This window comes from Acetobacterium sp. MES1 (assembly GCF_002237635.1).
GTDB classification, from domain to species: domain Bacteria; phylum Bacillota; class Clostridia; order Eubacteriales; family Eubacteriaceae; genus Acetobacterium; species Acetobacterium wieringae.
Genome location: NZ_MJUY01000047.1, coordinates 115344 through 173014, shown reverse-complemented (window position 1 = coordinate 173014; position 57671 = coordinate 115344). Strand labels below are relative to the sequence as shown.

Genomic DNA, 57671 nt, shown 5'->3' with positions numbered 1-57671 from the left:
AGGGATTTTTGCATTATGAAATATCCAGCTTCTGCCAACCTGGATATGAGAGTCGTCATAATGTAAAATATTGGGAATTGGTGCCTTATCTGGGTTTTGGACTGGGGGCCCATGGTTATTTTAATGGCCAACGTTATGGAAACAGTAATGAACTTAATGAGTATTGCCAATTGCTCAAGGCGGACAAATCACCGGCAATTTTTGAACCGGCGATGACGCCGGAGGAGCAAATGCGTGAGTGGATGTTTTTGGGATTACGCAAACTGAGAGGGATTCGGGAGGATGATTTTTGCGCCCGTTTCGGAGAAAGCTATTTTGTCCCGTTTGGCGATGTTATCCAGTCGTTGATCACCGCCAGATTACTGGTATGGGACGGGACGGTTTTGAAGTTGACATCCAGGGGGCAGGACTTTGGAAATCAGGTATTTATGGCTTTTGTCTAGATGCAATCAGGTCGAAAAAATAACTTAAGAAAACTTTAAAAAGTGAGTAAGCCATTATAGAAACTAGTTGACAAAGTAGGGGTAGGGTGTTATATTTAACTCAGATGTTAGCACTCAATTATTGCGAGTGCTAATAACGAGGTGAATCATGGAACTTAACGCACGTAAAAAGAAAATATTAGAAGTGATCATCCGTGATTACATCAATACCGCCGAGCCGGTTGGCTCCCGGACGCTTTCAAAAAGATGTAATTTGGGTATCAGTCCGGCCACCATTCGAAATGAGATGGCTGATCTTGAAGAACTGGGTTTTCTGGTTCAACCCCATACCTCTTCGGGACGGATTCCAACCCAGCAAGCCTATCGTTATTACGTTGATGAAATTATGGAGATCCAAAAACTTGAGAAGATGATCCGGACGGATATTCATCGCGGTTTTCTGGATCATACCACTGAACTGGGACCGACGATGTCGCATACTGCTCAGGTTTTGTCGCAGCTAACCAACTATACAGCAGTTGTTCTGGCGCCTCGAGTTACAAATTTTAACTGTAAGCATGTCCAAATTGTTTCTTTAATTAAAAACAGGGTACTTATGGTAGTAGTGACTCAGGAGGGGATGGCCAAAAATATTGAGGTAACCCTTTCTCAGGAGGTTGATACCATCCTGGCGCTGAAGCTTTCCAATGTGATTAATGGATTTCTTAAAAACACCGTCCTCAGTGAGATGAGCTCGGATTTAATCGATCAGATTCAGGAATTGTCCCCAGCGGAAAGTAAATTGATCCATGAGATTATCCCGCATCTAAAAAAAGCCTTGATGGAGGACGCTTCGGAGGTTCACTCCACCGGATTAACCAATCTATTTAATTATCCGGAGTTCAGCGACGTCAATAAAATTAAGCAATTGATCAATATTGTTCAGGAAAAGCAGGTGCTCTCAGAAATGATGGCATCCAAGGATGGCAACCAGGTCATTCGGATAAAAATAGGCAGTGAAAATGACAATGAAAATCTTAAAGACTTCAGCATTATTACTTCTACCTACGAGTTGGATGGCGAAATGATGGGCGCCTTTGGCGTCATCGGACCCACCCGGATGAACTATGATAATGTGTCATCGGTTCTTAACTATATCCGCAATGAGTTAAATTTACATATCTCAAATTTATTAATGAAATAGGTGATTAGATGATAAAAGAAGAGGAAATTAAAACAGAAACCGTAGAAGAAACGGAAGAAGCGCTTTTAGATGAAGCAGAAACAGTAGCCGATGAGGCAGCAGAAGAAACAGCAGAGACATCTCCTGAAGAGGTCCTAAAGGAGATTGTAAAGGAGGATGAGGCCGTCTTGAATCGCCTGATCAGACTTCAGGCTGATTTTGAGAATTTCAAAAAGCGAAGTCAAAAAGAAAAAACAGAAATGTATCAATTTGCATCAGAGAACTTTGCTACCAAGCTGTTGCCGGTAATGGATAATCTGGAGCGGGCGGAAGCCGCCTTAACCGATGCCAGCGAGGAAGCCAAGGGTTATATTGATGGACTGGAAATGGTTTTTAAGCAGCTTAAGGATGTTCTCAAAGAAGAAGGACTGGAAGAAATTATCTGCGAAGGTCCTTTTGATCCCAATCTTCACCATGGCGTTGCTGTTGGTGAGGACGAAGAAAAAGAAGACCAGGAGATCATGGACGTATTCCAGAAAGGTTATAAGTTCAAGGGCAAGGTAATCCGGCCAGCCATGGTTAAGGTTTGCAGCAAGTAGCATTGCAGCAGCTTGCATTAAAAAATGAAATTATAATTAGCAATAGAATCATAAAGAATCAAAAATTCGCTGGTCTTATCACCAGAAACGAGTTTTTATTTAAAAAATAGTAAACAATTCAGGAGGAAATAGATATGAGTAAAGAAAAAATTATCGGGATTGACTTAGGAACCACAAACTCTTGTGTAGCCGTATTAGAAGGCGGTGAAGCCGTCGTAATCCCTAATGCTGAAGGAAATAGAACGACCCCATCGGTTGTTGCTTTTGCCAAAGATGGTGAGCGACTGGTGGGACAGGTTGCCAAACGACAGGCAGTTACCAATCCGGATCGCACCATTTCGTCAATTAAACGGGATATGGGCACCGACCGTAAAGTAACCGTCGATGACAAAAGTTATACCCCTCAGGAAATTTCAGCCATGATTCTGCAAAAGCTTAAAGCGGATGCCGAAGCGTATTTGGGTGAAACTGTCAGTAAAGCGGTTATCACCGTACCTGCCTACTTCAGTGATGCCCAAAGACAGGCGACCAAAGATGCCGGACGGATTGCTGGTCTGGAAGTACTGCGAATAATCAATGAACCAACCGCAGCAGCGCTGGCTTATGGTTTGGATAAAGATGCCAATGACAAAATTATGGTCTATGACTTGGGTGGCGGAACATTTGACGTATCCATTCTGGAACTGGGGGATGGCGTTTTCGAAGTTAAAGCAACCAATGGAAACAATCACCTGGGTGGTGATGATTTCGATCAGAAGATCATTGATTGGATGGCTTCTGAATTTAAGAAAAGCCATGGAATTGATCTTAAAAATGACAAAATGGCGCTGCAGCGACTTAAAGAAGCAGCAGAAAAGGCCAAAATTGAATTATCGACGGTTATGAAATCAGACATTAATCTACCCTTTATCACCGCCACGGCAGAAGGTCCACAGCATTTGGAATTATCCCTGACCCGGGCAAAATTTGATGAGCTGACCTCAGATCTGGTTAAGAGCACCATTGGACCGGTTGAAAAAGCCATGAAAGATGCCGGCCTTTCTAAAAATGAATTGGATAAGGTAATTTTAGTTGGTGGCTCGACCCGAACCCCATCCGTACAGGATGCCGTTAAAAACATTACCGGTGAAGAAGCTTACAAAGGGATTAACCCGGATGAATGTGTAGCCATCGGAGCGGCAATTCAAGCGGGGGTATTAGCTGGCGAAGTTCATGATGTATTACTGCTTGATGTCACCCCATTATCTCTGGGAATTGAAACATTAGGTGGAGTATTCACCCGGTTGATCGATAGAAACACCACGATTCCGACCAAGAAAAGTCAGACATTCTCAACTGCAGCAGACAATCAAACGGCTGTTGACATCCATGTTTTACAGGGTGAACGAGAAATGTCCAAGGATAACAAGACATTGGGTCGCTTCCAATTAACCGGGATTCCAGCAGCAAGACGGGGAATTCCACAAATTGAAGTAACCTTTGATATTGATGCCAATGGTATTGTCAATGTGTCCGCTAAAGACATGGGAACCGGTAAATCTCAAAATGTTGTTATCAAATCGACCACCAACATGAGTGACGAAGAAATTGATAAAGCAGTTAAAGAAGCAGAACAACACGCTGAAGAAGATAAAAAAGTTAAAGCTTTGATTGAAGCTAAAAATATTGCCGATTCCACAATCTATCAAACCGAACAGTCCCTCAAGGAAATGGAAGGCAAGGTTTCAGATGAAGATAAGGCCAAGGTTGAAGCCGCCATTGCGGAGCTGAAAACAGCCAGTGAAGGGGATGATGTGGAAGCCATCACAAAGGCAACCGAAGCATTAAATGAATCCTTCTACCCATTAGCTCAAAAAATGTATGAGCAAGCTGCTGCACAACAGGCACCTGACGAACAGGAAACTACAGATCAGGGTGATGACGATGTTGTGGATGCTGAATATGAGGAAGTTAAAGAGTAAGAATTGCCAGAAACCGGCAAAAACCAGTGGCAGCCAAGGCTGCCACTCTTTTTCGTGGAGGCAACGAGCCAAGCGCAAGCGCGCCTGCAGTTGGCTACTGCCTGCAAACGGCTCAAAATGTGGGTGAGCGTTTTGAAAAGTTTCGTGGAGGCAATTGTAGGGGCGATCCGTGATCGCCTGGAGCGTGGATCAAGAAACTGACGTTTATGTGCGGGCGATCGAGGATCGCCCCTACGGACCATGATTTGCAGGTGGCTGAAAGAGGCGCTTCACGAAAAAAGACTTTAACTCTGCTGTTCAAAAAGGTATAATAAGTAGTTGTTTAGTTGGTGTTTAGGATTCAAAAGAGGTGAGAGTATTTATGAGTGAAAAAAGAGATTACTACGAGGTGCTGGGGGTCGGTAAAGACTCCAGTCCGGATGAGATAAAAAAAGCATACCGAAAAAAAGCCATGGAGTTCCATCCGGACAAAAATCCGGGGAATGCTGAAGCTGAAGAAAAGTTCAAGGAAGCCAATGAAGCCTATGAAATTCTAAGTGATGCCGATAAGAAAGCCCGCTATGATCAATATGGTCACGCCGGGGTTGATCCCAATGCTGGTTTTGGCGGCGGTGGCGGCGGATTTTCCGGTGGTTTTGGTGGTTTTGAGGATATCTTTGGCGATATTTTCAGCGCCTTTGGCGGCGGCGGTGGGTTTAGCGGCGGCCGTGGTGGTCGACGTTCCAACCGGGGCTCTGACATGAAGATCAGTATTAATCTGTCTTTCCATGAAGCCGTTTTTGGCATCGAAAAGAAAATTAAGATTAAACGTAATGAAGAATGTGGAAGTTGCGGCGGTTCTGGTGCTGAAAAAGGATCGACTTCAAAAACCTGTGACCAATGTGGCGGTTCGGGTCAGGTTTATGTCAGACAGCAGACGCCATTTGGAACAGTTCAACAGGTTCACACTTGTGACAAGTGTCATGGTGAAGGCAAAATCATTGATAAACCGTGTCCCACCTGTCATGGTTCCGGACTTGAATCCAAAGAACGCACCATTAGCATCAAAATTCCCGCTGGTGTCTATGACGGTTCAATTCTGCCACTGCGAGGTCAGGGCAACGCCGGGCCAAACCACGGCAGTGCCGGTGATCTGCTGGTGTATATAAGCGTTCGGGAAGACCCCTTATTTAAACGCAGCGACGACGATGTTTATTATGAACTGCCCATTACCTATGCCCAGGCGGCGTTGGGTGACAGCATTGTGGTACCGACCATTGACAGCAAAATCAAGCTTAAAATACCAGAAGGTACCCAAAACGGTAAGGTATTCCGACTTAAAGGAAAAGGGATACCCAATGTTAACGGCCGGGGCCGGGGGGATCAGTTTATTACCATTAAGGTGGAAGTACCCCGTAAGCTCAATCGTGAACAGCGTCATGCATTAAACGAGTATGCCAAGGTAACCGGAGAAGACGCGCATCCGGAAGGGAAACGTTTCTGGTCTCGGGTTGAAGCCGAAGAAAAGGAAAGTCATCCTAAAAAAGACGCCTGATCATTTTCAGGCGACAAGTTCGAAAGCCCTCGCCAAGCATCATTTGATGTGTATAAGACAACACAACAATTGACGGTATGCCATGCGTATTAATCAAAAGTCAATTTATGCCGGAGAAATCCGGCATTTTTTAGTTGACAAAGAAAAGCTGGAGGCATATAATGAAAACGAAAAACATATCAAACTGATATGAATTGAGTATGCGATATAAAAATGTGAGAAGTAGAATGCGGAAGGAAGAGGATTGAGACCACAAATCACCAGGCTTATGCGGGGATGTTGTCAGTGCTCAATTAAAACCACCGACTATCAGGAGGATACCGATTATGAAAATATCAACTAAAGGGCGTTATGCGTTGCGGCTGATGCTGGATCTGGCGATTAATAACACCGGGGAATATATTCCCATCAAACGGATTGCTGAGCGTCAGGAAATTTCTGAAAAATATCTGGAACAGATTATTACGCAAATTTCACGGGCGGGATTTGTCCGGAGTGTCCGGGGTTCACAGGGCGGCTATCAGCTGGCCAATCCGCCGGAAGACTATACTGTCGGGATGATTTTGCGGCTGATGGAAGGGGAGTTATCTCCGGTTGCCTGCTTGGATGAACCGGGTGGCTGTGATCGGGCGGATCGTTGTGTTACAGTTGATGTCTGGCGGCAAATAAAAGAAGCAGTTGAAAATGTGGTGGACAATATTACCCTGGCAGATCTGGTAAAGTCCTATCATGAAAAGGGCACCTGCGAGTATTTTATTTAAACACGATGAAGTGGCAATAAAAATATATGAAAGAAGCAGGTGAACCAATTGGGAAAGGTTAGCGCTGTTTATCGAAGCGAAAAAAAGGGTGAGCGCAATCGTCTGGATCAGCCCGCTCTTTTTATCCCGGGATTTGGACTAGAGGGGGATCATCACGGTGGCCGGGATCAAAGACAAGTATGTTTGTTTGGCCGTGATGACACCGATCAAATAAAAATAATTAATGGGGCAGGTTTATGCACGGGGCGGTTTAATGAAAACATCACCACCGAGGGCATCGAGCTGTTTAAATTGCCGCTGGGTACCCGGGTAAAAATTGGCGAAACCATTCAGGAGATTACCCAGATTGGAAAAAAATGCTTTGGCTGTGAAATCGGTGATGAAAACGGAAAGTGCGTTTTGGCCAATGAGGTTGTCTTTACTGCTGTGATCGTAGGTGGCTATATAAAAGCTGGCGATACCATTGCAGTACTGGTGTAAACTGTTTTGTGTAGTAACATAAATGCCGCTGTTTTCGTTTTGGAAAACAGCGGCATTTTAGGTGTTGTTAATGATTAAACCAGGTTTTTTAGCAACCGGGTGTAGTCGGTGATCGTCGTGTAGTTTCGATGGTTGAGCAGTAGCTCTTTTGAAATGTCCATGCCCAGCAGCGTCGGAACCAATCGGGCGGCTTCGGGCAGCCGCAGCAGATCGTAACAGATGCCCCGATTAGCCAGTCGTGACATAACATTGACACCGGTGTAGGCAAGGGCGTTTTGCAGCTGATCAATGAGGTAAACCTCCACATCAAGTGTTTTTAAGCTGTAGCTTTCCTCCCGGTGGGTTTCCACCAGTTGGCGGAATTCCGTTTGAAAGGTGGTATAAAGATCGGTGATGGTGTTCAGCAGATAAGCCTGGAAATCGGCTTTTTCCGGGGTGGTTCGCAAGTCATCGCCAAACCAGGAAAGATAGTTTAAGGTCAGGCTGGCAGTCAGTCGACCAAAATCCTGGGCCAGGGGACCGAAACCGGCAAATTCACCATCAATGATGCGGACATCCGTTGCGCTGATCATGATGTTGGAGCTATGCAGATCAGTATGGATCAGGCATTCCCGATCATTCAGAAACTTATTTTCCAGTCGCTTAAATTCGGCTTTAATCTGGGGATTATCAACCAGTTCAGCCCGTTTTTCAGCGGTGCCGGGAATCATCTCCCGTTCCCAGGAAACGCCGATATTTTCATGGAAAAGGAAGGGCACCAGGGCAGTATATTCGGGATTGACAAAGAAGCGTTCAACCTCGGATTTTTTATAATTGGTAAGATGGAGATTGGATGAGTAAAACAGATTCCGGGCAAAAAATGCGCCGATTTTTTCGGTGAAGTGCCCGTGTTTGACCATCCGGCACAGCTCAAACCGCAGCAGACTCAAATCCATCAGATCTTCCATAACGATGATCCGATTAGGCTCATCAAAAAGATAAATTTCCGGGCTGATGCCGGGATAAACCGAGTTCCAGAAAATAAGGGTGGCAATTTCAGAACGCATTCGGCCCAGATCCAGAGTCCAGCCTTCGGAATCTTCGACGGTATTATTCTTTTCGTCTTCAATCCGAAACCGGGGCATCGAGAGCATTTGTTTCATGACCACTGATTTACCGGTTTGGTCATAGACGTGATAAATTAAATTGACAAAGCCTTCAATACTTTCCTTGACGGCGTGTAAATCCACCACGGTAAGGAAAGCATCAGCCGGAAAGATCGCTTTTTCTTTAAGGTAGTCGGCAACGCCTGCCACTGTTAAATTGCCATAGCTGTCATAGGTCATGTTTTCACTTCCTTAATTTAAATAGGGTGCGGGCGAACACGGTTCGCCCCTACGAAGTATTAATCAATTAATTGATTAATACGATGCGGTGGTGATATCTTTATTTATTCCGGTGAGGTTCCATAAAATGATGGATGGCGGCTTCCAGTTCGGGGATGCCTTCGCCGGTATAGGAGCTGACCACATAGATGTGTTTGGGATTGATACCGGCATAGATCAGCAGATTACGGCTACGCTTGATATTGCATTCACCCAGATCCGTTTTGGTGATCACCCCGATGGAGGGGATGTTATAGGTGTGAACGAAGTTCGGCGGTACGGCATTCTGAGGATCGACGCAGGAATTGACCAGGATCACCAGTCCGGCATCCATGGTGATATTGATGGCCTGACGTGAAAAAAACGGGAGTTCAATAAACTCCCCCGGGGTATCAATAAACTCGTCATAATATGTGACCATCTGGGTTTTGGAATACTTGAGTTCGTCTTCGCCCAGTCGTTGCATCAGGGTGGTTTTTCCGCTGCCGATTTTTCCGATGAGGGCCACCCGTTTTTTATTGCTGGCCATTGATTTAAGAGTAGGTAATTTTAGGAATGTCGAAACCTAAAATATGATTAAGGGTATTAAGGATTTCGGTCACGGCGGCCTTCACATCAGAGACCCGACCAGTGATGACCAGAGAACCACTGAAACGATCAAGAAATCCGATTTCGACCGGAGCAGCCTTGGTGGCAGCATCAGCGGCAATGATGGCCGCTTCGCTGGGCGTAATGGTTAAAATGCCAATGGCATCAGCATTTTCATCGTCTAAGCCCAATTTAATATAGATTTCATTTTTGGGTTTAGCAATAATGTGGGCCAGGGTTACCTGTTTACCGGGAACGTATTCCTGAATGGTGCGTTTTTTCTTTTCAGTTTCCATCGTGTCACCTTTTCTATCTGTATTTTTGTTTGAGTCTAACAATTGTCGGTATTGTTTTTTTTATCTAGAGATAACTTTGAATTAATTTAAGTATGGCCATTATAGCATTTATCGGGAACCGGTTACATCGATTAACGATATTTTACAGAAAGCTGGCAAAAAATTTCTGTACCCGCACTGTGCCGTACCGACTAATTGTTAATCTGTTGTCTGCTGCGGGATCGGACAGGTCTATCGCCTGTTCGCCCCGATGCAGACAACATGATGTAACAATTATCGGTACTAGACTAAGACAAAGAAGTGAAAAAATCTATTTCTTTTCTAAGGTAGATGGGTTATAATGATCAATTGTTAAACATGCGGAAAACGTGGTATAATACCACAACGATTAAACTGGAGGTAAGGGAATGCTTTGGAAAGAAGTTCAAATCACAACAACATTGGAAGCGGAGGAAGCAGTGGTTAATGCTTTTTATGAAGCCGGGGCGGATGGCGTAGCCATTCAGACCTTGCAGGATGCGCTTTTAATTCAGCAAGATCCTAAGGTTAATTTTGTCGATGAAGCCCTTCTGGAAATTGATCCCAATGTTTCCATTGTGCGGGGATATTTCAGCGAGGTGGAAGATACCGAAGAAGCAGTACACAAACTGATTAGCTCAGTGAAGATGCTGCCTTCTTTTGGTCTGGATCCCGGTGCTTGTGAGATGCTGATTACCGAGGTGGAAGAGGAGGATTGGGCCAACTCCTGGAAAAAGTTCTATAAACCCACCAAGGTCGGCAAAAGTATTGTCATCAAACCGACCTGGGAAGCCTATGCCCCCGAAGAGGATGAGATCGTCATCAACATTGATCCCGGTATGGCTTTTGGCACCGGCACCCATGAAACCACTCAGCTTTGTGCCATAAAGCTGGAAGAGTATATTAAGCCTGGCGACGTGGTGCTGGATATTGGCTGTGGTACCGGAGTGCTCTCATTGATTGCCGGTAAACTGAAAGCAAAAAAAGTAGTGGCGGTTGATTTTGATACCCTGGCCGTAAAAATTGCCCGGGAAAATGCGGAGCTCAATGATTTAGGCGCTCTGGTTGAAATCCGCGAAGGAAATCTGTTGGATGTCATCGATGAACAGGCCGATGTGATTGTGGCCAATATACTGGCTGCCGCCATTGTCGAGTTGTCAGGGATCATCAAACCCTATCTGAAAGAAAACGGCATCTTTATTTCTTCCGGCATCATCATTGACCGGTTGGGGGACGTCCTCAATGCTTTGGAAGCGGAAAACTTCAAACTGGTTTATGTTCAGCAAATGGGCGAGTGGGTTGGCGTGGTTGCCCAGAAAAGAGACTAGCATGCATCGCTTTTTTGTCGAACCCGGTCAGATCTCCGGATCCACCGTTGTTATTTCCGGGGAAGATTTCAAACATATTACCAAGGTTTTGCGGTTGGGAAAAGATGATCGCATCGAAGTTTGTGATGGTCTGGGCAATGACTATCTGATTGTATTGGACAGCCCCACAGATCGGACAATTTCCGGCTATATAAAGAGCCAGGAACCATCCCAGGGCGAAACGCCGGAGCTTTTAATCACCCTCTATCAGGGCTTGCCCAAGGGCACCAAAATGGAAATGATTATTCAAAAAGGGGTGGAGTTAGGCGTTTATGAGATCGTCCCCTTTTCTTCATTGCGGGCGGTTGTACAAATCAAAGACAAACAGGATAAAAAAATCGAACGCTGGCAGCGGATTGCCTATGAAGCAGCCAAGCAGTCGAAACGGGGCATCATCCCGAAGATCGGGACACCACTCACCCTGGCTGGTGTTTTGCAGGAAACGGATCGCTACGATCTGATACTCTTAGCCTATGAGGATGAAAACCGGCAGACCCTTAAAGAAGCACTGACCGCTTTTGAAAAAAAGCGGGACGCTGATAAACCGCTAAGAATTGCGGTGATTATTGGCCCGGAAGGGGGCTTTGATCCCCAGGAAGCGGCGGCCTGCCAAGCTGCCGGAGTGATCAGCGTTAGTCTGGGTAAACGGATCTTACGTACGGAAACCGCCGGGATGATGGTGCTCAGTCAATTAAATTTCTGGAAGTGAGGTGGAAAGAAGCGGTATGAACAACACAAATAACAAAGTTGCTTTTATGACCCTGGGCTGTAAGGTCAACACCTACGACAGCGAGGCGATGATGGAGCTTTTTGAGTCGGCTGGCTATACCATTGTGGATTTTTCCGAGGTGGCCGATGTTTACGTCATCAACACCTGTACGGTCACCCATCTGGGCGATCAGAAATCTCGAAAAATGATGCGCAAGGCCAAGCGGATCAACCCCGAGGCGATTATCTGTGCGGTGGGTTGCTATGTCCAGGTGGCTCCTGCGGAAGTGGAAAAAATAGCGGAAGTGGATTTAATGATTGGCACCAAAAATCGGGGCGACATTCTGTCCTATATTACTGCCCATCGCAATGATGTCAGCCAGCGGGATTTTGTCTCGGATATCATGGCTGAAAAGGTATTTGAACCGCTGATGATTTCCGAGGTCAAAGGAAAAACCCGGGCCTTTATTAAAATTCAGGAGGGCTGCAATCAATTTTGTACCTATTGTATTGTCCCCTTTGCCAGAGGGCCGGTGCGAAGCCGCAACCAGCAGCAGATTATTGATGAAGTCAACCGGGTGGTGGCAATGGGGTATCAGGAGGTGATCCTGTCTGGGATTCACATTGCCTCCTATGGAATTGATCAAGAAGACACCGGTAAAACCGATCTGATTGATCTGATTGAAACCCTTGACAAAATTGAAGAGCTTAAACGGATTCGGCTGGGGTCGATGGAACCCAAATTTATAACTCCTCAGCGGCTTAAGCGGCTGGCGGCACTTAACAGCTTCTGTCCGCATTTTCATTTATCTTTGCAAAGCGGTAGTGATACCGTGCTCAAACGGATGGGCCGCCGTTATACGACGGCTGAATACATGGAGATCGTCAACCAGATCCGGGAGGTCTTTCCATTGGCCGCCATCACCACGGATATCATGGTAGGCTTCCCCGGAGAAACGGGGGCAGAATTTGCTGAGACGCTCGACTTTGCCAGGGCGGTAGGCTTCTACCAGATCCATGTATTTAAATATTCCCGGCGATCCGGAACAAAAGCGGCCCATTTTCCGGATCAGATCGATGAAAGCCTGAAAAATTCCCGCAGTCATGAACTGAGCGAATTGTCCCGGGAATTGGAAGCGGCCTTTCTTAAAAAAAATGATGACAGTGTGGTTGAGGTGCTTTTTGAAGCAACCCACGATGATGCTGGCTATACCGGCCACACCAAGAACTATCTGCCAGTGATACTCAAAACCGATGAAGAAATAAGTGGTAGAATCATCCCGGTTAGGGTATCATATATTAGTCGGTATGCTGATAAGTTAGTCGGAGAATCTATATAATTAAGGAGGAAGATATGTCCCAAGACTGTATTTTTTGTAAGATCGTCAATAAGGAAATTCCCGCCGATGTGGTTTATGAAGATGACCGGGTCATCGCCTTTAACGATATTGCGCCCCAGGCCCCGGTTCATGTGATTATTATCCCCAAAGAACATTTTGATTCGATCCTGTCGGTTCAGGCAGGCAATGATATTATTTGCCATGTTCATACGGTAGCCAATCGCATTGCCCTTAAAACGGGGATTGCCGAGAGTGGTTTTCGACTGGTGAATAATTGCGGTAAGGATGGTAATCAGACCGTTCCGCATCTGCATTATCATTTATTGGGCGGCCGACCATTATTATGGCCACCAGGCTGAAAAATAATTGACAGCGCTCTAAATATTGCGTATAATAAAGTTTGACTCATACCATGTTGATTGACAATACCGGAAATTAGCAACGGATTAGAGGGGGGGGTTGAAAATGTCTGAAGTAAAAATCAAAGAAAATGAAACACTCGAAAGTGCATTGCGACGTTTCAAAAGAAAAACTGCAATGGCTGGGGTTATGTCTGAAATTCGCAAAAGAGAGCATTATGAAAAGCCAAGCGTAAAGCGAAAAAGAAAATCAGAAGCAGCTAGAAAAAGAAAGATGAAAAAAAGATAGGATGTGACTAATTGGCATTAAAGGATCAATTACAGGCTGACTTAAAAACAGCAATGAAGGAAAAGGATAAGGTCAAGAAATCGACCGTTACCATGATTCGGGCGGCTATTTTACAAGTCGAGAAGGATCAGCAAGTGGAACTGGCAGATGACCAGATTCTTGAAATTATTGCCAAACAGCTCAAACAACGTCGGGATGGCCTGGCTGAGTTTGAGAAAGCTCAAAGAGACGATTTAATCCAGCAGGCTCGCGAAGAAATAGTAATTATCGAGAGCTACCTTCCTACACAATTAACACTTGATGAAATCAAAGTAATTGTGGCTGAAACAATAACAGAAACCGGTGCTGTTGATGCCAAAGACATGGGAAAAATAATGAGTGCCCTGATGCCGAAGGTTAAAGGTCGGGCGGATGGTAAGCTTGTGAATCAAGTGGTCAGAGAAAGTCTGGCATAACAAAAAAATTAATACTACACATATAAAGAGGTTTGTCCCTGGGGCAGACTTCTTTTTTGTTTAATAAATTTTTTGGTAAAATTTGAAACAGTTATCAATTGTTAAACGGCGGGAGGCGCTACAAGGTATTTTAAGATTGCGGTGATATAATCCAACCAGTAAATAACAAAATGGGAGGATTAAATGGATAATCATATCAACCTTGAAATTGGACTGAGTCAAGTCCAGGTTGAAGAAAGGATCGCCGCCGGAAAGGTTAATATCCAGCCCCAATCCAAAACAAAAACCATTGGTAGAATTGTCAGGGATAATAGTTTAACCTTGTTTAACATGCTTAACATCATCCTGGCATTAATGGTTATTTTTGTACAGTCATTTCAAAACCTTCTATTTATTAATATTGTCATAATAAACACATTGATTGGTATCATTCAGGAAATTAAGGCAAAAAAAACCATTGATCGGCTCTCGTTGATTTCACAACCCCATGTGACGGTGATCAGGGATGGCAACCGCCAGGAAATTGTTTTTGAAAAAATCGTCCTGGACGATATTCTGATCCTCAAGGCTGGCAAACAGGTGCCATCCGATTCCCGGGTGGTCAAAGGTGAGCTGGAAGTCAATGAATCGTTGCTGACAGGTGAGTCAGATTCGATTATGAAATATGAGGGCGATTCGCTGCTGTCCGGCAGTTTTGTGGTTTCCGGGGAAGCCAGCGTTTTGGTGACTCAGGTTGGTCTGGAAAACTATGCCTCAAAACTGGTTGACGCTGTCAAGGTGGCAAAAAAACCGAACTCTGAAATTATGAAAGCATTGGGCTTTATTATGAAAAGCATCAGCATCGTGATTGTTCCCATTGGTCTGCTGCTTCTCTATAAGCAGTTGATCGTCCAGGCGCTGCCGCTTCAGGCTGGTGTGACCCAGACGGTGGCGGCATTGATTGGGATGATTCCGGAAGGGTTGGTACTCTTAACCAGTGTCGCCCTGGCCGTTGGGGTAATCCGGTTGGGACAGCATCAGACGCTGGTTCAGGAGCTTTATTGCATTGAGACGCTGGCCCGGGTCGATATGCTTTGTCTGGATAAAACCGGAACCATCACCGAGGGCAATATGGAAGTATTGTCAATGGAAACCCTTTGTCATGACAAAAATCCGGTTCAGGCGATCCGGGCTTTGATTGCCAATTTAAAAGATGATAATGCCACCTATCGGGCCCTTTATGAAAGTTGCAAGGGCGAGGCGCCCAAATGGCAGTGTGACCGGGTAGTTCCCTTTTCCTCGGAGCGGAAGTGGAGTGGTGCTTTTTTCAGCGACCAGGGCACCTTTGTGATCGGGGCACCGGAATTCATTTTAAAAGAGCGTTATCCGGAAATTCAGGATAAGGTTGAAGGCTATGCCAGTGAAGGCAATCGGGTTTTAATGTTGGGCTATGCTTCGGAACCATTTAAAGAGGATGGGAGTTTGCCGGATCATATCAAAACGGTGGCACTGTTGCCGATGGGCGATAAAATTCGTCAGGAAGCCAAGAAGACCCTGGAGTTTTTTAGAAATCAGGGAGTCACAATCAAAGTTATTTCCGGAGATAATCCAGTAACGGTATCTCAGGTTGCCCATCGGGCGGGTTTGCTGGATTGGGATAATTCTGTGGATGCCGCCACCCTCACCACCGAGGAGGATGTCCGTAAGGCTGCGCTGGACTATTCGGTTTTTGGTCGGGTAACCCCGGGGCAGAAACGACTTTTAATTGAATCGCTTAAAAATCAAGGTCATACCGTGGCGATGACTGGGGATGGGGTCAATGATGTACTGGCTTTAAGAGAGGCGGACTGTAGCATTGCCATGGCCGAAGGCAGCGATGCGGTGCGCCAGGTTTCACAGTTGGTCTTATTGGATTCCAACTTCGCCAGTTTTACCCGGGTCTTGATGGAAGGGCGCCGGGTTATTAATAATATTACCAGGGCGGCCTCGCTATTTTTGGTGAAAACCATGTTTTCGCTTTTGCTGGCGGTGATTGTGATCATTGCCAATGAGGCCTATCCTTTTGTACCGATTCAACTGACCTTGATCAGTGCGTTGACAATTGGGGCACCCTCGGTTTTTCTGGCCCTGGAGCCCAATAAGAACCGGATTACCGGCAACTTTCTCGAAAAGGTGCTCAAAAAATCCTTGCCGGGGGCGCTGACGGTGGTGTTTAATGTGGTGATGATCATGATCGTCGGCGCTTACCTGTCTCTCGATCATCAGCAAATTTCTACGCTGGCGGTTATTTCCACCGGTTTGATTGGCTTAGTGATTCTTTTTCGGGTCTGCCAGCCACTTGACAATAAGCGCTGGGCCTTATTCTTTGCGATGACGGTTTCATTTTTATGCTGTGTGCTGTTCTTGGAAGATTTGTTTTTCCTGACTCCAATCCAGGATTTTCTGCCAGCGATGTTTATCGTGTTGGGTATTACAACCTTGGATATCTATCCCTTGATCAGAATTTTTGGCTGGGGGGTTAATCGGGTTGAGGGTTATCTGAACCGCCGAGAAAAAGAATCAACCACTGCCAAGGCAACCGTATTGGAAAAATAGATACGGATCAAGCTTTTTCACAAAAGAGTCAAAAAAATGATTCTTTTGTGAAAAAAAGACTTGCATTAGGGTTTGCGATCGTGCTATAATAAGCAAGTCGTCAAAGATAAATCGTATCGAAAAGCATAAAGATAAAAAAGTCCTTGACAGCAGACACGAAAACATTTATAATAGTCAAGTATTGTATCGAGGTGTAGCGCAGTTTGGTAGCGCACATGGTTTGGGACCATGGGGCCGGAGGTTCGAATCCTCTCACCTCGACCATTTTTTTTAGAAATTACTTGGGGGCCTTTAGCTCAGTTGGTTAGAGCAACCGGCTCATAACCGGTAGGTCCGGGGTTCGAGCCCCTGAAGGCCCACCATATTTTTTTGCCAAGTTTTATATATGCCCAGATAGCTCAGTCGGTAGAGCAGGGGACTGAAAATCCCCGTGTCGGTGGTTCGATTCCGCCTCTGGGCACCACCACTTATAAAGATGACAGCGTAAGCTGTTTTTTTTATTTTTTGGATTATTGCCAGGTTTTGGTGGTACAGTATCAATAAATAATCGGTTTGTCGGTTTTTTTCAGATCTTCATGGTTTGTTCACGAGAAGTACACATTATAGATATATAATTGTTACAAATACTGAAGAGGTGGGGAAATGAAAAGAAGAAAAAATGCCATCAGGCGGAAACGAAGAAGAACAATGATCGGGCTGGTGATCATGACGATCATGGCAATGGGTGTCGTGTCTATCGGTGTCATGGCAAATTCAGATGCCGTTGCGACCAGTGCTGGGAGTATTTTTGATGCGAAACCGGAAAGTAATACGGCTAAAAGCGGAGGCAACATAAAAATTCGGGAGAGCGATGAGACAATCGATAGTGCCATGCTAAAACCGATCAATGACTATTTTGAAACCTATTTCCGTGCCATGGCCAATCTGGAAACGGAGGACCTTACCGGGATTTTTGTCGATCCCACCGGTGAAAATGCCTGGGTCAATCAGAGTGCCATGGACTATCTGATCCAACTGCGACAAAACCAGAGTAATGATCTGAGAATGAGTGACTATCAATGTGGCTTGACTGTGACAAGCGTTGACACCAATTCGGATGCGATCGAAGTGGTTCTGTTAGAAGACCATACCGTTAACTTTGCCTTTATCCCCGATGTGGAGTCTTCCAGTTCCGGGATTACCCACACCTTTTATCTCACGGAAACCGCTGATGGTTATGCCATCACTGAACATTATAAAGACGAGGACAGCTTTTTAATGCTGGAAGAAGCAATTGAAGGCAGTTATGACGATCCTGAGGTGGTGGCAGATGAACTGCTTAGTGATGCACTGGCAGTTATCGAAGCCTTGGCCGAGGAAAAGGATGACTTTAATTCAGAGGTATGGGAAAGCGAGACAGTAGCAGTTGATCATGACTATGATACGGAGGCAGCACTGGATTACGCCATGACCTGGGTTGATGCCATTGAAGTCGAGCGAAATGATGCTTATGGCAGTTATGATCGTTACGGTGGTAACTGCAATAATTATATTTCACAGTGTCTTTTTGCTGGTGGAATCCCCATGGACAGCGACGGTGACAACAAATGGAAATGGTACGGCGAAGAAGTGAATCTGGATGAAGTGGACTGGGGTCGGAGCCCTGCCTGGACCGGGGTTGAGGAATTTTACACCTACGCCAGCGAAAATGATGGCTATGGACTGGTGGCGCTTGTTGACGAGAACGTCTATTCGGGATCAATTGGCGATGTTTTACAATATGGACAAAATGGCGACTGGCTCCATTCGGTTATCATTACAGATGTAATTACGGACAGCGATGGAAAAATGGCAGATTATCTCATTAATTCGAATACCACGGATCGAATCAATTATCCGGCCAGTGCCTATGGTTATTCGGAATTGCGACTGATTAAAATTTTAGGCTGGAACGATGGCCAATAGTTGCAGCCGTATTTAGTGTCATACCCTTTCTTCCTGATTTATGAACGAATACCATAGCGAATAAAAAACGTTTAGACATACAAAATACTTGTAAAATATAAAGCCATATGGTATCATAAATGTAAATAAATTGTAACAGGAGGAGAGGCATGGAAAAAACTCAGAATTTTTTTGAAAAAGTCCGAGCAAGAATTAAAAAATACCGATTTAATTGGTCGACCAAGCAAGTTGAACATGATGAATTCGTAGAGATTGAACATGTCAATCACGGGGAAACGTTGAACAAAGACAAAAGGCGGCTGTTTAAAATGCGGGGCTCCGCAGTGGTGGTCTGTACTTTTTTAGTATTAGTGGGAGCCGGAGCAGTCGATGCGCAAACCCGGGCCTACGAGGTGATTTACAAAGGTACCAGTATTGGCTATATTGACAGTCTGGAAGTACTGGAAGCAGCAGTTGGTGATACCAGTGCTGATAAAAGTGGACGAAGAAACCGGGAAGGTAGCGATTATGAAATCCGGACGGCCCGATCTACAGATTTTTTAACAACAGAAGAAGTAACCCAAGTCATAACTGCCATCAGAACCGAGGAAAAGAATAATCAGCCGGAGGTTTTGGTTGCCCGTGTTGACAATGTGGAACCAGCTGCAGCGACAGCTTCTCAGGAAACACCCATCACAGATGCCGAAAAGCTTCAAACGGGCTCGGTTGCGGCTGTAGTTGAAGAAGAACCAATTCTTGAACCGGAGACAAACACTGCCAGTGTGGCTGCGAGTCATACGTCAGAGACACCAGTAAATCAAGCGACAGAAACCCCGGCGGTAGTGGCAGAGGTACCGGTTGAAGACGTACCAGTTATTGAAGCACCGGTGACTGAGGTTGTTGTTGAGGATATCCAGCCGGAAACATCTCCAGTTGATGAAGCACCAGTGGTGGACACTCCCGTGGTCGAAGCGCCGACAGAGGAAAATCCCATCACTGAACCACCAATAACTGATATTCCGGAAGAACCGGTTGCTGAGCTACCGGCGGTTGAAGCCCCGGCTGCTGAAACCCCGGCGGTAGAACCGGCCAAAGAGACGCCTCAGGCTCAGTTTATGATCCCGGCCAGTGGCCGGGTAGGAGAAATTCTCCGTGACTACGATGGCGGCTACTACAGCAATCATTATCGGGCGGCTGCGGTTGACATCTTAAACAGCGAAGGAACTGACATTTATGCAGCGGCCTCGGGAACGGTCACCTTGTCCAGCTGGTATGGTGGTTATGGCAAGTGTGTGATCATTGATCATGGCAACGGCTATTCAACCCTTTATGGACACTTCAGTTCGGTGGATGTAGTAGAAGGTCAGGCAGTTACCCAGGGTCAGCGTATTGGTGGAATGGGATCGACCGGATCGTCCACTGCCAATCATGTCCACTTTGAAGTACGGGTCAATGATGAGGCCCAGCCGATTGGCAATTACTTCAATATCAGTAGCGGCGATTATATTTAAACCATCAGACACCGAAATAACTGTGACTGAGGTTATCGCAAAACTACCGTACCGACCAATTATTAATCTGTTGTTCGCTGCGGAATCGGACAGGCGATGCCGTGTCCGCTCCGATGCGTACAACATGATATAACAATTGTCGGTACTGGGTTAGCTTTTTTACAGTCTGAGACACCGAAATGACGGTGTCTTTTTTTACCAAAAATCTTGCAGAACAGATAATAATATGGTATCATAATGTAACAAAAACGTAACGAATAAATACAAGAGGTAAATAAATGGACGAGACTGTAAAGATTGAAAGAGAAAAACGACGAATACAACGAAAAAGAAAGCGGCAGCGCAGTAGTATTGTCACCATTATGATACTATTTATATTAGCATCTGTGGGGGTTGTCAGTGCTCAAACCCAGGGATATGAAGTTTTTTATCATGGCGAAAGTCTTGGTTATGTGCAGAATTCGGGTGTTTTTAAATCGGCAGTTGATCGGATTGAAACCAACCTCAGAGAATGTTACAATTATGATAATCTTCATTTGGGCAATGGATTTCAACTGCTCCCGGCACGGGTCGAGAATCCCATGGATTTAGATACCTGTGTTAATGTCTTAAACAGCAAAGGCATTGCGCTTTATGTAGACGGCGCAGCTGTTTTAGTCGATGGCGAAAAAATAGGGACGATGACATCATTGACTGATGCAGAAAGTGTCATTGCGGCATATAAGAATTTAAGTAACAACAAAAATACCAGTGGGATAACATGTGTGGAAGTTACGGTGCCGCTATCGGAAACAAAGGATTTTGCAACGATGTTAACAGCCTTAAAAGTCCATTTAAAATAAAATCGACCAAACACCAGCTGTGGCTGGTGTTTTTTTACAGGAGGAGTGCGATGGGTGAAATAAGTCGGGAAAAAGCAATGGATCTGGCGGTAAAATATCTGTCTTTTAAGTCACGAACCAGCAGTGAAATGGTTGGATACCTGAAGAAAAAGAACGTCCCGGATACGATTATTGCTGAGGTGATGCAAAAGCTGGATGAATACCATTATATTGACGATGCAGTATATCTGAAAAATTATCTGGAGAACAATCGACAGCTGAATTATTATGGCTCCCGGCGACTGCTTCAGGATCTCAAAAAGCGGGGCCTTGGCGATGATTTACTGCTTTCACTGGTTGATCTTTTTCCCAGAGAAGTGGAAATGCACTGTTGTGAGATGGTGGCAAAAAAAAGCCTGGTGCTATTAAAGGGTCAAACGCCATTCCAACAGAAAAAAAAAGTGTACGAAAAACTGGGGCGGATGGGTTACCCCACCGAAATGGTTCTGGAAGTGATCAAAAACCTGGAATTAACTGACGAATTCATGGAATTATCGGCAGATGACTTGGTTCGGGAAGAAAAAAAGCAGCAAGAAAAGCTGGATCGGGACTTTCAAAAATATCTGCGCACTCAGCGCCAAAAAGGGCTAGCAGGAAAAGTCTTGATCTATCAGATCAAAAAGAGTTTAATGGGTCGGGGTTATCCCTATGAGTTGATCAATGAAAAGATCGAAGCGATGGAAGAAGAGCTGCTGGACGAATAAAAAAATCAGGAGATTGTTGATCGCCCGATTTTTTTATAGATAACCGATGGACCAAATAGTGTTATCAAAATGGCAGCTAATTTTTACAATTATAATCCCAAACGTTTTATCAAATAAGGAATAGCCCGTTCAAAGCACACGCCATAACGTTTTTCCTGCTGGAGCTCCACCGTTTTTAGAATACACTCCCGGGTGTAATCCACGGCGATCTGAGTGGCTTCTTGTAAATTAAAGTCGCTTAGCAGTCCGGCCAGTAGCGTACTTCCAAAAATATCCCCGGTACCATGGAAGTAATCAGCCACCCGGTCATTAAAGACGTAGTCAAACGTACGGGATTTTGCATCATAGGTAGCCGCTCCCAGTTTGGAGGGGTCAAATGAAATACCGGTGACCACTACTTTTGGGGAACCCAGTTGGGACAATCGGAGTAATAAGCCTTCGACGTAGTTTTGATCGTAGTCTTCACCAATATACGGCTCATCCAAGAGCAAGGCGGCTTCGGTGAGATTGGGAACGATGATATCCGCTTTGGCGCAAAGGGTGGTCATCCCCTTGGCCATTTCGGGCGTATAAATCGAATACAGCTCGCCGTGATCGGCCATTACCGGATCCACCAGGATCAGGTTTGTTTCTGTACGGAAGCGATCAAAGAGACTGGCAACCAAATCGATCTGTTCGAAGGAGCCTAAAAAACCGCTATACAATGCATCAAATTCCAGCTTTAGCGATTGCCAGTGATCAGAAATTGGACGGATGTCGGCGGTTAAATCGCGATAGGTAAAATCCGTAAAACCACCAGTGTGGGTGGACAAAACGGCGGTGGGCAAGACGCTGGTATCAAATCCAGCGGCGGAGATAATCGGCAGCGCTACAGTCAGAGAACATCTGCCGACACAGGATATATCATGGATCGCGGCAACCCGCTTTTGTTTATTTTGCATTTGAATCTCCTTGTTTAAATTAAGTCTATTATATGCTAAAATTGAACCTGTGGAAAGTCTCAGTTAATCAAAAAACTATGGATTCAGATTAGGAGGAGCAATGCTTACCATCCCATTCAAAAATAAAGGTTCCTTTTTGTATGTAGAAATATATGAATTTATCAAGCAGGAAATAACGGACGGCAACTTGAAATATGGGGAGAAACTTCCGTCCAAACGAAGTCTGGCCAGTCATCTGGCAGTCAGCGTGAATACAGTGGATACAGCCTATAGTCAGTTGGTGGCGGAAGGCTACCTGGAAGCCATTCCCAAAAGGGGTTACTTTGTTTGTCAGATCGCAACCTATCTTGTGAAAGATGCCAATCGCATTCAGGATAAAAGAGCGACAATAAAAAAAACAGAAGTGGTTACAATTGATTTTTCTCCCAATGCCATCGATCAGCGGATTTTCCCCTATGATGCCTTTCGGAAAATATTCAAATCGACTTTTAATGAGTATGATAACAACTTATTAAACAAACCCGATATTCAAGGGGAACTGGAGCTGAGAAAGGCTCTGGTGGATTTGCTCTATCACTCCCGGGGAGTGCGCTGTCATGCGGAGCAAATCATCATTGGGTCAGGGACCGATCATCTCCTACAGATTTTAGGGCTGCTGTGGGGCCGAAATAAACCGGTGATATTGGAGAATCCGGTTTACTTAAAAGCCTATCATATTTTTGAAAAAATGGGCAACCCGGTTATTTCCGTCGATATTGATGAAAAGGGGATTCAAATAGAACCGCTGAAAAATTATTCGAATGTCGCAATTTATGTAACGCCTTCCCACCAATTTCCTCTGGGGATGAGTATGCCGATCGATCGACGGATTCGATTGTTGAATTTTGCCAACCAGGAAGAAGGAAACTATATTATTGAGGATGATTACGACAGTGAATTTCGTTATAATGAAAAGCCGTTGCCGTCGCTGCAGAGTATTGACAATAGTGGCCGGGTGATATATATGGGTACCTTTTCAAAATCGATCGCTCCGTCATTCCGGATCAGTTACATGGTATTACCCGGAGAATTGCTAAAGGCCTATCAGGAAACGGCGGAGGCTATCAGCTCACCGGTTTCCAGTTTGGAGCAAAAAATGATTGGAGCCTTTATTGCCAGTGGATTTTTTGAAAAACATGTGAATAAAATGAGGAAAGTCTATAAAGGAAAGCGGATTGTTTTGATGAATGCGTTAAAAAACCTGGGCAGTCAGGTCAAAATCACCGGGGAAAATGCCGGTCATCATCTATTGGTACAGCTTGATAATGGCCTCACGGAAGAAGAAATGTATCACCGGGCCCTGGCCAGGGGGATCCGGGTTTATCCAGTATCACCCTATTTTATCCACGGTTTGCCAAAGCATTATAAAAGTATGGTTTTGCTGGGATACGGTTCGCTCACCGATGAACAGATTCACAACGGGATTGGGATTTTAAAAAAAGCATGGGATTTGTAATGATTATGTTGTGCAAAGAGTAAATAAGCTAAATATTTACTCTTTTTTTTATTTTCCAAGAGTGGTAATATCGAGTAAAAAGAGATAGGAGATAAAAATGGGAAGTAAATGCAAAGCAAATGGCAAGCCGAAGCGTCACAGACGAAATGATCTTAACGGGTTTACACTGATGGAAATGATCGTCGTGATTGCAATATTAGGGGCATTGGCGGCTTTAGCTATTCCACGGTTTACCGGTGTTCTCGCAAATTCTCAGGAAAAGACAGATCAGGCGAATATCCGCATTGTTGAAAGCGCCATTGAGCTCTATCAGGCTGAAAAAGGGGAGTTGCCAACGGGAGTGGATACCTTTAATGAACTGGTTACAGAATTACATCGTGTTGGCTATCTAAAAAATGCAGAACTTAAACCGGTGAGTAAGGGGAAGAGTTTTAGTTATGATGCCACATCAGAAGCGATCAGTTTAGTAGCCAGTCCAGGTAATTAGCAGTTCATTATGGAAACGACTACATCATCCCGATTAAGGGAGATACATAATAATGAGTTGCGGGGGAATGCCGGTTACACGTTGATGGAATTGCTGGTATCCCTTGCGGTTTTATCACTGTTGACAGTTTTTTTGTATGGCACCGGTTTTGCCAGCCGAAGTTCGTTTAACCAAAACGCTTATGACGCCGAGTGTGATCGTATTCTATACGCTTTGCTTCAGTATCAGAATGAGGCAATAATGGATGGATACCAGCGACAGGTGCGGTTTCTAAGTTCGGGGATGCAGGTGATCTGGACCAAAAACGGGGTGAGTCATCGGGATTTTATTGCCGTGGAAACCTTGACTTTCACAGGAGACTATACCGGTGCGGCAGTATTAAGGCTTTACGAACATGGAACTGTATCCCAGGGTGGGACGGTCTATCTCACTGGCGCCAATGGTGTGGTCAGAAAAATCGTCGTCCAGGTGGGAAATGGAAGGATTTATTTAGATGAACCATAAGCATATAAGGGGTTTTTGGCAGCCAATCAAACCATCAGTCGGATATACGCTCATCGAAGCCATTATAGCCATAGCGGTATGTGGATTTGGTTTGGCAATGATTCTGGGTCTATATGGAATGGTCATAAAAACAGAAATCGTATCAAAAGCCATTTTTTTACAATCGGTTGAAATTAATAGCATTGCTGATGAAATTAATCTTGCCCTAAAAAACGGATCAACAGGAGACCAGCAGGAAGCCATTGAGGTCATCTTAGAAAGCAAGTATCCGGACTACGAACTGGCGGGATTAAGAAAGGACAGTCAAGCCAGTTTGTATCATCTTGAGATTATTCATAAAGGTGAAAACAATTTGGATAAGCTGTTTCATATTAAGGTTTTCTGGAGTCAGTATGAGTAACCGTAAATCTGAAAATGACCGGGGATTCAGCCTGATTGAAGTACTGACTGCATTGATGGTAATTTCCCTGGTTCTTGGGATGCTGTTATCCGGATTGATCTACATCAATACAATCAGTAATCAGGCAAAAATCAATCAGGAATTGTATTATAACGAACGCTATATCGCACTGTATTTTCAAAAACAGGTGCTGAAATCAGAAAAAATCTATTATAAAAACAATCGGATCTATCTTCAGGATCTGGAAAGTCCGGATCTTTATTATAATTATTATCTCTATAGCAACGGATTTTTAAGACGCTATAAGGTTTTCAAAAATGGATTAACCCCGATTGGGTCTGGTGGTAATAGTCAATTTCTTAATCACCTCCAGTCATTTTCACTGTCACTCGGGTCCAATCAGGAAATTATTATCCGATACAGTCTGGCCATTGAGGGTGCTGTATATTATCGGGAAACAGTCATTTCCCATGGAAGAGTGGTGGAGTTCGTATGATTACAACAAATAAGAATGGTTTTGTCTTGCCGTTGGTGTTGGTGGTCGTGGCTCTTATGGCAGCGGGCGCAGGTTATGCATTAACCCGGGGTATGGCCGAACTGCAGGCAAATGTTCACAATCAGGATTATCAATTGTCGATTTTGACAGGAAAAAATGCGTTGGCGATTTTACAGGCTGAATTGGAAAGAGATGTCAATTATTCAGGAACAAACGGGAAGCAAACTGATGAAAATGGTGGATTTTATGAAATTCGTGTTTTTAAAACAGCGGACCATCTGCGCTATGTGGAGGTCAAAAGTGAATATCGTGATTATCAAAAAAACTTTAGTGGTGCAATCGAATTGCAGCCCGATCTGACGGCCGTACCGGGAGGTCAGATTGTAAAGTTTAACTGGAAGATGTTAGGGGGTGTTTAGTCCGTTGAAAAAGAGCAAGCGACTTTGGGTCATTGATTGGGGAGAAGCGTTGATTAAAATCGTTTTAGGTGAAGTCAATGATTCGGGATCAGTCCGAATTATCGATTTTCGCATTGAAAAAAATCCGAAACTGATTTGGCCTGAAACAAATCCTGAAACCAAGCGGGCAACCAGTAAGCTTTTTCGGTCATTATTTAAAGGCTATCACCGTAGGGATGAGGTAATGTTGTTAATTAATCAAGCTGAGATGATGGTAGCAACGTTTACCTTTCCAATGATGTCTCTTTCTGATTTGGAAGACGCAATTTACTGGCAGATGCAACTGCTTACTTCAGAAGACCTGGATCATTGGCGAATTGATTTTGTTGCTCGGGTTCAGAACCAATGGTTTGAATGCCTGGGGATGGACGAACAGACATTGGATGTAGTGGGCGTTGCGATAAAAAAAGCGCAACTGACCAGATATATACGGTTCTTTAAAAAAAATGGTCGGAGCTTAAATGCCATCGTTCCGCAATTCTATCCGCTTGATTCACTGCTGATTGAACGAGACGGTCAGTCAACCCTGATAATTGATATTGGCAGTCGAAGCACCCGTTTTTTCCATTATAAGGGAAACGTCCTTAGTGAGAACCATCAGATTGAATTGGAAAGCGGTTGGGATGGGGCGTTTTATTTACAGCAGATAATAAAAGTGGTCGAGCAGATTTTTATATCCCCGCTGGGCTGCGAAAAAGTCGGTCAGGATGGAACTATTTATTTGATGGGAGGCGAGAGTCTGCATCCTGGGGTTCGGGAATACCTGTCGAAGTCGATGGGAAAGGACGTGCAGTCGATTGATGTTCTGCTGGAGGCGAACGAGAGCCTGGTTTTTGCCGAACAAATTTCCCGGGTGCAATTATGTTTAGTCGCACCATGCGTATGCGGTTTGATGAAATATGCGCAGACCAGAGGAGGAAAAAATTGATTTGAAGCATGAAATGAATTTGTTGCCGGTGAATTCGGTTAAAAAGAAGCGGCCCGATAAAACACGATCAAAAGGTCTAATAATCTTCATCGGAGCACTGCTGGGTGTTTTGGTAATTTATGGGATCTTATCGTTTCTTGAGGCATCCTGTCAGACTGAGATCAGACAACTCGAAATGTTAATTGAGAATAAAGCAGAGTACCAGGTTATTTATACCAATCTTAACCAGCAAAAAGCGATACTCGAACATCGACAGTTGCTTTTAGAAACGATCAGCAGTGGAAAGGCGTTGCCACATCTAACGATGTCAGAAATTAACAAAGTGCTGCCCGCCGGGATGCTTCTGACGAATTATGACTACCAGGAGGGCCGGTTGATTATTTCAGGAGAAACCAAAAAGAAAGAGGAAATTCTTGAGTTTAAAGAAAGGCTTGCCAATTTGGCGGTTTTTGAAATGATTAATATGGTTAGCACCACAAGAAAAAATGACGTTTCGACTGATAAAATCACGATGGAAGAATCATGGGAATTTACACTCGACATTCAAATAGCTGAGGTATAAACGGTGAAAAGCAAAAAGGCAAGGAGATCCGGTGAAAACAACTCAGGAACGAGAACAACTCGCCAGACAAACCTAAAAATTCAAAAAGGCATAATTGCTGGAGCAGTGATTGTAATACTGATGGCTTTAGTAGTCATCCCTAAATATGAAAGTTATTGTAAAAAAAAGCTGATTTTGGCAGAAAAAGAACGTTATAATATGGAACTGCCTGACAAAATGTCCGAAGAGCACTATTTAAACGAGTTGAGAGTGATCAGTCAACAATTGGACGATAACCGGAGTCATTTGCCAGAACGGTTGGATACGGTCAGTTTGTATGAGAATATTGGCAGGATGGCTGAAGTGGCAAAGGTGGGAGTGATATCTGTGGAGTTTGGAGCAGCGGATGTCCAAATTGATGAAAGTCTGGGGATGCAGATTAACCAGGATTTTCAAAACAGCGACGAAAAGACGATTATCGGGCCTGATGGTAAGATTTTAACGCGCTGCGAATATGTTGTGGTATGCACCGGAAATGATGATGCCTTTATTGATTTTTTCAGTGAACTGGATCGGTGTGTACCGGTGATTCGGGTTATCAGTTATGAAATAGAAGCAGAAGCGATGGGTGAAAAACGGTTGCGAATGCGTCTGGAAAGTTTCGGAATTCTGGCCGATAACCGGGATAATCAAGTAACTGTGATGGGGGATCAATTGGACGAAGCGCTTAAGTAAGGTTTAAAAAACAGCTGGCATTTTTGTTTATCGCAAAAAAATAATAACAATACAGTCGATGAGAGGGGTAGTAAAATGAACGAGAAAAAAACGAAGCGAATCATTGGAACGCTTTCAGGTATTGGTATTGGGGTAATTGGTATATATATGATCAGTCACCCAAGAACTTCGGTGGAACAACTGGTTGTATTGTTGATGGCGGCGTTGGTGGTTTTTGCTTTGATTAATCTTGTCTCGGTCTTTTTTAAATCCCACGGTGGCAGCAAACGAATGACTGTAATCGGGGCATTGGTCAATTTAGGTTTTGCGGTGGCCTTGTTTTATTTCCGACTGACTGTCGCTGAACTGATTCCGTATGTATTTGCAATTTATGTGGTGATTAACAGTATTGCCAAATTAATTTCCGCAGTAACCTATTGGCGGGATGGGGTGCCTAATTACGGCTTTTACTTTATCAGTGGGGTGCTTAATTTTATTTTTGGTATTTATCTGCTTATCAACAGTTATTTTCAGACAGCGAGCTTTGCCATTGTATCGGGACTCTATCTGATCTGGTATGGGGTGACGTTACTGTTTGACGCTTTTAATGATTGGGAGACGCAGGAACAGATGAGCAAGACGGCGAAGCGGATGCAGCGAAAAATGCGGATTGCGCTGCCATCATTATTGGGAATATTTGTACCGATGGGGCTGATTAGAAAATATGATGCAAAGGTCGCTTCTGAAGATGCCAACGCCTATATATTATCTCAGGAAGTTTTGGTGCCGGAAAAAGCCGGAATTAATCCCATGAATGTGGAAATTCTGGTGCACTTATCCAAAAAATTTATGGAAGCGTTTGGGCATGTTGATCTGATTTTTGGAAATGAAGCCCTGTCTTACGGGAATTTTGACGGACACTCCTACCGTTTGGGCGGAGCCATGAGTGATGGGGTGCTTTTTATCTGTGATAAGGATCGCTATTTGCGGGAATCCGTTATCCATGATGGGAAAGTGCTGATCTCGTTTAAAGTTGCTTTTAATGATGATGAGTTGGCGATCATTAAGGAGAATTATCGCCGCTTTCAGGAAAATATGTTTGAATGGTTTTGTGACACCCAATTGGCAGAGCAGGGAATGCTGGCACCAGGGGATTACACGGGTGTAGAAGATGTTATCTATAAAGGTACCGGGGCGCGGTTTTATAAATTTAAGAAGGGGCCGCTAAAGACCTATTTCGCGCTGAATACCAATTGCGTCAAGGTGGCGGATTCACTGTTTGAGAATACCGGTTTTGAAAAGCCGGCGACCGGTAACATCGTTACGCCGGGAGCCTATTATCAATTTCTTATGGGGGCACTGGAACGACCGGGTACTAAAATTTATGAGAAAAAGATATACTCTCGGGAAACCTTTGGCAATACGGAAGAAATTGCCCGCCAGGAAGAATTATAAGGCGGATCACTTTATAAAAATTCAGCCACTTGTTTGCTAAAACAAGTGGCTGGTAGTATTATTGACGATTGATAACTTCAGTCAGACTGGACTTGATGGTTACAAACAGGCGATGAAGGTTGTTAATCTCCTCAGCTGAGAATTCAGCCAGCGACTGATTAAAGGGCTCGAACAGTTTGGCGTTGGTGGATTCGAGTTGACTAAAAATAAATTGACCATTCGGGGTCAAGGTAAAGACCACCTCCCGAACGTTAATCGGCGATTTTTCTTTTTCGATCAATTCTTTTTCAAGCAGTTTGGAGGTGCACTTTGAAATGGCACTTTTTGAAATCCCCAGTTTATTTGCCAATTGGGTCAGGTTGATACCAGTAAATTGTCCAATCATATCCAGGGCTTTCAGTTCGGAAGGATATAGAGAATAGGTTGATTCATCGATTGTAAATGTTTGGGGTAAAATAAGAATATTCTGGTAAAGCACGGCAGAATCGATCATCAGTTGCTTGACTGCGGCAAGATCAGCAACAGAATCCGGGGAAACGGAATTTGTCAGGTTGAGTTTCTCTTTTTTAGGAACGGTACCTGCTTTTTTTTCTTCAGCTACACTTTTCTTCTTGGACTCTTTCTTCGAATCTTTTGCTTCTTTGCTTTCCGGTTTCTTGCTTTTCTTCTCTTTTTTCAAAATGACACTCCTTTCAATACAAAATGGTTTCTAGGCACTTGCGAATTTAAAAATAGCGAGCAAAATTGCTTTTTATGCAGTTTCATCAAATATTTTGGTAACGTGTAGGCGAACAGATCATCGAACTGTCTACTGTATAGTGTAGAAATTGTATTGTACGAAACTGGACACAATGCTGATGGCGATTTCGCAATTACCTGCAAACGACTTTATTAACAGGGTGAAGAATCTGGTTCACCCTGGTTACAATATAATAATACCGAATTTATCGCGTAAGTGCAATAAAAACATGGTCCGGCCAGTCGATTTATTCAACTTTTTTAGATTGCATTTTAATTGTTTTTTAGTTAAAATATTATCATGGCTAGGACTGTTTTCTTAATCGTTCTAGACCAGATTAGAAAATAGGAGGAAGAGAATGAAAAAAAGATTGGGAGTATTGATGCTTGCACTGGTTTTAGTGGTTGTAAGCGTTGCCGGATGCAGTTCGGGATCAACATCCAAAAAAGATGAGGTTACCAAGGTGGGCTTTATCTACGTTGGGCCAGCGGATGATGGTGGCTGGTCACAGGCACATGACAATGGTCGGGCAAAAATGGTTGAAAACATGGGTGGCAAAGTCGAAACCATTGTTAAAGAAAATGTCCCCGAAGAAAAAAGCGCTGTTGTATCAACCATCAGAGATATGGTTGACCAGGGATGTACCATCATTTACGGAACCAGTTATGGATTCATGGATGGAATGGTCGAAGCGGCTAAAGAATTCCCGGACGTAAAATTTGAACATTGTTCAGGTTACATGACAGCGGACAATTTAGGAACTTACTTTGGAAAAATTGAAGAACCTCGATACCTGTCAGGTATTGTTGCAGGTTTAACAACCAAAACAAATAAAATTGCTTATGTTGCGGCTATGCCGATTCCCGAAGTTATCCGCGGAATCAACGCCTTCGCTTTGGGTGTGAAATCAGTAAATCCAGCGGCAACCGTTAATGTTTCCTGGACCAACACCTGGTATGATCCAACGGTTGAAAAAGCGGCAGCTGAAGCACTGATTCAACAAGGTTGCGATGTAACTGCACAACATCAGGACTCAACAGCAACCATGGAAGCTGCCAAAGAAGCAGGTAAGCTATCAATCGGTTATGATTTAAGCGCAGCGACAACCATGCCGGAAGTCTACATGACTGCACCGCTTTGGGATTTCAGTGGTTACTACACTGATTCAGTTCAGTCAGTGATTGACGGAACCTGGAAATCGCAGCAATACTGGGGTGGTATGAATGACGGAATTGTCCTGTTGGACGAACTGACAGCACTGGCGCCAGGAACCGCAAAAGGTCAGGTTGAAACGGCTGAAGCAGCAATTAAATCTGGTTCGCTGGTTATCTTTGCTGGTGAGTTAAAAGATCAGACGGGCGCTGTAAAAGTACCGGCTGGAACATCCATGACCGATGAAGCGCTGTTGAGCATGGATTGGTTTGTAGACAATGTAGTTGGTAGTTTAAAATAGTAAAAAACGGTTTAACGGACAGAGTCTTTGGGCTCTGTCCGCTATTTTTAGTAAAGGTGAAAGCATGAACAATGATTATGTCGTTAAAATGGAGAACATCACAAAGGTTTTTGGCAAGGTCAAAGCCCTGGATCATGTGGAATTTTCATTAAAAAAGGGAGAGGTACATGCGATATTAGGAGAAAACGGAGCGGGTAAAAGTTCACTGATGAATGTTCTAAATGGCATTTATATGCCGGATGAAGGACAGATCGAAGTGAAGGGACAGCCTGTTAATATCAGCTCGCCTAAGATAGCGCTGGATTTGGGCATTGGAATGCTGCCGCAGCATTATAAATTGGTGGACGTATTTTCAGCCATGGAGAACGTGGCTGCCGGTAGTCGAAAAACAAGTCCTTTTTTAAATAAGAAAAAGATTTTAGATGAGATGGGGAAATTGATCGAACAATTGGGAATGGACATTAATCCCAATAAAAAGGTTTATGAAATGTCAGTCGCTGAGAAGCAGAGTCTGGAAATCTTTAAGGTTTTGTATCGGGGGGCCGATATTTTAATACTCGATGAGCCGACTGCGGTATTAACCCCTCAGGAAATAAATAATCTCTTTGAAATCGTCAAAAAAATGGTGGCGACGGGTTGTTCGGTCATTATTATTACCCACAAACTGGAAGAAGTCATGGAAATCAGTGACCGGATTACGATTATGCGCAAGGGCACTACCATTCAAACGGTGAATAAGGAAGAAACCACGCCCCAGGAATTGGCCGGAATGATGGTTGGCGACGTGATGGAACTTAATGTCCCCTATGTTTCAGTGGAACGGGGCAAAAAATGCCTGGAAGTAAAAGACATTACAGCCATCGATCGCAATAAGGTTCATATTCTGGATCATGTCAGCTTTGATCTTTATGCCGGGGAAATTCTGGGAGTAGCTGGTATTGCCGGTAGTGGACAGAAAGAATTATGTGAAGGAATCGCAGGACTCTATCATATTAAATCGGGAGAAATTATTTTCGAAGGTGAAAACATTGTTGGGAAAAATCCTGAGAAAATCAGCCAGATGGGGATTAGTCTGAGTTTTGTGCCGGAGGATCGTCTGGGGATGGGGCTGGTTTCTTCGATGGATATTATTGATAATGTTTTGTTGAAAGACTACCGCAATAAAAAAGGTCTGGGGATTTCCCGAGAAGTTTCCCGTGATAAGGCCGAAGCCCTGGTGGAACGACTCAATGTATCAACCCCAGCCATTGAGAATCATGCCGTCAGTTTGCTTTCGGGTGGTAATATTCAAAAGGTTTTGCTGGGCCGGGAAATTGAATTGGAACCGAAACTGCTGGTGACTGCTTATGCCACCAGAGGGTTGGATGTAGGATCGTCCCAGATTATCTACGATTTGCTCAATGAACAAAAAGTAAAAATGAAACCGATCATGTATGTTGGTGAAGACTTGGATGTGCTGATGAGTCTGTGTGACCGCATCATGGTTTTATGTGAAGGTCGGGTCACCGGAATTGTCGATCCTAAAAAAACCACCAAAGAAGCCATAGGACTCATGATGTCCGGGGTAAGAAGTGAAGGAGAAGAAGCATGCTCCATATCGTAAAAAAAGAAGTTCCGAAAACTCGGGAAAAAATAATTGTCAGGCTATCAGCTGTTTTGGCCGCTTTGGCCGTGGCGTCGATCATTGTCCTGGTAGCCGGGGCGAATCCGCTTGAGTTGTATATCGGGATTGTCCAGGGCTGCTTTGGTTCGCTTTATCGCTTTGCGGCAACCATTGAAAAGATGGTCCCCTTACTGGTTCTGTCTCTGGGGGTGCTGGTGGCATTTAAAATGCGGTTTTGGAATATCGGTGCCGAGGGACAGTTTCTGATGGGCGCCGTGGGAACCACCCTGGTGGTTCGGCTCCTTCCGGATTTGCCGTTGCCGGTTATGCTCGTGCTGATGATCATTGTTTCATTTTTGTTCGGGGCCGTCTGGCTGATGATTCCGGCCTTTTTCAAGGCCCGATTCGGAACCAATGAAACCCTGTTCACGTTAATGCTCAACTACATTGCGCTGACGCTGGTAACAGCCTTGCAGTATGATTTCTGGAAAGATCCGGCGGCCAACGGGATGCCCAAAATTGCCAATCTTCCGGAAAATGCCTTACTGCCCAGTGCGGGTGGCTTTAATTTAAGTATTTTGATGGCGGTGATCATTGTGCTGGCAATGTATTATTTTATGAATCGTTCTAAAATTGGCTTTGAAATAGCGGTGTTGGGTGAAAGTGAAAACACCGCCCGCTACATTGGGATTAATGTCACCAGAACCATTATCATTGTCGCACTGGTCAGCGGTGGTTTATGCGGAATGGTCGGGATGATGCAAACCACTGGAGTCAGTGGGGCCCTGTCAACTGAAATTACCGGTGGATTGGGTTTTACCGCCATTATTGTGGCCTGGCTGTCGGGGCTTAAGGTTCCCTTTGTGGTGGTCAATTCCTTTGCCTTTGCAGTGCTGCTTCAGGGAGCTTCCTATATTCAGACGGCTTTCCAGATCCCTGGTTCAGTAGCAGAAATGATTCAGGCGATTATTCTGTTCTTTATTTTGGGCAGCGAGTTTGTCCTGCAGTATCGGTTGGTTTCTGATAAAACGAAAAGTGAGGTTGCATAAATGGAATTTGTTTTTTTCTTGGCAGCAGCGGTTAAAGCCGGAACCTGCCTGCTTTATGCAACTCTGGGAGAAATTATTTCGGAAAAAGTTGGACACCTCAATCTGGGGGTCGAGGGGATGATGCAAATGGGTGCCGTCATTGGCTTTATTGCCGGGTTTACTTTTGGTAATCCGTATACGGCGGTTCTTTGTGCCGCTTTGGCCGGTGCTGCCGGAGCCCTGATTTATGGATTTTTGACGATTAGTTTAAAGGCTAATCAGGTGGTTACCGGCCTTACGCTCAGTATTTTTGGCGTTGGCTTCGCTGCTTTTTTTGGTAAGAACTTTGTCGGGAAAAAAGTACCGGAAGCAATTACCACTTTTTTTGCTCCAGTTAAGCTACCGATTTTAGGAGACATTCCTTATCTCGGACAGATCTTTTTTAATCAGAGTGTCTATGTCTATTTTTCCTATTTTTTAGTCGTTGCCATATATATTTATCTCTATAAAACCAAATGGGGACTAAATACCCGGATGGTCGGAGAAAACCCGGTGGCAGCCGATGCCAGTGGCATCCCGGTCGATAAGTACAAGTATTTCAACATTGCTCTTTGTGGAGCTCTCTGTGGGCTGGGCGGCGCCTTTTTATCGCTGGTCTACATCAGTATTTATCCGGTTAATGTGGTCAGCGGCCGGGGCTGGATTGCCGTGGCACTGGTTATTTTTGCCATGTGGAATCCTGGTAAGGCAATGCTGGGGGCCTACTTTTTTGGAGCCCTGGATATTGCCAGCTTCTGGTTGCAGCAATACAACCTACCGGTTTCCATTTACCTGTTTACCGCGCTACCGTATCTGGCCACCGTGTTCGTCCTGATCTTTACCTCGATGCGCAAGAGCAGCAACAAAAAAGAACCGGCCTGGCTCGGTAAAAACTATTTCAAGGAAGATCGCTAAGTACAAAAGACCGTCTTATTTAGGTTTGCCGCGTAAGCTACCGTACCGACCAATTTTAATCTATTGTTCGCCGCGGGATCGGACAGGCTCTGCCATGTCCGCCCTGATGCGTACAATCAGATTAATAATTGTCGGTACTGCTTTAGTGTTTTATTAACCGTCTTTAAAAAGACGGTTCTTTTATAAATTAATCTGTCCTCGTTGGAGAGACAGGTGTAAACAATACTCAAACTATTTTAAGGATGGCAACGTGCTTTATGGTTTTAAATTGAAAAAACTATGATATAATAAAGGTTAAGATTTTAAAGGAGCCGAGAGAATGAAGGAATTAATTTGCAAAACAGAGAATACACACCAGTACCCGATTATTATTGAAAAAGGTATTAAAGGGCGGTTGTCCCAAATGAAAGCGCTCTTTTCCCAGTATCATAAGGTGGTGATTATCACCGATAAAAATGTCGCCAAAGAATATTTAGGTGAGGTGGAACGGCAGGTTCGTCAAGCTGGGCCCAAGGTTTACAGCATCGTCATTCCCCCTGGAGAAGCCAGTAAGTGTTTGACCCAAACCGCCGAGATTTACAATGAACTGATTAAATGCAATATCACCCGCAGTGATGCCATTCTGACTCTGGGTGGCGGCGTGGTTGGTGATTTAGGTGGCTTTTGTGCGGCGACTTATCTTCGCGGCATCGATCTGATCCAGGTGCCGACCTCACTATTGGCTCAGGTAGACAGCAGTGTTGGCGGTAAGGTTGGGATTGATCTGGATTATGGCAAAAACCTGGTGGGGGCTTTTCATCAACCCCGGGCTGTGATCATCGATCCCTTATTTTTAGAAACCCTGGAAGATCATTATATGATCGATGGGATGGCCGAAGTCATTAAATACGGTTGTATCAGCAGTGCACCACTGTTTGTTAAGCTGATGGGTTATACCTATTATGAGGATCTGGTTGAAGATATGGAAGAGATCATTGCCAAGTGTTGTCAGATTAAACGGGATGTGGTTCAAACTGATGAGCATGAACAGGGGTTGCGCCGGATTTTGAATTTCGGACACACCATTGGTCACGTTGTGGAAACCTACTTCAAATTCAAGAAATACTCACACGGTGAAGCGGTGGCCATTGGCATGGCTCAGATCACCAAGAAAACCGTTGCTGAAGGGATCAGTCAGAAAGATACCTACGACAACATCATCGAAATTCTGGAGAATTACGGGCTGCCAACCGAACTGCCGAAGATGCCTCTGGACAAGGTACAGGAAATACTCTTCACTGACAAAAAATTTGAGAATGACTCGCTTTACATCTGTGCCCTGGAAAAAATTGGCAAGGCCCAGATTGTTAAAATCCAGAAACCCCAGGCCATCGAACTGTTTAGATAGTAGTTAAAAAAAGAGTTAGAAGACCGTACCGACCAATTGTTAATCTGTTGTTCGCCACACCAATGCGAAATTCGCAATGCTCTTTTCGCATTGGTCGCAGGCAGTCGCCAACTACAAGCCAGCTTGTGATTGGCTCGTTGCCTTTGCGCAAGCTCGGACAGGCTACGCCGTGTCCGCCTTGATGCGTACAACATGATGTAACAATTGTCGGTACTGGGTTGTCTTTTGTGAAGCCGAAAGAGTGAAAACAGAAAATTAAGAGGAAGAAAATGAGAACGATAGAAATTACACCAAGGTTATTAAGCGGCAGTCTGGAAATACCGCCGTCAAAAAGTGTCAGTCACCGGGCGATAATTGCGGCGGGGTTGGCTAAGGGTGAAAGCGTGATTTCAAATGTGCTGATGTCTCAGGATATGATTGCCACCTGTGATGCCATGGTCGCTTTGGGAGCCAGGATCAGCTATCAGAAAGAGCTTAATGGACGTTTTACCCTGACCATTAAGGGCTGTGATCCACTGGCGCTAAAGGCGGAGACGATCCAGTGCAACGAATCGGGGTCAACGCTTCGGTTTATCATCCCGATTGTGTTGCTGCAGCCGAAGCGGGCGATTATTACCGGAAAAGGACGGCTGGTTACCCGGCCGATGAAACCTTATTATGATATATTTGCTGAAAAAGGCATCCAGTATGAACATCTTAATAAAGACCAGGATTTACCCCTGGCAGTGGAAGGAATGCTGACACCGGGCGTTTATCAGATTAATGGCGGGGTTAGCTCCCAGTTTATTACCGGGCTGCTTTTTGCCCTGCCGCTACTCAATGGCGATTCGGTGATCGAACTCACTTCAACGCTGGAATCCAAACCCTACATTGATATCACGCTGGACGTTTTAAAGAGTTTTGGAATTGCGATTATCAATGACAAGGATCAGCGTTTTGTGATCAAAGGGAATCAGTTCTATACCCCCTGCAACTATCGGGTTGAAGGTGATTTTTCTCAGGGCGCATTCTGGCTGGTGGCGGGTACCATTGGCAAACAGATGGATTGTTCTGATTTGAATGTTGCGTCACAACAGGGGGATAAGGTGATAGTTGACATCTTAAAAGAAATGGGTGGCGATATCAGTATTGGCGCTGACAAATTAATTGTCAAAAAAGCCGAAACCGTAGGAACCATTATTGATGTATCCCAGTGCCCGGATCTGGTTCCGATATTGGCAGTCGTTGGTAGTCTGAGCAAGGGTACCACCACGATTATCAATGGCGAGCGGCTCCGTTTTAAAGAATCGGATCGCTTGATGGCCACCGCTGATGTACTGAACAAACTGGGCGGCAAGGTGGAAGAAACTGCCGATGGTCTGGTGATTCATGGGGTTGACCGTTTCACCGGCGGCCAGGTTACGAGTCATAACGATCACCGGATTGCCATGGCGGTGGCGATTGCATCGATTTGTGCTACCGGCAAAATTATTCTTGATGGTGCGGAAGCTGTTAATAAATCTTACCCTCATTTTTGGGAAGACTTCATGGTAATGGGAGGTGAGTGGATTGGGCTCGACCTGGGGAAATAAATTTAAAGTTTCGATTTTTGGAGAATCCCACGGCAATGGCATTGGTGCCGTTATTGATGGCCTTCCGGCTGGGATTGACATCGATCTGGAGCGGGTTCAGAATGAGCTGAATCGTCGGGCCGCCCGGGGAAATCCGCTGGCCACGCCCCGAAAGGAAGGCGATCAGATTGAAGTCCTCAGTGGTGTTTTCAATGGTAAAACCACCGGGGCCCCGCTGGCCGGATTGATCCGCAATGAAAATACCCGTTCCGGTGATTATGCCAAAACCAAAGATCTGATGCGACCGGGTCACGCTGATTATGCGGCAAGCGTGCGCTATGGTGGCTTTCAGGATTATCGCGGTGGCGGCCACTTTTCCGGTCGTTTGACGGCACCTTTGGTATTTGCCGGAGCCATCGCCAAAGAGATCATCCGAGTGATCCGACCAGAGCTGGGAATCGGCAGTCGGATTGTTTCGATCGGGAATGTCAAGGACACTGAGATTTGTGACTGGAAGGTTTATGAAAATTTGATTCAGGGCTTTAAAAACCCGGCCTTTCCCCTTTATCATGCCAAACTGGAAGATGCCATGAAACAGGAGATCATTGCGGCGATGGCCGATGAGGACTCGGTGGGTGGTTTGGTGGAAGGCTTTATTACCGGTCTGGAACCGGGAATAGGCAATCCCTTTTTCGAATCCATCGAAAGCCGTTTAGCGGGCCTACTGTTTTCCATTCCGGCAGTCAAAGGGGTGACCTTTGGCGCTGGTTTTGAGGTGGTTAGCCTGCGAGGGTCTCAAACCAATGATGCCCTGCGCATCAATGATGGACGGATCGAGGCAGTTACCAACTATAACGGCGGCATCAATGGCGGAATATCCAACGGGATGCCAATTGTTTTTCAGGTGGCTTTTAAACCGACACCTTCTATTGGTAAAGAACAGCAGACCATTAATCTGGCAGAAAGAAAAGAGGCTGTCCTGACCATACAGGGGCGTCATGATCCCTGTATTGTTGTCCGGGCCTTTCCGGTGGTGGAAGCTGCCACTGCCATCTGTCTGGCTGATTTTTTAATTTAAGGAGGTTGCCATTGAAGTCATTAGATGAAATCAGAAATGAAATCGATGCGATCGATGCTCAGATGCGGGTGTTGTTTGAACAGCGGATGGATTGTATCCAGGCAGTCGCTGAATATAAATACAGTAACCACGGGAATATATTCGATCAAAGTCGGGAAGAAAAAATGCTGAAAAAAAATCTGATCCAGCTGAAAAACAAGAATTATGGAAAAGAATATGAACGGTTTCTGAATGAAATTCTGGTTTCAAGCAAGGCGTACCAGAAAGACTGGATACAAAAAAAGGAAATCACGGAGCGAGGCAAATAGCAATGGATATCGGAATGCTGATAATTGTGCTGGTGATTGTGATTCCTGGCTATTTTCTGGTTAGACGGCTCTCAACGACGCTTTATTCGGATAACCAGAAGATGGAAGCAGAAACCGAAAGACGCTATGGTTTTCAACGTCTGGAAAATGAACGGATCGAAAAAGCCAAAGCAAAGGAAATTGATGAAGCAAGGAGCAATTCGAAACCGTATCAACGAATTCCAAGAAGAATTGTTCGGGCTCCCCAAAAAACAGATATGACGGTGGTGAAAAAATATCGCCGCCGGGTAACAGACGAAAAGTTAAATAAAGTAAACATTAAGCAGAAGTGACGAGAAATCCGTTTTAAGGCGAAATCAGGTAGAACTGCAGACGAAAAAGCAGCTGAAAAAAATAATTTGATATTCCTGAAAAAATAGCTTTAATATTTCTGTACAATTTTATATAATAGCTACAATTAATTTTTTGCAAATGAGAATTAGGATGCATAAAAATGCATGCAGGAAAGTAGAAGGAAAGATGAAGAAGTTTAATAAAGTACTAATCGCCAATCGCGGAGAAATTGCCATCCGGATTATTCGGGCCTGTCAGGAACTGGGCATTCATACCGTAGCCATCTATGCGCAGGAAGATAAGCTGTCTCTTTTTAGAACCAAGGCTGATGAGTCCTACCTGATCACTGGCACCAGTGGTCCAGTGGAAGCCTATTTGGATATGGATAAGATCATTACCCTGGCCAAGAAAAAAGAAGTCGATGCCATTCATCCTGGGTATGGTTTTCTTTCGGAGAATCCACTTTTTGCAAAACGCTGTGAAGAAGAAGGAATTGTCTTTATCGGACCAACCCATGAAATGATGGAAAAAATGGGTGACAAGATTCAATCGAAGATTGTTGCCAAAAGTGTCAATGTGCCAACCATTCCTGGAGTTGAAAAACCAATTACCTCGGATTCGGAAGCCCTGGAGTTTGCAAAGAAAGCCGGCTATCCGATTATTCTAAAAGCAGCTGCAGGTGGCGGCGGTCGGGGAATGCGAATTGTCCGGGAAGAAAAAGACCTCTTAAAAGAGTTCCATTCGGCTACCAGTGAAGCAACCAAGGCTTTTGGTGATGGGACCATTTTTGTGGAAAAATATCTGGAAGAACCGAAACATATTGAAGTACAGATCCTTGGCGATCACCACGGCAATGTAGTTCATCTTTTTGAGCGGGATTGTTCAATCCAGCGTCGCCACCAGAAGATCGTTGAATTTACACCCTCATTAAGCATCAATGACGAGCAGCGTCAGGCCATCTGCAAGGATGCCCTGAAACTGGCCAAGGAAGTCAATTATCGGAATGCCGGAACGATTGAGTTTCTGGTTGATAAAAAGGGCGATCACTATTTCATTGAAATGAACCCCCGAATTCAGGTGGAACATACCGTCACCGAACTGGTTACTGGCATCGATCTGGTTCAGTCGCAGATTTTAATTGCCCAGGGTTTACCACTGGATTCGGCCGAAATTGGCATTCCCAGTCAGGATGCGATTGAAACCCGGGGCGCAGCAATCCAATGCCGGATTACCACAGAAGACCCGAAAAATCACTTTATGCCAGATACCGGACGATTGGATGTCTACCGTACCGGCAGTGGCTTTGGGATTCGTCTTGATGGCGGTAATGGTTTTACCGGTGCTGAAATCACCCCCTATTATGATAGCCTGCTGGTAAAAAGCACCGCATTTTCCAGAAACTTTGAAGATGCCCGTCGTAAAGCGGTACGGGGACTCAAGGAGATGAAAATTGAAGGGGTTCAGACCAATAAGGATTTTCTGATCAATGTGCTTCAGCATCCCACCTTTATCGGCGGAAAATGTGATACCAAGTTTATTGATGATCATCCGGAACTGTTTGAAATTGAAGATCAAAAGAGTGAAGCATCCAACGTTCTCAAATATTTCGGAAACATCATCGTCAATGAAACCTTCGGTAACAAGCCGGATTATGATGAACCTTATATCCCCACCATTCCCGTGGATACCGAATTCCGGGGCAGTAAACAAATACTCGATGAACAGGGGCCAGCTGGCCTGGTGCAATGGATCAAGGATCAGGAAAAACTGTTGCTGGTTGATACCACCTTTAGAGACGCTCATCAATCCATCGCTGCGACCCGGGTGCGGAGCCGGGATATGATCAAGATTGCCCGGGAAACCGCAGCCCTGGTACCTGATCTCTTTGCTCTGGAAATGTGGGGCGGCGCAACCTTTGATGTGGCGTATCGTTTCTTAAAAGAATCACCTTGGCGACGGTTGGATGAACTGCGCAAGCGGGTACCCAATATTTTGTTCCAGATGCTCCTTCGTGGCGCCAATGCCGTGGGCTATAAAAACTATCCGGATAACGTCATTCGGGCGTTTGTACAGGAAGCAGCCAAAAGTGGGATTGATATTTTCCGGATATTCGACTCCCTCAACTGGATGGACGGAATGAAAATTTCTATTGATGAGGTCTTAAAAACTGATAAGATTGCTGAGGTCAGCATCTGTTATACCGGCGATATTCTCGATACCTCCCGAACCAAATATAATCTTGATTACTACCTGAGAATGGCCCGGGAAATTGAAAAAACTGGGGCACATATTCTGGCGATTAAGGATATGTCGGGTTTATTAAAACCAGGCGCCGCTTATAAACTGATTGAAGCGTTAAAACAGGAAGTCAGTATGCCAATCCATCTGCACACCCACGACACTACCGGTAACGGAGTAGCCACGGTGCTCTTTGGACAAATGGCTGGCGCTGATATTGCCGATGCGGCTTTGAATGGAGTCAGCGGTTTGACCTCGCAGCCAGCGCTCAACTCGATTGTGGCGGCACTCAAAAACACCCCTCGGGATACCGGATTAAATGAAGATGAACTCCAGATTTTATCCGATTACTGGGGTACCACCCGTCAGGTCTACAGCAAGTTTGAATCGGAAATGAAATCCGGATCGACGGAAATCTATAAGCTGGAAATTCCGGGAGGCCAGTATTCCAACCTCCGGGCTCAGGTGGAAAGTTTTGGTTTGGGCCATAAGTTTAGAGAAGTCAAGGAAAAATATCTGGAAGCCAACCTGATGCTGGGAGATATTGTCAAGGTAACCCCTTCTTCAAAAACAGTTGGAGATCTGGCTATCTTTATGGTTCAAAATGATCTGACTGTCGACAATATTAAAACCAAGGGCAAGGAATTAGCTTACCCGGATTCAGTGGTGGATTTTTATAAGGGCATGATCGGGCAGCCGGAAGGTGGCTTTGATCCGGAGCTGCAAAAGATAGTCTTAAAGGGCATCGAACCGATCACTGTGCGGCCCGGAATCCTGTTACCGGACGAAGATTTTGATAAAATAAAAAAAGATTTCCAGGAAGAATTTGGCGTTGAGCTGGATGATCGTGAAGTATTAAGTGTTGCTCTGTATCCCAAGGTTATGAAAGAATACTTTGAATTTCTTCAGGAATACGGCGATTTCATGCGAATGGAAAGTCATGCTTTCTTCTATGGCCTTAAAGTGGGTGAGGTTATCGACGTTGAAGTGTCCAAGGGCAAACGCTTTATCATTAAGCTGGTTAGTATTGGCGTACCCAATGATGAGGGGATGTGTCCGGTGATGTTCGAAGTGGATGGTTTCCGTCGGGAAATTTACATTGAAGACAAGCGCAGTCTTTCAGCTAAACAGAAGGTTACGATGCTGAAGGCTGATCCTAAAAATTCGAAACAGATTGGCTCAGGGATTCCGGGAACGGTTTTAAAAGTACTGGTTAACGAAGGTGAAGCGGTTAAACAAAACCAGGCGCTGGTTGTGGTTGAAGCGATGAAAATGGAAACCGAAATGGTCGCCAGCGAAGACGGCAAAGTCAAGCGAATTTACGTCTCCGAAGGACAAAGTGTCCAATCCGGAGAATTGATAGTCGAAATGGAATAAGTATTCATTACAGGCGTTATAGCTAAAAAAAGAAGTGATCATCTAAATAAAGATGATCACTTCTTTTTAATTTGTCAGATTATTAAACGATGGTGAGAGATACCGGAAGACTGACGGCCGTTACTGGTAGGCAGCCAGCTTTTGTATTGGTAATTTCGACATAGTAGTAAGTGGTACCCGCTGGTCCGGAAGTATCGACGGCAAAGGTTTTACCGGTGGCGCCGTCAATCGGCTTGCCATCGGCATTGATGGCATCGGCACTTTCAAACCACTGGTAGGTGAGTTCGCCGCCATCATTTACTTGGGCATCCACTGTAAAAGTAGCAGTGGTAATATCGGCCTTGGGCGTGCCAAGAGCAGCTTGGGCTGTCCGGGTTGCTTGGGCTAGACTGGTGGCTAAAGCGACACCGCTGAGCTGTGAAATGCTGGTTGGTTGTGCGTTGATGGTTGGCATTTCAGATAAATCCGCAGCAGCTGGAGCAGTGGGAATGCTTTCGTCAACGGCTACTGGAGCAGCAGCGTCCGGCAAAATCGCTGGATCAGCGCTGGTAACAACGATACCGGCCAAAACCGTTACCGGCTCAGCATTTTCTGATGAGATGACACAAGTATAATAGACCGTTCCAGGGGTGGTTGACACCGGTGGATCATAAATTGGACCAGTGATTTCTGGCATCGGTATTTCTGAATCGCCAAAGCGGTAAGACCATTGATAGGTTAAGGTTTTGGCTTCAGTCACACTGGCCTCAACAAAGATTGGTGCAGGATCTTCGTTTAAGTAAATCCGCTGGGATGACAGCTCAGAACTGGCAGTAATTAAAGGTTGAGCAGTAACGGTGAGGGCTATGGAAGCTTCAACATTATTCAGGTTGACATAGCCAGCTGGCATTACCAGCGTTCCCGTATAGAGGGTTTCACCAACCTTTTTAGTATCAACGGTGTTTGGCGTCCAGGTGACAGAACAGGGGAACACGTCACTGCCGTAGCCTTGAACAATGACCACCACCGGCAGGTTATAGCTGCTGTCATAAGCAATGGTCTCAGCAATCGCGTTGTTGGTGGCATTGATGGTATTGATCATGGTGACCGCAGCAATATTGGTTTTAACGGTGATTTTACAGGTATCGGTTTTATTGCCGTCCTGAGTTCGGGCAGTAATTGTGGCTTCGCCATTGGCTACAGGTGTGACCACTCCATTGGTAACCGTCGCAACATTCGTGTTGGAGGATTCCCAGATTATCGTTTGATTTGTCGCATTGGCCGGGAAAATAACAGTATTTAGTTTTAAGGTATTGCCCATAATCACATCGGCTTCCACAGGAGTGACCTGAATCGCTTCCACGGGGATAGTAATGGGTGGGCTGGGGGGAGTCGGCGGTGATGGTGGGTCGACAGGATCAACCGGGTTCAGAGGCGGTGCATCATATTTTGAGTTGATAATCGTTCCCGAACTACTGGAATTGGAATACCAGCTACTGCTGCTGCCGCTACCTGAATTCGTATCGGCGGTACGGTTGGTGTTGGTTGATACCGTCAGTCCGCCATTGGCATCGGTAACCACCGGTTTCGTGGTAATATACACGACATCCGGGGTGATGGTACCAGTGATATTAAGAACATCATTGGTGGTGGCACTGGTGATACTGCCTTCGCCGGTAATTTCCACCCGGGTTTCGGTGGCCAGGGATGTAATTACGGCATTATTACCAAGGATGATACCGGTTCCTTCACCGGTTGCTGTTAACAGGACGGTTCCCACATTGGCATTAAGAGTCAGAGTCACCTTCGATTCAGCAACAATTTTTTCAATAACGGCATTGCTTACCAAGGTGGAACCACTGGCATTGGTGCCAAAACCAATCAGTTTGGCCGGTGTATTCAGAAGGATATCGCTGATGCCCCGGGATTGGATGTTTTCAATCGTACCATTTTCCTGGGTGGTAATTGATGTTCGGTTGGCGGCTTTGTCGACATTCAGGGTTTTTACCTTGCTCTGGTTGTCAACGATGATCGTGGCGGCGGCTCGGGCGGTGAGATTTTCAATCGTTGCTGCACCGAGAAGGACAAGTTTCACCCCCTGCTTTTCGAGGGTGACATTCTGGTAGGAACCGCCATCCAGATAAACGGTGCCGCTGCCTTTGACTAACAATTCTCCCTGAACGGCGGAGTTTGTCAAGCGGATATCGCCATCGACGACCGAGTCAACAACGGTCAGATTGCCGGTAAAGGTGGCATTTTCAATGTTGACACCGGATACCTTGATCTCCCCATTCTGATAGGTAGCTGTTTCGGTGTAGGTGCCCGCCACCGTATAGCTTTTCATTTCGCTTCCTTCTTGGCTGCAGCCGCGAACAAACAAAATGGCGGTCAGGAGGATAAGTAGGATAATAATAATAGAGATAATAGAGTTCTTTTTCATGACATTCCTTCCCTTTGTTTATATAAAATTTTAATTGAAATCACAGGTTCACAAATTTGTTCTAAGTGTAATGATTTTAGCACAAAATATCGTTGTTGTAAATAGAATGTAACGAAGATGTAAAATAAAAATTGATATGTAAACAAAAATCAATGATCGTGTCAAAATCGGGTGCATCCTGATAACCGGGTGATAATCTGACTAATTGTCTTTTGGGTTCATTCGTTAACAATATGACGGCGGAGTATTCGGTTAATGTGAATATTGATACAAGATTACATTTTGAATGCTTTTGCAATTGCACACCGCAAATTATTGTGGTATGATCAATTAAAATTCAAAACAAGAAATCTTTATTCCATTTAAAAATGCGCAATTATATTAATAATTCAGAAAGAAAGGGTAATAAAATGAAAATTGAAGTAAAACAAGAAGGCGAATTATTTGTAGTAGAATTGGAAGGTCGAATGGACACCAACACCTCTCCCGAGTTTCAAAAAGAGATGGAAGCCTACTACAGCAAAGAAGGATTTCAAATGATCCTGGATTTTGATCAGCTGGATTTTGTCAGTAGTGCCGGGTTAAGAGTATTGCTGTTGATCCAAAAGAAGTCAAAGGCACTAAATGGTAGTCTGGTGATTAAAAATGTTAAACCGGAAATTCAGGAAGTATTTGATATGACCGGTTTTTCAGATATACTAACCATCGAATAAGGGTGAAAAAATGACAGTCGATAAAATTTCGGAAGGAATTCCGAATGACAGCTTTGACACGTGTCAGGGTGAGCATATTCCTGAGTATTTAAAGGGAATGTCCAATGAACACTTAATTAAAAGTTTTTATATGATGGAAAAAACTCCTGAGGTTACACAATTGCGTGTGCTTCAGGATATTTTAAAATCTGCCCAAAATACTGAGTTTGGAAAAAAAATGGGTTTTTCGGAGATTAAAACAATCGATGATTTCAGAAACAGGGTACCATTTTCGGACTATGCTCAGGTCGAAGGTGAAATCGAACGGCTTAAAGCAGGGGCACACGATGTTTTTTTTAACGGCGCAGCTGCCAGTTTTATTGCCACCAGTGGTTCCACCGGTGTTCCCAAGCTTTTGCCTGAAAGCAAAAACGGTGAACTGGTCAAGGGCCTGGTTTCACAGATTCGGGCCATCATATTGTTAATGCTGGCTCCGGAAGTGATGGTTCCGGGAAAAAAGGTGCTGGCCATTGCCAACCCTTCGGAATATGGAAAAACTGAAGGCGGCATTCCGATTGGCTCAGCTTCTGGTCAGGCGGCCAAGGATATGCCGGTTGAGATGTTAAAAAAAATGGTGTTGCCGCCAGAAATGATGCTGGCGAAAGACCTGAGCAACGAGGCGACGGATTATCTAACGATTCGCTATGCTTTAGCAGAAAAGCATTTGGTTGGGGTCGTCTGCAGTAATATTGCTCACTTTAACATCTTGCTTAAAAAAATGAATGCCACTGCCGCTGACTTATTGGAAGATATCAGCACAGGTCAGATCTCTGAAAAAATCAGCATTGACCAGGCGCTGCGGGAAAAACTGGTTGCACATTTACAGCCAAACCCGGAGCGGGCGGAGGAGTTAAGAACGATTCTTGCGCAAAAAAAGACCCTTGATGTGGCGGAAATCTGGCCGGAATTTTCAGTCGTCTCCTGTTGGATGTCGTCCAGTGCAGCAAAAATTGTTGCCGATGTGAAAAAAATTTTACCCCCGACTGTCAAGTTTTTGGAGTGGGGCTATGGTGCCAGCGAAGGCAAGTTCAACATCCCTGACCGGCCTCAGGATGCGGCCGGATTACTGGCGCTTTTTGGTTATTTTTTTGAATTCTTGCCAGTGGGGTCAACAGATGGGAAAACGCGGTTGGCCCATGAATTGACTGAAGGTGATTATTACGAACTGATTATCACCTCTTATTCCGGGCTGTACCGTTACAACATGAAAGATATTGTCTGCGTCACGGAGATCAATGATCAGATCCCAAGGATTGTTTTTGTCTGTAAGGAGTCCGAATATCTGGCCATTGAAAACCAGAAAATGAGGATTTATGAAATCGAAAGAACCCTCCAGACGGTTGCTGCGAAGCAAAATGAAGAAATTCGTTTTTATCAGATTTTTTGGGATCAGGACAATAAAAAACTGGTCTTTATTCTGGAGCCTTATTCGAATACGCTTAACAGTGAGGTGTTCAAACAGGTATTGGAAAACCATTTGTTTGAGATGAATTTTTGTTATAAACAGTTAAGAGAAGCGTACCAACTGTTGGCAGCGGAGGTGATCCTTGTCAAAGATGGTTATCGGGACTCTTTGTTTACCCGATCGATTATGCCGGGTAAGAATGTCAATCAGACCAAGCTTCCGACTTTTGTAAAAAAATACCCAGAAAGTGACTGGATCACTTGCTGGGCAAAGGAAGGCGAAAAATGATAAAATTAATACCTAAACTGGTCTATTCTCTTAATATCAAAAAGGGCTATAAAAAAATCGAGAATTTTGATCATTTAACCCAAAATGCCCCCGAAATTAATAAACAGCTGATGCTTGATATGCTCAAAAAAAATGCCGATACTGAGTATGGCAAACGCTACCACTTTGATCAGATAAATACCATCGAAGACTATAAAAAAATGGTACCATTTTCCATTTACGATGATTATGCCCCCTATATCGAGCGGATGATTGCTGGCGAAACGGATCTGCTGACCACCGATAAGATCGTACACTATGCCCTGACCTCAGGCAGTGTAGATAATCCCAAGAAGATTCCGGTTTCGGAGCAAACCGTTGATCTGTACCGGGAATATGCCACCCAGTTCAGCTTTGCCATCATTGCCCGGGCTCTGGGGAAAAAGTGGCAACGGGGTCGTGGTCTGAATTTGATGGAAGTCAAATTTGAAACCCTGCCCAATGGTTTATTTGCCGGATCCATTTCGGGCCGGGGGGTTTACAGCATAAAAGATCTGCTGTTTCTGATGTTTACCTCGCCCAAAGAAATTGTCTTTCCCCGGGAAATTATGGATACCAAATATGCCCATCTCCGCTTTGCCCTGGAAGAACGGTCGTTATCGTATATTGCTTCAGCTTTTATGACAGCGGTATCGGATTTAATGAAATATCTGGAAATAAAATGGGAACTACTTGTTGATGATATTGAAAAAGGCACGATTCATCCCGATATAAAGATTCCGGATGATATTAAAGCCGAACTGCAAAAGCAGATTAAGCCCAACCCCAAACGGGCGGCTGAACTGCGAAGTGAATTTGAAAAAGGCTTTGAGACCCCAATTATTCCCCGCATCTGGCCGGAGCTGGCCTTTGTGCATGCCATCGGCAGTGGCGGATTTTCAGTCTATACCGATAAAATGCGTCATTATCTGGGAGATATTCCTATTTATTTTAGCGTCTATGCGGCCTCTGAGTCGATCATGGCGATCTGCAACGAAATGGAATCTCAGGAATTTGTGTTGATTCCGGACTCGGCCTTTTATGAATTTATTCCCGTCGATCAGGAAGAAGGCGAAGAAACCCTGACCATGGAGCAACTGGAAACCGGCAAGGATTATGAAATTGTTCTGACAAATACCTCGGGCTTTTATCGCTATCGGATCAAAGATGTGGTTCGGGTGGTGGGCTGGTATAAAAAATGTCCCAAGATCCAATTTGTCTACCGGCTTAACCAGATGGTCAGCATTGCCGGGGAAAAGACGACCGAAGAATGCATTTCCTGGGCGGTTAAAGAATTTGCCAAAGCCACCGACTGTGAACTGGTGGATTATTCGGTTTATGCCGATGTGGCGGTGTCGCCGGGACGCTATGTGATCTTTATTGAAGCAGAAAAACGCTTAGCCAGGGAAAAGTACCAGGAATATCGCCAAATTATGGAAGAGAAGCTGGGCACGGCCAACCCTTCGATTGGTTCCAAGGTAAAAAGTGGGGTCTTAAGTCCTTCAGAGATTTCCTTTGTTCAGGAAGAAACCTATGCCCTCTATCGTGATCTGATGATCATGCGGGGGATCTCCGGGAATCAGTTAAAACCGGTTCGGGTGATTGATACCCTGGTCAAAGAGAACTTCTTCTTTGCTTTAGTGGATAAGGAGTAGCCGATGGTCAGTTTATTGATTCGGTATTTAAAAGATTATCGACTCCAGATGATTCTGGTTTTTGTATTTGTCCTCAGCCAGGCGGCGGCCCAATTGTATTTACCCACGATGATGGGGGATATTATCGAAAATGGTGTGGCCCAGGGGGATGTTGCCTATATTTTAAAAAGCGGCGCGATGATGCTGGCGGTTTCGCTGGTAGCGGCGGTTTGTATGGTGGCATCCAGCTACTACTCGGCCTATGTCACCGCTTCCTTTACCAGTCGGATCCGAGCCGATGTTTTTGACAAGGTCAAGAGTTTTTCTCAGACGGATTTTAATCGCTTTGGGGCTGCCACCCTACTAACCCGTTCGACCACTGATGCCACCCAGATGCAGATTGTGGTCATCAACGGTTTACGATCATTACTGCTGGTTCCGATCACCGGGGTTGGCGCTCTGGTGATGGCTTTTCGGGAGAATGTCACCCTGACCCTACTGCTTCTGGGATCGTTTTTGATTACGACAATCATCATCGGTTTGACCACCGCCCGCAGCATGCCCTTATTTAAGCTGATGCAGCAAAAAGTTGATCGGCTGAATCTGCTGATGAAAGAAAAACTGACCGGGGTTCGGGCAATCCGGGCCTTTAACCGTCAGGATTATGAAACGCAGAAGTTTGGCCAGGCGAATCAGGAAGGGATGACTGCTGCCGTCAAAGCCAACTATGCTGTGGCTTTTTTTGCGCCGTTGATGCAGCTGATGATGAACCTGACGATGGTAATTATTCTGTGGCTGGGAGCGCAGGAAGTACAGCAGCAAATTGTCAGTCTCGGCGGATTGATGGTCTTTATTCAATATGTCTTAATGTTTATGTCGGCTTTGGGTCTGGTGTCGGCTTTACTGATGGCCTATCCTCAGGCAGCTGTTTCAGCCGCCCGGGTTAAAGAAGTGCTGGACTTTGATTTCTCAATTCAGGATCGGGAAGATCCGGTTGCACTAAAAAACGCCACCGGACGGATTGAATTTAAAGACGTCAGTTTTGGTTATAGCGGTGCCGAGATCAATGTCCTGGAGCGTTTGAATTTTGTCGCCGAGCCGGGAAAAATTACTGCGATTGTCGGAGCCACCGGTTCCGGGAAGACCACCCTGGTCAATCTGATTATGCGACTTTATGAGGTCAGCGCCGGGGCGATTGTAATTGATGGCGTTGACATTCGGGATTGCAGCCAGCATGATTTAAGAAGTGTCATTGCCTATGCGCCGCAGGAATCGGTGTTATTTAGCGGCACGGTGCAAGAAAACATCCGGGTTGGCAAGGCTGATGCCAGTGAGGCGGAGGTCACTGAAGCTTTATCAATTGCCCAGGCGCTTGACTTTGTTAATGAACGGGAAGGTGGCCTTAACAGCACGATTTCCCAGGGCGGCAAAGATCTTTCGGGCGGCCAGCGGCAGCGGCTTTCGATTGCCCGGGCAGCTGTCAAAAAAGCCCCAATCACAATTTTTGACGACTGTTTTTCGGCTCTGGATTTTAAAACTGATTCGCTGGTTCGAAAAGCCATTGGAGAAAAATTTGGGGATAAAACGGTGCTAATCGTCGCTCAACGGATCAGTACTATTAAACATGCCGATCGCATTCTGGTGCTTGACAATGGTGCCATTGTTGGTCAGGGAAAACATGAGGAACTACTCCAAGACTGCCGGGTTTATCAGGAAATTCTGAAATCCCAATCCTATAGCGATGGGAAGGAGGAATCACTGTGAAAACAAAAAAAAGAAAATACAGCTTTGGCGCCCTTGGCAAGCGTCTGAGTCATTATTTAAAGGATAAGCGACATGTCATCTTTTTTGTGGCCGTTGCTTTGATTGCCAGCACCATTTTTGCCATTTTTGCTCCGGTGGTGACTAAAGATGTGACCGATAGCATTGCCGACAGCATTACTAAGAATACCGATATTGATTTTTCCTATATCGGTCAACAATTACTGATTCTGGCAGCGCTTTACATCTTAAGTGCCGGGTTTGCCTATTATGCCACCATGCGCACCACCTATCTGTCACAACTGGCGATTAAACGCCTGCGATCAGATATTCAGGAAAAACTCAATAAACTGACGCTAAATGTGTTGGATCAGAGTGAGCGGGGGGATCTTCTTTCCCGGGTTACCAACGATGCCACGACATTATCCGGGGCACTGGAGAGCAATCTGACCCAGATTCTGGTTCAGGCGACCAGCATTATCGGGATTATTGTGATGATGCTGATACTCAATGTCCAGCTGAGTCTGATCTTTTTTGTGGCAATTCCGCTTTCTTATTTTGTGATGAAATTGATCACTAAAAAAACCCAAGTGTTGTTTCGACGGCAGCAAAAAGAATTGGGGGCCTTAAACGGACTGATCGAAGAGGTCTATGATGGTCATTTAATTGTCAAATCGTTTAACCATGAGGCAAAATCATCAGAAAAATTTGATGCGATCAATCAGCGCTTCTTTAAATCCTATCTGAGTTCCCGGTTTTACTCGGGCCTTAGCTCACCGCTGATGAAACTGATTAACAACCTGGCCTATATCGGTATCTGTGTGGTCGGAGGGATTTTTGTTATTACTGGTACCATGACCATTGGGACGATTCAGGCCTTCCTGATTTATGCCAATAATATTGCCAGCCCCACGGCCCTGATTTCCAATAACCTGAACTTTATTCAGGCCGGGGCGGCAGCAGCGGAACGGATTTTTGAGTTTCTTGATCAGGAAGAGGAGCAGCCGGATCTGGGCACAGAGGTACTCGATGTGACCACGGCAACAGGCCGGATTGAGTTTAACCATGTCGAATTTGGCTATATTCCCGAACGAACCCTGTTTCATGATGTGTCGTTGACCGCCGAGCCGGGTGAAATCCTGGCCGTGGTCGGTCCCAGCGGGGCTGGAAAGACGACCTTGGTCAATCTGTTAATGCGTTTTTATGAAATTAATCAGGGCAGCATCTTACTGGAAGGAAAAAACGTCAAAAATCTGACCCGACCTAATTTAAGGTCCGCTTTTGGGATGGTCCTCCAGGATACCTGGCTGTTTGATGGAACCATCGAAGAAAATATTGCTTATGGCAAAAGCGGGGCAACCCGGGACGATGTGATCGCAGCAGCAAAAAAAGCCCAGTGCGATGAATTTATCAGAAAATTGCCCTTGGGCTATGAGACCCGGATCGGTGGCGATTTTACCACCTTGTCTGAAGGGGAATGCCAGCTTCTAGCCATTGCCCGGACAATTATTGCCGATCCCAAGGTGCTGATACTGGATGAGGCGACCTCGTCGGTGGATACCCGAACCGAAATCCTGATCACCCAGGCCATGGAAGCGATGATGAAGGGACGAACCACCTTTATTATTGCCCACCGACTCTTTACCATTAAAAATGCCGATAAGATTATTTTTATGAAAGAAGGCGATATTAAGGAGGTCGGCAGCCATGCCGAGTTGATGAAGCTGGGTGGTTTATACGCTCATTTGTATTTAAGTGCATCAGATAATTAAAAGCTCAGATAAATAAATAGGTAATTGCGAAAGTACTGTGAGCTCTGTGCACAGTTTCGCACGAAACAATTTCTACACTGTACGGCGGACAGTTCGATGAACTGTTCGCCTACACGTTACAAAATTGTTTGTGGAAACTGTACACTGAGCAACCATCATTCGATGTTTTATAATTTAGCAAATACCTAAGACAAAAAAATCAAGGAGGTAAAAATGAAAGGTTGGTTATTAAGAAATCCCGGTAAATTGGAAGATCCTTCAATTGTGAAAATTATGAAGGTGGTGGAAGAACTCCATGTCGATCTGACGGTGGTTGATCCGCTTACGATCCATGTGGTTTGTGACCATGACTTTGATGGAAAACTCTATGTCGGGGACGAAATCATGGAGGTGCCGGATTATGTGGTAGCAGCCTTCTTTACGGAAAAAAACTATCATACCGCAGCAGCATTGCGAATGCTGGAATCACTGGGGGTACTGTGCATCAATTCGTATGACGCCATCAAAAATGTCGACGACAAGCTACTGACCTTTCAGTTGGTGGCTGAGTCGATTGAAGCGGTCTGCTTCCCCAAAACCTTATTGGTCACGGAGTATACGGAAGCATCTTTTGTCAGCAAACTGTTTGACTATCCAGTGGTGATGAAGGTGATGCATGGCAGTAAGGGCAAAGGGGTGGTGCTGGTTAACAATGAAAAAGAGCTGGATAACCTGATCAGTATGAGTACCGCCAGTGAAATTGGTGATCAGATTATTATTCAGGAGTGTATCAAGGCCTCCTCGGGTCGGGATCTTAGAATGATTCTGGCCAACGGAAAGTTTGTCAAATCATTTATCCGCCAGAATGAAAAGAGCTTTCGATCAAATCTGGCCAAGGGCGGTCATATCGTCGAATATACCCCGCCGGCCGCAGTGATTGAGGCCGCCGAGAAGGTGGCCCAGCTGCTTAAAATCAATATGGGCAGTGTCGATTTTCTGTTTGGTGAAAATGATACCTTCTATTTATGCGAAGCCAATGCGATGCCGGGAGTGGCCTTTGATATCAAAGTGATGTTTGCAGATCTAATGAATCAGGTTAAAAACCGACCGGAACCACTCTGGAAAAAACGTCTGCGGGAAGGTGGCAAAACATGTTAGGCTGGTTATTAGTTAATCACGAAACCCTGGCCGAACCGTCGATCCAGACAATTATTGCACTGATTGACAAGATGGGTGTCAATATTCGTACGGTTGACGTCAGTGAGGTTCAGGTAATGTGCGAACCGGGGGAGAGCCAGCATTGTTTTATTGGGGGTGAAGCAGTGGATATTCCGGACTTTTCCTTGTCAGCTTTCTTTGGAGGCAATAATTACCACAGCAAGGCGGTGGTTAAAATGCTGGAATCCCTGGATGTACTGTGTGTCAATAGCTCCGAAAGCCTGAACAACACCGCTGACAAGTTATTGACCTTTCAAAAGCTGGGGGCCGCCAATCAGGGCTTTTTATTCCCCAAAACGGTGCTGATGACCCCCAAAACATCACCTGCTTTTATTGCCAGCGAACTGGGACTGCCCTGTGTGGTCAAGGTGATGCATGGCAGTAAGGGTAAAGGGGTGGTACTGATTAAAACCGAAAAAGAACTGGAGAATATTCTGGATCTTTACGCCGCCATGAATTTTGATGATCACATCCTGATTCAGGAGTGTATCGCCGCTTCAAAGGGTCGGGATATGCGGATTATGCTAAGTGGTGGAAAATTCTCCACAGCTTACATTCGGGATAATGGCGACAATTTTAAATCCAATCTGTCCCAGGGCGGTGATCTGCAGTTTATTACGCCACCGCCTGCCGTGGTGGAAATTGCCGAGCAAGCGGCCGCAGTGCTGGATATCTACTTTGGCAGCATTGATTTTCTGTTTGGCGAAAATGACACCTATTACATTTGTGAAGCCAACTCGATGACCGGGCTGACCTATTCCAAGGATGCCCTTAGCAACAGCCAGAGTAATCCGCTGTTGCTGACCCTGAAGAATATTATGGCGGAAGCCCAGAAGCGAAAAATGAAATAGAATCATTGATGAACAGTCGATATCTTGCGGGATAGTCGGCTGTTTTTTCTTAAAAAAATTGCTGGAGGATAGAAAAAATGATCCATACCTTTGAACCAGTTTATAATAAGAACTCAAAAAGTTTGATCCTGGGAAGCTTCCCGTCGGTAAAATCACGGGAACACGGTTTTTATTACCAGCATCCCCAAAACCGGTTCTGGAAAGTGATCAGCGCCCTGGTTGGCTGGCCAATCCCGGGCACAATTGAAGAACAAAAAAGGATGTTGCTGGAAAATCAGATTGCAGTCTGGGATGTGATCTATTCCTGTGATATTGATGGCTCAAGCGATAGCTCAATCAGAAATGTGATGCCAAATGATATCCGGGCATTATTGGATCAGTCCGCCATCAAAACGATTTATGCCAACGGCAGCAAGGCTTATGAATTGTATAACCGGTATTGTTATCGGGAAACCGACGAAAAGATCATCAAGTTGCCTTCTACCAGCCCTGCCAATGCCAGTTATTCCCTGGAAAAACTGGTAGCGTGTTGGGGTAAAGAGATAAACTTGTAGTGTTGGTTTGGTGGGAATTTATTCTTGATACAGTTTGATCTGGTTACGACCGTTTTCTTTAGCCTGATATAGAGCTTGATCAGCCTTCAAGATAAAATCTTCTAGAACAGTGGTTTCATTGCTGTGGTTTTCCCGACGGGTTTCAGTGACAACATAACCGATGCTTACAGTAACAACCCCAAAGGGAGAGGCTTCATGCCTGATTTGCAGGTCTTGAATTGATTGGCGGATCGCTTCGACCAGCGGTGTTATGCACTCAAGATCAGCCAGTATAATGATGGTAACAAATTCTTCACCGCCATAACGGGTGGTCAACCCCTCGAATGGATAGTGCGACAGACACTGGGCGACCTGTATCAGGCATTGATCTCCCTGTAGATGGCCATAGGTGTCATTATAGTTTTTAAAATAATCAATATCGACCATCAGCAGGGCAAACGAGGTGTGGGGATGATCTGAATAGTAACTTTCCAGCTTCCGGCGGTTGGGAATTCGGGTCAGACCATCCAGGTCGATGAGATATTCCAGTTCTTTTTTCTGATCCAGGATGGTCTGAGTACTGGCGAGCTGTGTCAGTTTTGAAGTTAGGATTGTCTGGGCAATGACAACGGCAAAAGCAGTGCTGGCAATCACATTGACAAAGTTTCCCTGAACTAACAGGATGGAACCGGGGGTAAACAAAATGGATAGTACCAGAACCAGGAAGCTGGGTGAAATGATACAAATCATTTCCAGCAAGGAGAGGTATAAAAAGCTGCCAATCAGTAAAACGTTAATCAGATAGAGAAAGGTGGAGCCTTGCTCGACTGATAAAACAGCGGTGATTAAACTGGCAAAGAGCAAACAGAGTCCAGTGGCACCATAAAAAAAGATAAACTGTCTTTTCTTTACAGCCTCAGGAGAATGTGGGCTTCCAACGCCGATGATATAAACGAAACTGGCCAGAATCCAGCTGATTCGCAAAGTCGCTTCGATGGTGGTTAACCCGCTAAAACCACGGTCTAAATAATAGAGCACTAACAATAATAAATTGATGGATGAACCGATTATCCCAATAATTTTTAAGCGCTTGACATTATCACACATCAAGGTTTTCCTTAATCGTGTGGATTGTGTTTTTTCATAAGCAGCATAAGGATTGAGTGTCTGAATTACCGAATGCAGTGTTTTCATAGGGCTCCTTTATTTCAATGACAATTTTTAAGCTTATTTTAACAGATATCATCGATGAAGAGA

Annotated in this window: 53 protein-coding genes and 3 tRNA genes (1 of these 56 only partly in view); 49 read left to right on the top strand and 7 right to left on the bottom strand. The window is 44.9% G+C overall.

Annotated elements, in window-relative coordinates:
• The 7 genes from hemW to BI182_RS13010 form a co-directional block, all read left to right on the top strand.
• Positions 1–443 carry the 3' end of a radical SAM family heme chaperone HemW gene (hemW, locus tag BI182_RS13040; RefSeq protein WP_286808487.1) on the top strand. Its footprint begins 727 nt before the window's first position, so only the last 443 of its 1170 coding nucleotides appear in the window; its start codon lies off the left edge, out of view; it ends in the stop codon at positions 441–443.
• A gap of 148 nt (positions 444–591) precedes the next feature.
• On the top strand, positions 592–1626 hold the full coding sequence (gene hrcA / locus BI182_RS13035; protein WP_070371775.1) for a heat-inducible transcriptional repressor HrcA: 1035 nt from the start codon (positions 592–594) through the stop codon (positions 1624–1626).
• Between the two features lie 8 nt (positions 1627–1634).
• Positions 1635–2204 (top strand): nucleotide exchange factor GrpE, encoded by a 570-nt coding sequence (gene grpE / locus BI182_RS13030; protein ID WP_148637390.1) that lies wholly within the window; start codon positions 1635–1637, stop codon positions 2202–2204.
• 134 nt (positions 2205–2338) lie between these two features.
• Positions 2339–4165, top strand: coding sequence for a molecular chaperone DnaK (gene dnaK, locus BI182_RS13025; RefSeq protein WP_228882480.1), 1827 nt, complete (start codon positions 2339–2341; stop codon positions 4163–4165).
• A 361-nt stretch (positions 4166–4526) separates the two neighbouring features.
• Positions 4527–5699: a molecular chaperone DnaJ gene (gene dnaJ, locus BI182_RS13020; RefSeq protein WP_250934867.1), complete on the top strand. Its 1173-nt coding sequence runs from the start codon at positions 4527–4529 to the stop codon at positions 5697–5699.
• Positions 5700–6025: 326 nt separating this feature from the next.
• The gene (locus BI182_RS13015; RefSeq protein WP_263993002.1) at positions 6026–6460 is read left to right on the top strand and encodes an RrF2 family transcriptional regulator; all 435 of its coding nucleotides are present in this window, start codon (positions 6026–6028) and stop codon (positions 6458–6460) included.
• A 48-nt stretch (positions 6461–6508) separates the two neighbouring features.
• Entirely contained in the window at positions 6509–6940 is a 432-nt protein-coding gene (locus tag BI182_RS13010) for an MOSC domain-containing protein (RefSeq protein WP_286808482.1), read from the top strand.
• Positions 6941–7014: 74 nt separating this feature from the next.
• Here BI182_RS13010 and BI182_RS13005 read toward each other — a convergent pair whose 3' ends face one another.
• The 3 genes from BI182_RS13005 to BI182_RS12995 form a co-directional block, all read right to left on the bottom strand.
• Positions 7015–8265: an S-methyl-5-thioribose kinase gene (locus tag BI182_RS13005; RefSeq protein WP_286808480.1), complete on the bottom strand. Its 1251-nt coding sequence runs from the start codon at positions 8263–8265 to the stop codon at positions 7015–7017.
• A 100-nt stretch (positions 8266–8365) separates the two neighbouring features.
• Positions 8366–8833: a EutP/PduV family microcompartment system protein gene (locus BI182_RS13000; RefSeq protein ID WP_070371783.1), complete on the bottom strand. Its 468-nt coding sequence runs from the start codon at positions 8831–8833 to the stop codon at positions 8366–8368.
• Positions 8834–8837: 4 nt separating this feature from the next.
• On the bottom strand, positions 8838–9188 hold the full coding sequence (locus BI182_RS12995) for a BMC domain-containing protein (protein WP_070371784.1): 351 nt from the start codon (positions 9186–9188) through the stop codon (positions 8838–8840).
• A gap of 407 nt (positions 9189–9595) precedes the next feature.
• Between BI182_RS12995 and prmA the strand changes: the two genes are divergently transcribed.
• The 14 genes from prmA (at position 9596) to BI182_RS12925 (ending at position 21317) form a co-directional block, all read left to right on the top strand.
• Positions 9596–10534, top strand: coding sequence for a 50S ribosomal protein L11 methyltransferase (prmA, locus tag BI182_RS12990; protein ID WP_070371785.1), 939 nt, complete (start codon positions 9596–9598; stop codon positions 10532–10534).
• A 1-nt stretch (position 10535) separates the two neighbouring features.
• Positions 10536–11282 (top strand): RsmE family RNA methyltransferase, encoded by a 747-nt coding sequence (locus BI182_RS12985; protein WP_286808478.1) that lies wholly within the window; start codon positions 10536–10538, stop codon positions 11280–11282.
• Between the two features lie 16 nt (positions 11283–11298).
• Positions 11299–12621: a tRNA (N(6)-L-threonylcarbamoyladenosine(37)-C(2))-methylthiotransferase MtaB gene (gene mtaB / locus BI182_RS12980; RefSeq protein ID WP_228882470.1), complete on the top strand. Its 1323-nt coding sequence runs from the start codon at positions 11299–11301 to the stop codon at positions 12619–12621.
• Positions 12622–12635: 14 nt separating this feature from the next.
• Positions 12636–12980 carry a histidine triad nucleotide-binding protein gene (locus BI182_RS12975; RefSeq protein WP_070371788.1) on the top strand — a complete coding sequence of 115 codons (345 nt, stop codon included), beginning with the start codon at positions 12636–12638 and terminating at the stop codon, positions 12978–12980.
• A gap of 106 nt (positions 12981–13086) precedes the next feature.
• Complete coding sequence (gene rpsU / locus BI182_RS12970; protein ID WP_013379247.1) at positions 13087–13269, top strand: 30S ribosomal protein S21; 183 nt, start codon at positions 13087–13089, stop codon at positions 13267–13269.
• Positions 13270–13280: 11 nt separating this feature from the next.
• The gene (locus BI182_RS12965) at positions 13281–13724 is read left to right on the top strand and encodes a GatB/YqeY domain-containing protein (protein ID WP_070371789.1); all 444 of its coding nucleotides are present in this window, start codon (positions 13281–13283) and stop codon (positions 13722–13724) included.
• Positions 13725–13907: 183 nt separating this feature from the next.
• Positions 13908–16298 (top strand): cation-translocating P-type ATPase, encoded by a 2391-nt coding sequence (locus BI182_RS12960; RefSeq protein ID WP_286808469.1) that lies wholly within the window; start codon positions 13908–13910, stop codon positions 16296–16298.
• Between the two features lie 187 nt (positions 16299–16485).
• Positions 16486–16562 (top strand) — tRNA-Pro (locus tag BI182_RS12955).
• A gap of 21 nt (positions 16563–16583) precedes the next feature.
• Positions 16584–16660 (top strand) — tRNA-Ile (locus tag BI182_RS12950).
• 25 nt (positions 16661–16685) lie between these two features.
• Positions 16686–16761 (top strand) — tRNA-Phe (locus BI182_RS12945).
• A gap of 179 nt (positions 16762–16940) precedes the next feature.
• A complete protein-coding gene (locus tag BI182_RS12940) occupies positions 16941–18242 on the top strand; it encodes an amidase domain-containing protein (protein WP_286808468.1) in 1302 nt (433 codons plus the stop codon).
• A gap of 149 nt (positions 18243–18391) precedes the next feature.
• On the top strand, positions 18392–19732 hold the full coding sequence (locus BI182_RS12935) for a M23 family metallopeptidase (protein WP_286808466.1): 1341 nt from the start codon (positions 18392–18394) through the stop codon (positions 19730–19732).
• 278 nt (positions 19733–20010) lie between these two features.
• Positions 20011–20574, top strand: coding sequence for a hypothetical protein (locus BI182_RS12930; protein WP_286808464.1), 564 nt, complete (start codon positions 20011–20013; stop codon positions 20572–20574).
• A 50-nt stretch (positions 20575–20624) separates the two neighbouring features.
• The gene (locus BI182_RS12925; RefSeq protein ID WP_286808463.1) at positions 20625–21317 is read left to right on the top strand and encodes a regulatory protein RecX; all 693 of its coding nucleotides are present in this window, start codon (positions 20625–20627) and stop codon (positions 21315–21317) included.
• Positions 21318–21406: 89 nt separating this feature from the next.
• Here the strand turns inward: BI182_RS12925 and BI182_RS12920 are convergent, their stop codons facing one another.
• On the bottom strand, positions 21407–22258 hold the full coding sequence (locus BI182_RS12920; protein WP_228882459.1) for a pyridoxamine kinase: 852 nt from the start codon (positions 22256–22258) through the stop codon (positions 21407–21409).
• A 100-nt stretch (positions 22259–22358) separates the two neighbouring features.
• Between BI182_RS12920 and pdxR the strand changes: the two genes are divergently transcribed.
• The 10 genes from pdxR (at position 22359) to BI182_RS12870 (ending at position 29736) form a co-directional block, all read left to right on the top strand.
• Complete coding sequence (pdxR, locus tag BI182_RS12915) at positions 22359–23753, top strand: MocR-like pyridoxine biosynthesis transcription factor PdxR (protein WP_286808460.1); 1395 nt, start codon at positions 22359–22361, stop codon at positions 23751–23753.
• 97 nt (positions 23754–23850) lie between these two features.
• Positions 23851–24240 carry a competence type IV pilus major pilin ComGC gene (locus BI182_RS12910; RefSeq protein WP_228882455.1) on the top strand — a complete coding sequence of 130 codons (390 nt, stop codon included), beginning with the start codon at positions 23851–23853 and terminating at the stop codon, positions 24238–24240.
• A 9-nt stretch (positions 24241–24249) separates the two neighbouring features.
• Positions 24250–24744, top strand: coding sequence for a prepilin-type N-terminal cleavage/methylation domain-containing protein (locus BI182_RS12905; protein WP_286808457.1), 495 nt, complete (start codon positions 24250–24252; stop codon positions 24742–24744).
• Positions 24734–25144, top strand: coding sequence for a type IV pilus modification PilV family protein (locus tag BI182_RS12900; RefSeq protein WP_286808455.1), 411 nt, complete (start codon positions 24734–24736; stop codon positions 25142–25144). Before BI182_RS12905 ends, BI182_RS12900 begins: the two co-directional genes overlap by 11 nt.
• The gene (locus BI182_RS12895) at positions 25137–25640 is read left to right on the top strand and encodes a type II secretion system protein (protein WP_286808453.1); all 504 of its coding nucleotides are present in this window, start codon (positions 25137–25139) and stop codon (positions 25638–25640) included. Before BI182_RS12900 ends, BI182_RS12895 begins: the two co-directional genes overlap by 8 nt.
• On the top strand, positions 25637–26059 hold the full coding sequence (locus BI182_RS12890) for a hypothetical protein (protein ID WP_286808451.1): 423 nt from the start codon (positions 25637–25639) through the stop codon (positions 26057–26059). Before BI182_RS12895 ends, BI182_RS12890 begins: the two co-directional genes overlap by 4 nt.
• Positions 26060–26063: 4 nt before the next feature.
• Entirely contained in the window at positions 26064–27026 is a 963-nt protein-coding gene (gene pilM / locus BI182_RS12885; protein WP_286808449.1) for a type IV pilus biogenesis protein PilM, read from the top strand.
• Position 27027: 1 nt separating this feature from the next.
• Entirely contained in the window at positions 27028–27588 is a 561-nt protein-coding gene (locus BI182_RS12880; RefSeq protein ID WP_286808447.1) for a PilN domain-containing protein, read from the top strand.
• Between the two features lie 3 nt (positions 27589–27591).
• A complete protein-coding gene (locus BI182_RS12875; protein ID WP_286808446.1) occupies positions 27592–28302 on the top strand; it encodes a hypothetical protein in 711 nt (236 codons plus the stop codon).
• Between the two features lie 75 nt (positions 28303–28377).
• On the top strand, positions 28378–29736 hold the full coding sequence (locus BI182_RS12870) for an HdeD family acid-resistance protein (protein WP_286808444.1): 1359 nt from the start codon (positions 28378–28380) through the stop codon (positions 29734–29736).
• Positions 29737–29794: 58 nt separating this feature from the next.
• Here BI182_RS12870 and BI182_RS12865 read toward each other — a convergent pair whose 3' ends face one another.
• Entirely contained in the window at positions 29795–30415 is a 621-nt protein-coding gene (locus tag BI182_RS12865) for a MarR family transcriptional regulator (protein ID WP_286808443.1), read from the bottom strand.
• A 418-nt stretch (positions 30416–30833) separates the two neighbouring features.
• Here BI182_RS12865 and BI182_RS12860 point away from each other — a divergent pair, with 418 nt between their 5' ends.
• The 10 genes from BI182_RS12860 (at position 30834) to BI182_RS12815 (ending at position 43784) form a co-directional block, all read left to right on the top strand.
• On the top strand, positions 30834–31928 hold the full coding sequence (locus BI182_RS12860; protein ID WP_070371806.1) for a BMP family ABC transporter substrate-binding protein: 1095 nt from the start codon (positions 30834–30836) through the stop codon (positions 31926–31928).
• Between the two features lie 64 nt (positions 31929–31992).
• Positions 31993–33531, top strand: a complete 1539-nt coding sequence (locus tag BI182_RS12855; RefSeq protein WP_286808441.1) for an ABC transporter ATP-binding protein — start codon at positions 31993–31995, stop codon at positions 33529–33531.
• Positions 33516–34580 (top strand): ABC transporter permease, encoded by a 1065-nt coding sequence (locus BI182_RS12850; protein ID WP_286808430.1) that lies wholly within the window; start codon positions 33516–33518, stop codon positions 34578–34580. Before BI182_RS12855 ends, BI182_RS12850 begins: the two co-directional genes overlap by 16 nt.
• Positions 34581–35513: an ABC transporter permease gene (locus tag BI182_RS12845; protein ID WP_070371809.1), complete on the top strand. Its 933-nt coding sequence runs from the start codon at positions 34581–34583 to the stop codon at positions 35511–35513.
• Positions 35514–35832: 319 nt separating this feature from the next.
• Positions 35833–36900, top strand: a complete 1068-nt coding sequence (aroB, locus tag BI182_RS12840; RefSeq protein ID WP_286808427.1) for a 3-dehydroquinate synthase — start codon at positions 35833–35835, stop codon at positions 36898–36900.
• Between the two features lie 269 nt (positions 36901–37169).
• Complete coding sequence (gene aroA, locus BI182_RS12835; protein WP_286808425.1) at positions 37170–38471, top strand: 3-phosphoshikimate 1-carboxyvinyltransferase; 1302 nt, start codon at positions 37170–37172, stop codon at positions 38469–38471.
• Entirely contained in the window at positions 38449–39528 is a 1080-nt protein-coding gene (gene aroC / locus BI182_RS12830) for a chorismate synthase (protein WP_286808424.1), read from the top strand. Before aroA ends, aroC begins: the two co-directional genes overlap by 23 nt.
• Before the next feature lie 11 nt (positions 39529–39539).
• Entirely contained in the window at positions 39540–39836 is a 297-nt protein-coding gene (locus tag BI182_RS12825; RefSeq protein ID WP_070371813.1) for a chorismate mutase, read from the top strand.
• Positions 39837–39838: 2 nt separating this feature from the next.
• Positions 39839–40168: a hypothetical protein gene (locus BI182_RS12820; RefSeq protein ID WP_070371814.1), complete on the top strand. Its 330-nt coding sequence runs from the start codon at positions 39839–39841 to the stop codon at positions 40166–40168.
• A 187-nt stretch (positions 40169–40355) separates the two neighbouring features.
• Positions 40356–43784, top strand: coding sequence for a pyruvate carboxylase (locus BI182_RS12815; RefSeq protein WP_187389231.1), 3429 nt, complete (start codon positions 40356–40358; stop codon positions 43782–43784).
• Positions 43785–43866: 82 nt separating this feature from the next.
• Here BI182_RS12815 and BI182_RS12810 read toward each other — a convergent pair whose 3' ends face one another.
• Positions 43867–46107, bottom strand: a complete 2241-nt coding sequence (locus tag BI182_RS12810; RefSeq protein ID WP_286808420.1) for an Ig-like domain-containing protein — start codon at positions 46105–46107, stop codon at positions 43867–43869.
• Between the two features lie 506 nt (positions 46108–46613).
• Between BI182_RS12810 and BI182_RS12805 the strand changes: the two genes are divergently transcribed.
• The 8 genes from BI182_RS12805 to BI182_RS12770 all read left to right on the top strand — a co-directional run bounded on the left by BI182_RS12805 (position 46614) and on the right by BI182_RS12770 (position 56435).
• Positions 46614–46916, top strand: coding sequence for an STAS domain-containing protein (locus BI182_RS12805; protein WP_286808418.1), 303 nt, complete (start codon positions 46614–46616; stop codon positions 46914–46916).
• Between the two features lie 10 nt (positions 46917–46926).
• Positions 46927–48648 (top strand): GH3 auxin-responsive promoter family protein, encoded by a 1722-nt coding sequence (locus tag BI182_RS12800; RefSeq protein ID WP_286808416.1) that lies wholly within the window; start codon positions 46927–46929, stop codon positions 48646–48648.
• Positions 48645–50321: a GH3 auxin-responsive promoter family protein gene (locus BI182_RS12795; protein WP_286808414.1), complete on the top strand. Its 1677-nt coding sequence runs from the start codon at positions 48645–48647 to the stop codon at positions 50319–50321. The genes BI182_RS12800 and BI182_RS12795 overlap by 4 nt, the downstream gene beginning before the upstream one ends.
• A 3-nt stretch (positions 50322–50324) precedes the next feature.
• Positions 50325–52064, top strand: coding sequence for an ABC transporter ATP-binding protein (locus BI182_RS12790; RefSeq protein ID WP_286808412.1), 1740 nt, complete (start codon positions 50325–50327; stop codon positions 52062–52064).
• Positions 52061–53833 carry an ABC transporter ATP-binding protein gene (locus BI182_RS12785; RefSeq protein WP_286808411.1) on the top strand — a complete coding sequence of 591 codons (1773 nt, stop codon included), beginning with the start codon at positions 52061–52063 and terminating at the stop codon, positions 53831–53833. Before BI182_RS12790 ends, BI182_RS12785 begins: the two co-directional genes overlap by 4 nt.
• Positions 53834–54046: 213 nt before the next feature.
• Positions 54047–54970 (top strand): ATP-grasp domain-containing protein, encoded by a 924-nt coding sequence (locus tag BI182_RS12780; protein WP_286808409.1) that lies wholly within the window; start codon positions 54047–54049, stop codon positions 54968–54970.
• Positions 54964–55881, top strand: a complete 918-nt coding sequence (locus BI182_RS12775; RefSeq protein ID WP_286808407.1) for an ATP-grasp domain-containing protein — start codon at positions 54964–54966, stop codon at positions 55879–55881. The genes BI182_RS12780 and BI182_RS12775 overlap by 7 nt, the downstream gene beginning before the upstream one ends.
• Before the next feature lie 77 nt (positions 55882–55958).
• Positions 55959–56435, top strand: a complete 477-nt coding sequence (locus BI182_RS12770; protein WP_286808405.1) for a DNA-deoxyinosine glycosylase — start codon at positions 55959–55961, stop codon at positions 56433–56435.
• Between the two features lie 18 nt (positions 56436–56453).
• On the opposite strand, the gene BI182_RS12765 is transcribed toward BI182_RS12770, so the two are convergent.
• The gene (locus BI182_RS12765; RefSeq protein ID WP_286808403.1) at positions 56454–57608 is read right to left on the bottom strand and encodes a GGDEF domain-containing protein; all 1155 of its coding nucleotides are present in this window, start codon (positions 57606–57608) and stop codon (positions 56454–56456) included.
• Positions 57609–57671 lie beyond the last annotated feature (63 nt).

Bases quoted from the DNA above. Each gene is read 5' to 3' on its own strand.
- BI182_RS12935 (WP_286808466.1), top strand. From the start codon at position 18,392: ATGGAAAAAACTCAGAATTTTTTTGAAAAAGTCCGAGCAAGAATTAAA.
- BI182_RS12800 (WP_286808416.1), top strand. From the start codon at position 46,927: ATGACAGTCGATAAAATTTCGGAAGGAATTCCGAATGACAGCTTTGAC.
- BI182_RS12845 (WP_070371809.1), top strand. From the start codon at position 34,581: ATGGAATTTGTTTTTTTCTTGGCAGCAGCGGTTAAAGCCGGAACCTGC.
- BI182_RS12795 (WP_286808414.1), top strand. From the start codon at position 48,645: ATGATAAAATTAATACCTAAACTGGTCTATTCTCTTAATATCAAAAAG.
- BI182_RS12815 (WP_187389231.1), top strand. From the start codon at position 40,356: ATGAAGAAGTTTAATAAAGTACTAATCGCCAATCGCGGAGAAATTGCC.
- BI182_RS12910 (WP_228882455.1), top strand. From the start codon at position 23,851: ATGGGAAGTAAATGCAAAGCAAATGGCAAGCCGAAGCGTCACAGACGA.
- grpE (WP_148637390.1), top strand. From the start codon at position 1,635: ATGATAAAAGAAGAGGAAATTAAAACAGAAACCGTAGAAGAAACGGAA.
- hrcA (WP_070371775.1), top strand. From the start codon at position 592: ATGGAACTTAACGCACGTAAAAAGAAAATATTAGAAGTGATCATCCGT.
- BI182_RS12775 (WP_286808407.1), top strand. From the start codon at position 54,964: ATGTTAGGCTGGTTATTAGTTAATCACGAAACCCTGGCCGAACCGTCG.
- BI182_RS12960 (WP_286808469.1), top strand. From the start codon at position 13,908: ATGGATAATCATATCAACCTTGAAATTGGACTGAGTCAAGTCCAGGTT.
- BI182_RS12790 (WP_286808412.1), top strand. From the start codon at position 50,325: ATGGTCAGTTTATTGATTCGGTATTTAAAAGATTATCGACTCCAGATG.
- mtaB (WP_228882470.1), top strand. From the start codon at position 11,299: ATGAACAACACAAATAACAAAGTTGCTTTTATGACCCTGGGCTGTAAG.
- pdxR (WP_286808460.1), top strand. From the start codon at position 22,359: ATGCTTACCATCCCATTCAAAAATAAAGGTTCCTTTTTGTATGTAGAA.
- BI182_RS12780 (WP_286808409.1), top strand. From the start codon at position 54,047: ATGAAAGGTTGGTTATTAAGAAATCCCGGTAAATTGGAAGATCCTTCA.
- aroB (WP_286808427.1), top strand. From the start codon at position 35,833: ATGAAGGAATTAATTTGCAAAACAGAGAATACACACCAGTACCCGATT.
- BI182_RS12930 (WP_286808464.1), top strand. From the start codon at position 20,011: ATGGACGAGACTGTAAAGATTGAAAGAGAAAAACGACGAATACAACGA.
- BI182_RS12805 (WP_286808418.1), top strand. From the start codon at position 46,614: ATGAAAATTGAAGTAAAACAAGAAGGCGAATTATTTGTAGTAGAATTG.
- BI182_RS12975 (WP_070371788.1), top strand. From the start codon at position 12,636: ATGTCCCAAGACTGTATTTTTTGTAAGATCGTCAATAAGGAAATTCCC.
- prmA (WP_070371785.1), top strand. From the start codon at position 9,596: ATGCTTTGGAAAGAAGTTCAAATCACAACAACATTGGAAGCGGAGGAA.
- BI182_RS12995 (WP_070371784.1), bottom strand. From the start codon at position 9,188: ATGGAAACTGAAAAGAAAAAACGCACCATTCAGGAATACGTTCCCGGT.
- dnaK (WP_228882480.1), top strand. From the start codon at position 2,339: ATGAGTAAAGAAAAAATTATCGGGATTGACTTAGGAACCACAAACTCT.
- BI182_RS12850 (WP_286808430.1), top strand. From the start codon at position 33,516: ATGCTCCATATCGTAAAAAAAGAAGTTCCGAAAACTCGGGAAAAAATA.
- dnaJ (WP_250934867.1), top strand. From the start codon at position 4,527: ATGAGTGAAAAAAGAGATTACTACGAGGTGCTGGGGGTCGGTAAAGAC.
- BI182_RS12985 (WP_286808478.1), top strand. From the start codon at position 10,536: ATGCATCGCTTTTTTGTCGAACCCGGTCAGATCTCCGGATCCACCGTT.
- BI182_RS12870 (WP_286808444.1), top strand. From the start codon at position 28,378: ATGAACGAGAAAAAAACGAAGCGAATCATTGGAACGCTTTCAGGTATT.
- BI182_RS12860 (WP_070371806.1), top strand. From the start codon at position 30,834: ATGAAAAAAAGATTGGGAGTATTGATGCTTGCACTGGTTTTAGTGGTT.
- BI182_RS12890 (WP_286808451.1), top strand. From the start codon at position 25,637: ATGATTACAACAAATAAGAATGGTTTTGTCTTGCCGTTGGTGTTGGTG.
- BI182_RS12925 (WP_286808463.1), top strand. From the start codon at position 20,625: ATGGGTGAAATAAGTCGGGAAAAAGCAATGGATCTGGCGGTAAAATAT.
- BI182_RS12770 (WP_286808405.1), top strand. From the start codon at position 55,959: ATGATCCATACCTTTGAACCAGTTTATAATAAGAACTCAAAAAGTTTG.
- BI182_RS12895 (WP_286808453.1), top strand. From the start codon at position 25,137: ATGAGTAACCGTAAATCTGAAAATGACCGGGGATTCAGCCTGATTGAA.
- BI182_RS12820 (WP_070371814.1), top strand. From the start codon at position 39,839: ATGGATATCGGAATGCTGATAATTGTGCTGGTGATTGTGATTCCTGGC.
- BI182_RS12900 (WP_286808455.1), top strand. From the start codon at position 24,734: ATGAACCATAAGCATATAAGGGGTTTTTGGCAGCCAATCAAACCATCA.
- BI182_RS13015 (WP_263993002.1), top strand. From the start codon at position 6,026: ATGAAAATATCAACTAAAGGGCGTTATGCGTTGCGGCTGATGCTGGAT.
- BI182_RS12765 (WP_286808403.1), bottom strand. From the start codon at position 57,608: ATGAAAACACTGCATTCGGTAATTCAGACACTCAATCCTTATGCTGCT.
- BI182_RS12920 (WP_228882459.1), bottom strand. From the start codon at position 22,258: ATGCAAAATAAACAAAAGCGGGTTGCCGCGATCCATGATATATCCTGT.
- aroA (WP_286808425.1), top strand. From the start codon at position 37,170: ATGAGAACGATAGAAATTACACCAAGGTTATTAAGCGGCAGTCTGGAA.
- BI182_RS12810 (WP_286808420.1), bottom strand. From the start codon at position 46,107: ATGAAAAGCTATACGGTGGCGGGCACCTACACCGAAACAGCTACCTAT.
- BI182_RS13000 (WP_070371783.1), bottom strand. From the start codon at position 8,833: ATGGCCAGCAATAAAAAACGGGTGGCCCTCATCGGAAAAATCGGCAGC.
- rpsU (WP_013379247.1), top strand. From the start codon at position 13,087: ATGTCTGAAGTAAAAATCAAAGAAAATGAAACACTCGAAAGTGCATTG.
- BI182_RS12855 (WP_286808441.1), top strand. From the start codon at position 31,993: ATGAACAATGATTATGTCGTTAAAATGGAGAACATCACAAAGGTTTTT.
- BI182_RS12905 (WP_286808457.1), top strand. From the start codon at position 24,250: ATGGAAACGACTACATCATCCCGATTAAGGGAGATACATAATAATGAG.
- BI182_RS12940 (WP_286808468.1), top strand. From the start codon at position 16,941: ATGAAAAGAAGAAAAAATGCCATCAGGCGGAAACGAAGAAGAACAATG.
- BI182_RS13005 (WP_286808480.1), bottom strand. From the start codon at position 8,265: ATGACCTATGACAGCTATGGCAATTTAACAGTGGCAGGCGTTGCCGAC.